The sequence below is a fragment of the Streptomyces sp. 8N706 genome, from assembly GCF_052245415.1.
Lineage (GTDB): Bacteria > Actinomycetota > Actinomycetes > Streptomycetales > Streptomycetaceae > Streptomyces.
Window position 1 is genome coordinate 55,565 of sequence record NZ_JBQQBW010000009.1, and the last position, 53,213, is coordinate 108,777.

Annotated in this window: 43 protein-coding genes and 1 pseudogene; 30 read left to right on the forward strand and 14 right to left on the reverse strand. The window is 70.3% G+C overall.

Going from position 1 to position 53,213, the window contains the following annotated elements:
• Positions 1-68: 68 nt before the first annotated feature.
• From ACTWQE_RS06090 to ACTWQE_RS06105, 4 genes are all read left to right on the forward strand, one after another.
• Positions 69-434, forward strand: a complete 366-nt coding sequence (locus ACTWQE_RS06090) for an SCO3933 family regulatory protein (RefSeq protein ID WP_443327763.1) — start codon at positions 69-71, stop codon at positions 432-434.
• On the forward strand, positions 434-1,738 hold the full coding sequence (locus ACTWQE_RS06095) for an FtsK/SpoIIIE domain-containing protein (protein WP_443327764.1): 1,305 nt from the start codon (positions 434-436) through the stop codon (positions 1,736-1,738). Before ACTWQE_RS06090 ends, ACTWQE_RS06095 begins: the two co-directional genes overlap by 1 nt.
• On the forward strand, positions 1,729-1,929 hold the full coding sequence (locus ACTWQE_RS06100; protein ID WP_443327765.1) for a hypothetical protein: 201 nt from the start codon (positions 1,729-1,731) through the stop codon (positions 1,927-1,929). Before ACTWQE_RS06095 ends, ACTWQE_RS06100 begins: the two co-directional genes overlap by 10 nt.
• Positions 1,930-2,209: 280 nt before the next feature.
• Complete coding sequence (locus ACTWQE_RS06105; protein ID WP_443327766.1) at positions 2,210-3,613, forward strand: replication initiator; 1,404 nt, start codon at positions 2,210-2,212, stop codon at positions 3,611-3,613.
• Positions 3,614-3,801: 188 nt separating this feature from the next.
• Here the strand turns inward: ACTWQE_RS06105 and ACTWQE_RS06110 are convergent, their stop codons facing one another.
• Positions 3,802-5,238: a recombinase family protein gene (locus ACTWQE_RS06110; protein ID WP_443327767.1), complete on the reverse strand. Its 1,437-nt coding sequence runs from the start codon at positions 5,236-5,238 to the stop codon at positions 3,802-3,804.
• A gap of 88 nt (positions 5,239-5,326) precedes the next feature.
• Here ACTWQE_RS06110 and ACTWQE_RS06115 point away from each other — a divergent pair, with 88 nt between their 5' ends.
• The gene (locus ACTWQE_RS06115) at positions 5,327-5,791 is read left to right on the forward strand and encodes a GatB/YqeY domain-containing protein (protein WP_443327768.1); all 465 of its coding nucleotides are present in this window, start codon (positions 5,327-5,329) and stop codon (positions 5,789-5,791) included.
• Between the two features lie 354 nt (positions 5,792-6,145).
• Here ACTWQE_RS06115 and ACTWQE_RS06120 read toward each other — a convergent pair whose 3' ends face one another.
• The gene (locus tag ACTWQE_RS06120) at positions 6,146-8,365 is read right to left on the reverse strand and encodes a transglycosylase domain-containing protein (protein ID WP_443327769.1); all 2,220 of its coding nucleotides are present in this window, start codon (positions 8,363-8,365) and stop codon (positions 6,146-6,148) included.
• Positions 8,366-8,696: 331 nt separating this feature from the next.
• Between ACTWQE_RS06120 and ACTWQE_RS06125 the strand changes: the two genes are divergently transcribed.
• Positions 8,697-9,083 (forward strand): WhiB family transcriptional regulator, encoded by a 387-nt coding sequence (locus ACTWQE_RS06125; RefSeq protein ID WP_443327806.1) that lies wholly within the window; start codon positions 8,697-8,699, stop codon positions 9,081-9,083.
• A gap of 351 nt (positions 9,084-9,434) precedes the next feature.
• Here the strand turns inward: ACTWQE_RS06125 and ACTWQE_RS06130 are convergent, their stop codons facing one another.
• Positions 9,435-10,682: an ArsA family ATPase gene (locus ACTWQE_RS06130; protein WP_443327770.1), complete on the reverse strand. Its 1,248-nt coding sequence runs from the start codon at positions 10,680-10,682 to the stop codon at positions 9,435-9,437.
• 187 nt (positions 10,683-10,869) lie between these two features.
• A complete protein-coding gene (locus tag ACTWQE_RS06135; RefSeq protein ID WP_443327771.1) occupies positions 10,870-11,859 on the reverse strand; it encodes an ArsA-related P-loop ATPase in 990 nt (329 codons plus the stop codon).
• 70 nt (positions 11,860-11,929) lie between these two features.
• On the opposite strand from ACTWQE_RS06135, the gene ACTWQE_RS06140 reads away from it, so the two are divergent.
• The 4 genes from ACTWQE_RS06140 to ACTWQE_RS06155 all read left to right on the forward strand — a co-directional run bounded on the left by ACTWQE_RS06140 (position 11,930) and on the right by ACTWQE_RS06155 (position 14,635).
• On the forward strand, positions 11,930-12,091 hold the full coding sequence (locus tag ACTWQE_RS06140) for a DUF4177 domain-containing protein (RefSeq protein WP_443327772.1): 162 nt from the start codon (positions 11,930-11,932) through the stop codon (positions 12,089-12,091).
• Positions 12,088-12,552, forward strand: coding sequence for a RidA family protein (locus ACTWQE_RS06145; RefSeq protein ID WP_443327773.1), 465 nt, complete (start codon positions 12,088-12,090; stop codon positions 12,550-12,552). The genes ACTWQE_RS06140 and ACTWQE_RS06145 overlap by 4 nt, the downstream gene beginning before the upstream one ends.
• 377 nt (positions 12,553-12,929) lie before the next feature.
• A complete protein-coding gene (locus ACTWQE_RS06150) occupies positions 12,930-13,808 on the forward strand; it encodes an NUDIX hydrolase (RefSeq protein ID WP_443327774.1) in 879 nt (292 codons plus the stop codon).
• Positions 13,805-14,635 (forward strand): MBL fold metallo-hydrolase, encoded by an 831-nt coding sequence (locus ACTWQE_RS06155; protein WP_443327775.1) that lies wholly within the window; start codon positions 13,805-13,807, stop codon positions 14,633-14,635. The genes ACTWQE_RS06150 and ACTWQE_RS06155 overlap by 4 nt, the downstream gene beginning before the upstream one ends.
• A gap of 250 nt (positions 14,636-14,885) precedes the next feature.
• Here the strand turns inward: ACTWQE_RS06155 and ACTWQE_RS06160 are convergent, their stop codons facing one another.
• Positions 14,886-15,560, reverse strand: a complete 675-nt coding sequence (locus tag ACTWQE_RS06160; protein ID WP_351508004.1) for a Crp/Fnr family transcriptional regulator — start codon at positions 15,558-15,560, stop codon at positions 14,886-14,888.
• Positions 15,561-15,810: 250 nt separating this feature from the next.
• Here ACTWQE_RS06160 and nth point away from each other — a divergent pair, with 250 nt between their 5' ends.
• From nth to ACTWQE_RS06175, 3 genes are all read left to right on the forward strand, one after another.
• The gene (gene nth, locus ACTWQE_RS06165) at positions 15,811-16,632 is read left to right on the forward strand and encodes an endonuclease III (RefSeq protein WP_443327776.1); all 822 of its coding nucleotides are present in this window, start codon (positions 15,811-15,813) and stop codon (positions 16,630-16,632) included.
• A gap of 85 nt (positions 16,633-16,717) precedes the next feature.
• Positions 16,718-17,416 carry an NUDIX hydrolase gene (locus ACTWQE_RS06170; protein WP_443327777.1) on the forward strand — a complete coding sequence of 233 codons (699 nt, stop codon included), beginning with the start codon at positions 16,718-16,720 and terminating at the stop codon, positions 17,414-17,416.
• A 12-nt stretch (positions 17,417-17,428) separates the two neighbouring features.
• The gene (locus tag ACTWQE_RS06175) at positions 17,429-18,628 is read left to right on the forward strand and encodes a MarP family serine protease (RefSeq protein WP_443327778.1); all 1,200 of its coding nucleotides are present in this window, start codon (positions 17,429-17,431) and stop codon (positions 18,626-18,628) included.
• A gap of 702 nt (positions 18,629-19,330) precedes the next feature.
• Here ACTWQE_RS06175 and ACTWQE_RS06180 read toward each other — a convergent pair.
• From ACTWQE_RS06180 to ACTWQE_RS06205, 6 genes are all read right to left on the reverse strand, one after another.
• Positions 19,331-19,552, reverse strand: a complete 222-nt coding sequence (locus ACTWQE_RS06180) for a hypothetical protein (protein ID WP_443327779.1) — start codon at positions 19,550-19,552, stop codon at positions 19,331-19,333.
• A 113-nt stretch (positions 19,553-19,665) separates the two neighbouring features.
• Positions 19,666-20,592: an alpha/beta fold hydrolase gene (locus ACTWQE_RS06185; protein WP_443327780.1), complete on the reverse strand. Its 927-nt coding sequence runs from the start codon at positions 20,590-20,592 to the stop codon at positions 19,666-19,668.
• Entirely contained in the window at positions 20,589-21,047 is a 459-nt protein-coding gene (locus ACTWQE_RS06190) for a phage holin family protein (protein WP_443327781.1), read from the reverse strand. Before ACTWQE_RS06190 ends, ACTWQE_RS06185 begins: the two co-directional genes overlap by 4 nt.
• A gap of 70 nt (positions 21,048-21,117) precedes the next feature.
• Positions 21,118-22,509, reverse strand: a complete 1,392-nt coding sequence (nhaA, locus tag ACTWQE_RS06195; RefSeq protein ID WP_443327782.1) for a Na+/H+ antiporter NhaA — start codon at positions 22,507-22,509, stop codon at positions 21,118-21,120.
• 288 nt (positions 22,510-22,797) lie between these two features.
• Complete coding sequence (gene acs / locus ACTWQE_RS06200; RefSeq protein WP_443327783.1) at positions 22,798-24,759, reverse strand: acetate--CoA ligase; 1,962 nt, start codon at positions 24,757-24,759, stop codon at positions 22,798-22,800.
• A gap of 199 nt (positions 24,760-24,958) precedes the next feature.
• Complete coding sequence (locus ACTWQE_RS06205) at positions 24,959-27,313, reverse strand: SulP family inorganic anion transporter (RefSeq protein WP_443327784.1); 2,355 nt, start codon at positions 27,311-27,313, stop codon at positions 24,959-24,961.
• Positions 27,314-27,622: 309 nt separating this feature from the next.
• Here ACTWQE_RS06205 and ACTWQE_RS06210 point away from each other — a divergent pair, with 309 nt between their 5' ends.
• Positions 27,623-28,963, forward strand: coding sequence for a hypothetical protein (locus ACTWQE_RS06210; RefSeq protein ID WP_443327785.1), 1,341 nt, complete (start codon positions 27,623-27,625; stop codon positions 28,961-28,963).
• Between the two features lie 14 nt (positions 28,964-28,977).
• Here ACTWQE_RS06210 and ACTWQE_RS06215 read toward each other — a convergent pair whose 3' ends face one another.
• On the reverse strand, positions 28,978-29,973 hold the full coding sequence (locus ACTWQE_RS06215; RefSeq protein WP_443327786.1) for a nucleotide-binding protein: 996 nt from the start codon (positions 29,971-29,973) through the stop codon (positions 28,978-28,980).
• Positions 29,974-30,073: 100 nt separating this feature from the next.
• Here ACTWQE_RS06215 and ACTWQE_RS06220 point away from each other — a divergent pair, with 100 nt between their 5' ends.
• A complete protein-coding gene (locus ACTWQE_RS06220) occupies positions 30,074-30,895 on the forward strand; it encodes an oxidoreductase (protein WP_443327787.1) in 822 nt (273 codons plus the stop codon).
• Between the two features lie 308 nt (positions 30,896-31,203).
• Here ACTWQE_RS06220 and ACTWQE_RS06225 read toward each other — a convergent pair whose 3' ends face one another.
• Complete coding sequence (locus ACTWQE_RS06225) at positions 31,204-32,040, reverse strand: HAD family hydrolase (RefSeq protein WP_443327788.1); 837 nt, start codon at positions 32,038-32,040, stop codon at positions 31,204-31,206.
• 441 nt (positions 32,041-32,481) lie between these two features.
• Between ACTWQE_RS06225 and ssd the strand changes: the two genes are divergently transcribed.
• The 7 genes and pseudogenes from ssd to ACTWQE_RS06260 all read left to right on the forward strand — a co-directional run.
• Complete coding sequence (gene ssd / locus ACTWQE_RS06230) at positions 32,482-33,618, forward strand: septum site-determining protein Ssd (protein WP_443327789.1); 1,137 nt, start codon at positions 32,482-32,484, stop codon at positions 33,616-33,618.
• A complete protein-coding gene (locus ACTWQE_RS06235; RefSeq protein WP_443327790.1) occupies positions 33,615-34,799 on the forward strand; it encodes a TadA family conjugal transfer-associated ATPase in 1,185 nt (394 codons plus the stop codon). Before ssd ends, ACTWQE_RS06235 begins: the two co-directional genes overlap by 4 nt.
• 11 nt (positions 34,800-34,810) lie before the next feature.
• Positions 34,811-35,728, forward strand: coding sequence for a type II secretion system F family protein (locus ACTWQE_RS06240; RefSeq protein ID WP_443327791.1), 918 nt, complete (start codon positions 34,811-34,813; stop codon positions 35,726-35,728).
• Between the two features lie 347 nt (positions 35,729-36,075).
• Positions 36,076-36,534 (forward strand): type II secretion system F family protein, encoded by a 459-nt coding sequence (locus ACTWQE_RS06245; protein ID WP_443327792.1) that lies wholly within the window; start codon positions 36,076-36,078, stop codon positions 36,532-36,534.
• 76 nt (positions 36,535-36,610) lie between these two features.
• Complete coding sequence (locus ACTWQE_RS06250; protein WP_443327793.1) at positions 36,611-36,802, forward strand: DUF4244 domain-containing protein; 192 nt, start codon at positions 36,611-36,613, stop codon at positions 36,800-36,802.
• The gene (locus ACTWQE_RS06255) at positions 36,789-37,142 is read left to right on the forward strand and encodes a TadE family type IV pilus minor pilin (protein ID WP_443327794.1); all 354 of its coding nucleotides are present in this window, start codon (positions 36,789-36,791) and stop codon (positions 37,140-37,142) included. The genes ACTWQE_RS06250 and ACTWQE_RS06255 overlap by 14 nt, the downstream gene beginning before the upstream one ends.
• Positions 37,143-37,147: 5 nt before the next feature.
• Positions 37,148-37,405: pseudogene (locus ACTWQE_RS06260) on the forward strand (Rv3654c family TadE-like protein); the annotation flags it as partial.
• Between the two features lie 92 nt (positions 37,406-37,497).
• Here the strand turns inward: ACTWQE_RS06260 and ACTWQE_RS06265 are convergent.
• Complete coding sequence (locus ACTWQE_RS06265; RefSeq protein WP_443327795.1) at positions 37,498-39,972, reverse strand: DEAD/DEAH box helicase; 2,475 nt, start codon at positions 39,970-39,972, stop codon at positions 37,498-37,500.
• Positions 39,973-40,026: 54 nt separating this feature from the next.
• Here ACTWQE_RS06265 and bldG point away from each other — a divergent pair, with 54 nt between their 5' ends.
• The 8 genes from bldG (at position 40,027) to tmk (ending at position 53,158) form a co-directional block, all read left to right on the forward strand.
• Positions 40,027-40,368 carry an anti-sigma factor antagonist BldG gene (gene bldG, locus ACTWQE_RS06270; protein WP_014178436.1) on the forward strand — a complete coding sequence of 114 codons (342 nt, stop codon included), beginning with the start codon at positions 40,027-40,029 and terminating at the stop codon, positions 40,366-40,368.
• Between the two features lie 92 nt (positions 40,369-40,460).
• Positions 40,461-40,907 (forward strand): ATP-binding protein, encoded by a 447-nt coding sequence (locus ACTWQE_RS06275; protein ID WP_443327796.1) that lies wholly within the window; start codon positions 40,461-40,463, stop codon positions 40,905-40,907.
• A 784-nt stretch (positions 40,908-41,691) separates the two neighbouring features.
• Positions 41,692-44,085: a sodium-translocating pyrophosphatase gene (locus ACTWQE_RS06280; protein WP_443327797.1), complete on the forward strand. Its 2,394-nt coding sequence runs from the start codon at positions 41,692-41,694 to the stop codon at positions 44,083-44,085.
• A gap of 218 nt (positions 44,086-44,303) precedes the next feature.
• On the forward strand, positions 44,304-44,861 hold the full coding sequence (locus tag ACTWQE_RS06285) for a small secreted protein (protein ID WP_443327798.1): 558 nt from the start codon (positions 44,304-44,306) through the stop codon (positions 44,859-44,861).
• A 48-nt stretch (positions 44,862-44,909) separates the two neighbouring features.
• Entirely contained in the window at positions 44,910-46,448 is a 1,539-nt protein-coding gene (locus tag ACTWQE_RS06290; RefSeq protein ID WP_443327799.1) for a DUF7059 domain-containing protein, read from the forward strand.
• Positions 46,449-46,538: 90 nt separating this feature from the next.
• Entirely contained in the window at positions 46,539-46,736 is a 198-nt protein-coding gene (locus tag ACTWQE_RS06295) for a hypothetical protein (RefSeq protein ID WP_443327800.1), read from the forward strand.
• Between the two features lie 228 nt (positions 46,737-46,964).
• Positions 46,965-49,805 carry a type I DNA topoisomerase gene (topA, locus tag ACTWQE_RS06300; protein WP_443327801.1) on the forward strand — a complete coding sequence of 947 codons (2,841 nt, stop codon included), beginning with the start codon at positions 46,965-46,967 and terminating at the stop codon, positions 49,803-49,805.
• A gap of 137 nt (positions 49,806-49,942) precedes the next feature.
• On the forward strand, positions 49,943-53,158 hold the full coding sequence (gene tmk / locus ACTWQE_RS06305) for a dTMP kinase (protein WP_443327802.1): 3,216 nt from the start codon (positions 49,943-49,945) through the stop codon (positions 53,156-53,158).
• Positions 53,159-53,213 lie beyond the last annotated feature (55 nt).

Below are 53,213 nucleotides of genomic sequence, written 5' to 3' on the forward strand. Positions count from 1 at the left end.
ACTCGTAAGGACGAGTGACGTCAGGTAGCAGCTCCAGGCGTCCGAGCGGTCAAGGAGGCCGACAACACATGCAGTCCATACCTGTGGACACATCCCGGCTGGGCGCGCTGATGTGCGTGGTCAAGCCGGAACCGAAGATCGCGGACTTTGAGAGCAAGGAGGTCAAGAAGGACCGGGACGGCAACACGATCTACACCGTGGCCGTGACCGTACGACAGGACGGGCGCCGGGTCTCCGTCATCGAGATATCGGTGACCGGCGAGCCGAAAGGCATCGAAGAGGGCATGCCCGTGAAGGTGACCGGCCTGGAAGCCTTCTCCTGGGCCATGGGCGACAGACACGGGATCAGCTTCCGCGCCGCTGCCGTCACCCCCGTTGCGGCGGCCCCGGCCAGCGCTCCGGCTACCGGCGGCGGCAAAGTGGGTGGTGCCTGATGGGACCGATCGTCCTCGCGTTCGTACTCGCCGGGCTGGCCTGGCTCCTGGTTGCCGGGTCTGCGCTGCGGGAGCGGTACCCGGCGTGGTTCTGGTACCTCACCGGCTACCCCAGCACTGCTCTGCGGGTTCTGGTCACCTGGCGGAAGATCGCGCGACTCAACGACCTTGCTGTCGCGCACCGGCCGAACCGGACTCTGATGGGCAACCTGGCCGTGAAGGGGGAACCGCTCCGACTCCTCGCGCCGCGCCTCTCCTTCCCGCGCGCAACTCCCAACGGCTTGTCAGTGGTGGCCAGGCTGTACCCGGGGCAGACTCCGGCGCCGTTCATCAAAGCAGCCGATGCCCTCGCGCATGCCTGGCGTGCGCATGCTGTGCGAGTGACCTCCCCGGAGCGGGGCACGGTGCTGCTGGTGGCTACCGCCGTGGACCCGTTGCAGCGCCCGGGCCGCACCTCGGCTCCTGCCGCGCTTCTCTCCGCCCTGGTAGGTGCGTTGGAATCGGGCGGGGCCTGGGTGATGGATCTGCGGCAGGTGCCGCACTGGCTGATCGTGGGCGCGACCCGTTCCGGCAAGTCCACCCTGCTGGCCCGTCTCGTGGCGCAGCTCGCTCCCCAGCCTGTGGCGCTGGTGGGGGTCGACTGCAAAGGCGGCATGGAGCTCGGGCTGTTCGAAGCACGCCTCTCGGCGCTGACCACGTGTCGTCGGGAAGCAGTGGCGGTGCTCGGTGCGTTGGTCGTCGAGACGCAGGAACGGATGCGCACCTGCCGACTGGCCGGTGCTCGCTCGATCTGGGAGCTGCCGGAGAACGACCGGCCGGTACCGGTCGTCGTCCTCGTCGACGAACTCGCGGAGCTGTACCTCACCGATGGGACGCGGGACGGCAAGGCGGAGGCAGAGCAGTGCTCTTCCTATCTGCTGCGTCTGGCGCAGCTCGGTGCCGCCCTCGGGGTGCACCTGGTGATCGCAGGTCAGCGCGTCGGCTCCGACCTCGGCCCCGGCGTCACCGCTCTGCGGGCCCAACTCGCCGGTCGGATCTGCCATCGCGTGAACGACCCGGGCACGGCGGAAATGGCCCTCGGCGACCTCAACAAGGACGCCGTAGCGGTGGCCCAGTCGATCACCCCGGCGGAGGCGGGTGTTGCGGTGTGCACCGGCTCCGTCGAGGGGTGGGACCGCGCCCGGTCTCATCTGACCACCACCGAAGAAGCCCAAGAGATCTCCGGCAAGCACCAGAAGCTCACGCCTCACCTGCCGGGCGTGACCAAGGCCCTGGAGGCCGCGGGAGGAGGTGAGTGGCCTTGAGCGCGTCGGCCGCCATGCCGCTGGTGTTCGTCTTCGGGGTCATCACCGTACTTCTGGTCCGATCGCGCGATGTGAAGTCGTGGGAAGCCGTACTGATCGGCTTGTTCGGCTTCTACACAGCGTTGACGCCGATCGGCTGGGCCGTCATGGGCGTCGTGAACTGGCTTCTGTCCGGCTTCACCCACACCTAGCCACGGAGGCCCAACGATGCCCATGCGCCGCGTGCGCTGCCCCGTCTGCAAGGGCGAACGCCACCGCATCACTCGAGCCGGACACAAGCGGCGCTGCCGCTGCTGCCGGGGGACCGGAACCGTCCGCTGAACGCCCGCAAGACCCGCAAGACCTGACCGAGAAGGAGCTCATCGACATGGACGCACCTCACCCAGCCTCATCCATCCTCGCCGCTGCGGCGGCCCACCCCGGGAGGTCGCCACCATCACCCCCGACTCCACGTCGGATGACAGGCGCGCCGTGCTGGACCGCGCGGCGCGCCTGCGCCGGCTCTCCGAAGTCGACCAAGACCTGATCCGCCTCGCTGGTGATCCCCGCTTCGGCCGCTGGCTGGAACAGGTCACCACGACCGGCGGCTGTGCCCACCCGATCCACCTCTCCGGATCCACCACCGTGCGGGACACGGTGACGGGCGAAGTGCTGCACCACTACGACACCGCGGCCGAACCGGGGGAGCGACTGATGGTCCGGTGCCGCAACCGCCGAGCCACCGTCTGCCCGCCCTGCTCACGCCTGCACGCGGGCGACACCTTCCACCTCGTGCGCGCCGGGCTCGTCGGCGGCAAGAACGTCCCCGACGCGGTGCGCGAGCGACCCAAGCTCTTCCTCACGCTCACCGCACCCTCCTTCGGTCCGGTTCACCGTGCGGACGGCATGGAGCGCTGTCGTCCTCGCTCTGTGGCGATCACATGCGAGCACGGGCGTTCGCTCCGCTGCCCGGCCGTCCACGCCCCCACTGATCCGCTCGTTGGTCAGCCCCTGTGCTCCGACTGCTACGACTACGTAGGACACGTGCTCTGGCACGCCCACGCGGGACGGCTGTGGAAAGCCTTCACGGACAACCTCTACAACCATCTGGCCGCGCGTACCGGACGTACCAGAACGGGCCTGCGCCGCATGGTGCGCCTCTCCTACGCAAAGGTCGCCGAGTACCAGCGACGGGCGGCCGTCCACGTTCATGCCGTAGTCCGTCTGGACGGTGCCCGCGGCGCCGATGATCCGCCCCCCGCCTGGGCCGGTACGGCCATGCTCGCCGGAGTGGTCCGCACCGCGGCGACAGCCGTGTGCCTGAACACGCCCTACAGCGCGGCCATCGGAGACCGCGCATTGAGCTGGGGTACGCAACTTGACGCCCGTCCGCTGCGCAGCTTCGGAGATCACGACGCCTTGGCCGACGAGGCCGTGGCCGCATACGTCGCCAAGTACGTCACCAAAGGAGCAGCCGACACCTTCGCCGGCTTGGACCACCCCGTCACCGCCTGGGAAGACATCGCTCGCGCACCGGTATCAGCGCACGTACGCACCCTGATGCGCACCTGTTGGCGGCTCGGTGGCCTGCCCGAACTGGAACCGCTCCGCCTGCGCGCCTGGGCTCACACCCTCGGTTACCGGGGCCACATCCTCACCAAATCCCGCGCCTACTCCACGACCTACACAGCTCTGCGGGCAGAGCGCTCCCAGCACGCAAAGGGCGATGACTCCGACGGTCCGGACACGACCACCGACGCGACCTGGCGCTACGTCGGCTCCGGCCACACCCCGGGCGCAGCCCTCATCGCTGCCGGAATCGCGGAAGACCAGGCGAGGAACCGCGAGATCGCCCGCCAGGAGCTGACCGGCGGTCGCGGGAAGGAGGAACCGTGACAGTGAAGCGCGACAGGGAGGCCGAGCGTGCACGGCACCTGGAGCGCGTCTGCTCCCGCTTTCCGACCAGGAGCAGCCCTCAGGGTGCCCGGCGGCTGGCTCACCTGCTCCGTCCGCCTTGTGAGCGATTCATCCAGTGAGCATTGAAGGGGCCCCACAGCTGTGGAGCCTCTTCTCCGGCGTTCCGCCTACAAGCGGTTGGGCTCGATGTCCACGCGCCCGAAGTCGAAGTGCTTGCTCCTCACCTTCGGCTTGTCGATGATCACGGCGGCGAACAGGAAGCGCAGCACAGCGTTCAGCCGCTCGTGCTCTTCGGCTTCCTCCAGCCTCGTCCAGTTCTTGCGCGCGTTCGGCCCGACCACTCCGCGGAGCACCTCGACGGCGGGGCGAACGACAAGCTTGAGCTCGACCTTCGCAATGCGATCCTCGACCGTCCTGCGCATGGCTCGGTACTCCTGCGTCTTGAGCTCACGCTTTTCCCACATGTCCCGGAGCTCCGCCAGTTCCTCGCGGTCGGCGTCGATCTCGGCCTGGTCCTCCTCGGACAGCGACGTCGCGGCTTCCTGACCCGTCACATCCAGCTTCTCCAGCAGCTTGATCGCCGCATCAGTGACGAACTTCTCCAAAGGTGCGGCGCTGGCTGTGCGGTAGCAGGTACGGGAGTCGCTGCGAGCCGCCCGGTTGCACATGTACTTGCCGCCGCTTCCCGCCATCCGGTTACCGCAGGCCTTGCAGACCACGACACCGCGCAACAGGTAGGGCTGCTTGGGGGCGTACCGTCCCTTCGACGCGGCGGCCCGGAAGGTGCGGCGCTCCCGGACCTCGTCCCACATGCCCCGGCTGATGATCGCGGGCCAGTCGCCCTGACCGATCTCCTCGCCCCGGAACCGGCGCACAGCCGCGACATGGTGGCTGTCCAGGACGGCCAGGACGTTGGAGCTGTTCCACTCCCTGCCGAGGGCGGTCGGCTCCTTACGGCGGTTGAGATCGCGGGCTATCGCCGTGCACGTCTCCCCTTCGAGGTAGCGCGTGAATATCTCGCGCACGATCTCGGCCTCCTCGGGGATGATGGCCGTTCCGCTCTTGTCGTACCCGTAGCGGCGCTTGCCGGTGTGGGGCTTGCCGTCCTGGGCGCGGTCGATCAGTGCATCCTTGAGGCGTCGGGAGGTGTCGTCACTGGACCTGCAAGCGTGGGCCACCTCGATGCGCAGGAAGAACCGGTCGTCGGGGTCCGCCAGGTTCCGGTGATTGGCCTCGCCGTGAAGGGTGATGTCGTGGTCGTCCGAGATCTGCAGGAGCTCTTCGAGGTCGCGCGGCTGCCTCATCAGGCGGTCCGGGTGGTAGGTGAGGATGTGCCGGACCCGGCCCTCACGGGCGGTTTCGAGGAGAGCGTCCCAACCCGGCCGCTTCCGGTTCCGCTGCCAGGCGGAGCGGTTGTTGTCGACGAAGACCATGGTCTGCGCGATCGAGAGACCGAGCCGTTCCGCCAGTTCCCGGCAGATCCGCTCCTGGCGGTCGACGCCGGTCTGGTCGTCGTCGTTGACGTGGGAGATGCGGCAGTAGATCGCTGCGGGCTGGCCGGACCAGTCGGCACCGGTCCGTCGTACACGCTTCGGCTCGGCCATGCGCGCGAGCTTTCGCGCGCGGGCCACATCCCCTCCGACCTGCGTAATCTCCTTGACGGAATCCATTTCAGAAGAATATGAAGAGGCTATGACAACGCTCAAGTCCAAACTGCAGGACGACCTCACCGCCGCGATCAAGGCGCGCAACGAGCTGCGTTCCTCCACGCTCCGGCTCACCCTCTCCGCGATCACCAACGAGGAGGTCGCCGGCAAGGCCGCGCGCGAGCTCTCCGACGACGAGGTGCAGAAGGTGATCGCCCGCGAGGCCAAGAAGCGCCGGGAGGCGGCGGAGGCGTTCGCACAGGGCGGCCGGGCGGACCAGGCTGAGCGGGAGCGGGCCGAGGGTGAGGTGCTCGCCGAGTATCTGCCGAAGCAGCTGTCGGACGAGGAGCTCGGCGCGATCGTGGCGCAGGCCGTGAAGGAGGCCGCGGCGGGTGGCGCCGAGGGGCCGCGGGCGATGGGCGCGGTCATGAAGATCGTGAATCCGAAGGTCGCCGGGCGGGCCGAGGGCGGCCGGGTCGCCGCCGAGGTCAAGCGCCTTCTGGCGGGTTAGACGCAGCTCACGCGGTGTGTATGAGCCCCGCTGATGAGAACGAGGCGGCTCGGACCTGCTGGTCCGGGCCGCCCCTTTCTGCCATACGCCGAGCCGTGGGCCCGGAGGCGCTCAGGCCGTACGCACGGCCTGTACCCCGGGCCGTACGCGCGGGGTGTACCCCGGGCCGTACGCGCGGGGTGTACCCCGGGCCGTACGCGCGGGGTGTACCCCGGGCCGTACGGTCCTGTAGCCAGGGCCGCACGCCGTGGCCGTTCGGGCGGGCCGTATGCGCTGGTCGTTCGCGGCTGTACCTGCCGACGGTGGGCGGTGGCTGAACGTGTCGGCCGTGGGCGCGGTGGCCGGACCCGCGGATCACTGCTTGCGGCCGCGGCCCTGTCCGCCGATGTCGAAGGGGCCTCCGTCGCCACCGCCGATGAGGTTCGGCGGGAAGGAGATGTCCGGCCACGGGTTCTCGTCGTCGTCGCCGTTGTCGTTGCCGCCCCCGTGGTCGCCCCTGTCGGGCTTGTCCTCGTGCGGATCCTCGATCGGCACCGTCGGCAGACCCGGCGCGGGCTTGCCCTGCAGCGCACCGCCCATCGCATCGCGCCAGATGGGCCCGGGTACCCCGCCACCGAAGACCTTCGGGTAGTACTGCCCGCCGATGCTGATGTTCTCCATCGGCACCTTGGTGGTGGGGCTGCCGACCCACACCGCGCCGGCCAAGTTCGGTGTGTAGCCGACGAACCAGGCGGCCACCCGGTTGTCGGTCGTACCGGTCTTGCCCGCGCTGTCCCGGCCCGAGAGGCCCGCCTGCTTTCCGGTACCGTCCTCGACCACACCGCGCAGCAGGGTGTTCATGGTGTCGGCGGTCTTCTCCGACATCACCTTCCGGCAGCTGGTTCTGGGGACCGAGAGCTTCTTGCCGTCGGCGTTCGTGGCGGAGTCGATGGCCACCGGGGTGCAGTGGGTACCGCGGTTGGCGAAGGTCGCGTACGCGTTCGCCATCGCCAGCGGGGAGATTGTGGCGCTGCCCAGGGTGACCGAGGGAACCTGGGGCAGCTTCTCGCCGTTGCCCATCCGGACCCCCAGGCTCGCCGCCATATCGGTCACCGGGCAGACCCCGATGTCGCTGATCATCTGCACGAAGTAGGTGTTGACCGACTTCGCGGTCGCCTCCTTCAGCGCGTACGGACCGACCTCGGAGCGCAGCTCGTTGCTGACCGTGGCGCCTTCGTTGTTGACCCAGGGGCCTTTGCAGGTCTGGACGGGGCTCGGGTACTTGATCTTGTACGGCGCCGGGTAGGTCTTGGACGTCGGTACACCCTGCTCCAGGGCCGCCGCGGCCGTGAACGGCTTGAAGGTCGAGCCCACCTGGAAGCCGTAGTTCGAGCCGCCCATCCTCTTGTCGACCGACAGGTTGATCTCTGTCTCGTGGTCACCGAAGCCGTACGGCCGGCTCTGGCCCATCCCCATGATCCGGCCGGTGCCCGGCTCGATGAGGGTTACGGCGGTGGCGACCTTGTCGGTCTGCCTGACGTGATTGTTGATCGATGTCCGCACCGCGTCCTGCGCCTGCGGGTCGAGCGTCGTACGGATCGTCATACCGCCCTGGTTCCAGCGCTTGGCCCGCTCCTTCCTCGTCTTGCCGAAGGCCCTGTCCTGGTGGAAGACCTCGCGGACGTAGTCGCAGAAGAAACCGGCGTCGCTGGTGGCGGTGATACAGCCGTTCCTGGGCTTGCTGACGTCCAGGCGGATCGGTTTCCGCTTCGCCGCGTCGGCGCGGGACTGCGGGATGTCGCCCAGGTCGGCCATCCGCTGCAGCACGGTGTTGCGGCGCTTGGTCGCCTCCTTCTCGTCGTTGACCGGGTCGTAGCGGCTCGGCGACTGGACGAGGCCGGCCAGCAGGGCGGCCTCCTCCAGCTTCAGGTCCTTGGCGGACGTGCTGAAGTAGCGCTGGGCCGCGGCCTCGACGCCGTAGGCCTGCTGTCCGAAGAAGGTGATGTTGAGGTAGTTCTCGAGGATCTTCCGCTTCCCGAGCTCCTCCTCCACCTGGATCGCGTACTTCAGCTCCTTGACCTTGCGGCCGATGGTCGGCTGTGTGGCCTCCGCGACCTTGTCCGCGTCGTCCCCGGCCTCCTCGACGAAGACGTTCTTCACATACTGCTGGGTGAGGGTGGACGCGCCCTGGGAGACGCCGCCGTTCTGGGCGTTCTTGTTGAGCGCGCGCAGGATGCCCTTGAGGTCGATCGCCCCGTGCTCGTAGAAGCGCTCGTCCTCGATGGCGACGATCGCCTTCCGCATGTACGGGGAGATGTCCTCGAGATCGACGACCGTGCGGTCACGGGAGTAGACGGAGGCGATCCGCCCGCCATCGGCGTCCAGGATGGTGGTCTTCTGGCTCAGGGGCGGCCGCTTGAGATTGGCCGGGATCTCGTCGAAGCCCTCGACGGAGCCCTTGGCCGCGAGGCCGAGCGCTCCGGCGGCGGGCAGCGCAATGCCCGCCAGCACAGCTCCCGCGAGCACGCTGACACCGAGGAACCTGGCGGCCTGCTGTGTTCTGCTCAGACCGCCGCCCGAGCGCTTCTTAGCCATGGGGCAGACCCTACGTTCTCATTCGCCGGACACGAGTACATCCGTTGGCCTAAGCTACTCCTGAGTGTCACGGCGTTGGGATCCGTATCACTCTTCTTCTCCACTTCCCGGACCGAGTAGTTGTGCCGGATGGACGTCTTGTGTCATCCGGCACCCTTTTGTGGCCCCCTCGCTGCCCCGATTTGTCGGAAATGTCACGTATGCCCTCACCTCACTCCGTTGGGTGATCTGCCGCGTACGCATAGTCCGTTCGGGCCATCCAAGATTGGGCCTGCAGGGGGTGTTGCGCCCTGCCTGCCTTCCGTAACGTCCTCAACTGGCAACGGTGAATATGCCGCTGCCGCCGTGGGGGAGCCTCGATTCGGGAGAGGACGGCACCAGCATGAGTGGCTGGGTTACCGACTGGAGCACGCTGGCGGCGTGCCGCACGACTGATCCGGACGAGCTATTCGTCCAGGGGGCAGCACAGAACAGGGCCAAGGCGGTCTGCACCGGTTGTCCGGTGCGCACCGAGTGCCTTGCGGACGCCCTCGACAACCGCGTCGAATTCGGCGTGTGGGGGGGTATGACGGAGCGGGAGCGGAGGGCGCTGCTGCGCCGCCGTCCAACGGTCACGTCATGGCGCAGGCTGCTGGAGACCGCACGCAGCGAGTACGAGCGGAGCACGGGCATCCTGCCGGTGGACCTCGACGACGAGGACTTCGCCGAGGCGGGATAGCCGACCGAGGCCGGCCGGCGCGCCCTGACCTGATCGACCCTCCCCCTCCTCGGCTGTCAACTGCCGTAGGTGTCATCGGGTCAGGCGGCCTCAGCCGTTTCTCTCCGGCAGCCCTGTTGTTGGCAGCTCGGAAGAGGCCGCACACAGAGCTGTCTTCGCAGGGGCTGTCGGCTCTTGTGAGCCGTGGGCTCTTTGCACTGTTGTTGGCTCGAGTCCACGGTTGTCTGGGGCGGCTCTTGTGCTGATCCGGTGCGTTTGTCCAGTGTTCTGGTCTGGTGTGCTGTCTCTGCTGTGGTCATGCCGGTTCGGGCCGTTCGGTGGGCTCTGCCTGCCCGCTCAGAGCCTGCCCGCTCAGACGCCTCCGGCGGGCTGACCGGTCGTGAGCCGGTTTCCGATGGCACGAAGCCCCGCGAGGTCGTGCACATCACCGGGCAGCGCGGCCACTTCGGCCACCGGCACCTCCGGGTGGAGCGCCGTGAAGCGGTCGCGCATGCGCTGCTCCCGGGCGATCACCTGCATGCGCTCCGCATGCAGCCGCAGCAGGCCGGCGGCGAGCACTTCGGCAGGGTCCGATTCGCTCTCGACCGCAGGGGAGCCACCATCGGAGCTTTCGGGCGTACGACTGCCAGCTTGCCCGCCATCGCGATCCACAATGCGGCCCTCATCAAGATTTTCTGCTGCCGCGAGCGCCCGCTCCGCGCTGAGCCGTGCCGCCCCGCTGCCGTGCACCCGGTTCAGCACGAGCCCCGCCAGCGGCATGTGTTCTGCGGCCAGCCGCTCCACGAAGTACGCGGCCTCGCGCAGGGCGTCCCGCTCCGGAGCCGCGACCACCAGAAACGCCGTGCCGGGAGCCTGCAACAGCCGGTACGTGGCGTCCGCGCGCGTTCGGAAACCGCCGAACGTCGTGTCCATCGCGGCCACGAACGTCTGCACGTCGCACAGCAGTTGCGTGCCCATCAGCTTGTTGAGCGTCCCCGTCATCATCGACATACCGACATTGAGAAACTTCATCCCCGCGCGGCCACCGATCTTCGCGGGAGCCATCAGTGTCCTGATGAACCTCCCGTCCAGGAAGGACCCGAGCCGCTTGGGGGCGTCCAGGAAGTCCAGCGCCGACCGGCTCGGTGGGGTGTCCACGATGATCAGGTCCCACTCGTCGCGCGCCCGCAGCTGACCCAGCTTCTCCATGGCCATGTACTCCTGGGTGCCCGCGAATCCGGCCGACAGGGACTGGTAGAAGGGGTTCTCCAGGATGGCGCGGGACCGTTCGGCGTCCGCGTGTGCCTCGACGATCTCGTCGAACGTCCGCTTCATGTCGAGCATCATGGCGTGGAGTTCGCCACCGGACGCCCCGTCGATGCCCTCGACGCGGCGCGGTACGTTGTCGAGCGAGGCGATGCCCATGGACTGGGCCAGCCGACGGGCCGGGTCGATGGTGAGGACGACGACCTTCCGGCCGCGCTCGGCTGCGCGTACGCCCAGCGCCGCGGCCGTCGTCGTCTTGCCCACGCCGCCTGAACCGCAGCACACGATGATGCGCGTCCGCGGGTCGTCCAGCAGCGGATCGGCCTCCAGGAGAGGAGCCGTGTCCAGGGTCATGCGATGTCCTCGCTTCGTCGACTGCGCTCCACCCGGGCCGTGCGGGTGTGACGTCCGGGCTCCACTCGGGTCGTACGGGAGGTGCGCCCGGGTCCCCCAGGGGCCGTCGGCGCGCCGCGTCCCGGCTCCTCTCGCGTCGTGCGGGTGAGACGTCGGCCCTTACGGGCGTGATGTCCGGTGTTGTCGCTCACGACGCCTCCTCCTCGACCCCCTGCTTCCGCAGGTCACCCGCGAGCCGGTAGAGCCCGGAGAGGTCCGCTCCGTCGCCCAGGAACGGCAACTCGTACGTCGGAAGGTCGAGATCGCCGATCGCGGACCGCTGCGCACGCTCCAGCCGGAGACGCTCGGCGTGTTCGCGTGCCTGCTCCAGCAGCGGCTCCACGAGCCGTTCGGCCAGGCCCCCGCGGCGGGCCCCGCCGAGCCCCGCCTGGGACAGCGCCTTGGCCACGGCGGTACGGCGGCTGGTCGAGGCGGCCTCCACGGCCTCCTCATCGAGGAGTTGCGGCCGCACCATGTTGATCAGGATCCCGCCCACCGGAAGGCCCGCGGCCCGTAGCTCCGCGACACCGTCCATCGTCTCCTGGACCGGCATCTCCTCCAGCAGCGTCACCAGATGGACCGCCGTCTCCGCGGACTTCAGCACGCGCATGACGGCTTGGGCCTGATTGTGTATCGGGCCTATCCGCGCCAGCCCGGCCACCTCGTCGTTGACGTTGAGGAAGCGGGTGATCCGGCCGGTCGGCGGGGCGTCCATGACGACGGAGTCGTAAACGGGGCGGCCGTCCTTGCCCTTCCGGCGCACCGCCTCGCACGCCTTTCCGGTCAGCAGGACGTCACGCAGACCCGGTGCGATGGTCGTCGCGAAGTCGATCGCGCCGAGCTTCTTCAGGGCCCGGCCCGCAGTGCCGAGCTTGTAGAACATCTGGAGGTAATCGAGAAGGGCACGTTCGGCGTCGATGGCGAGGGCGTACACCTCCCCGCCCCCTGGAGCGACGGCGATCTTCCGTTCCTCGTACGGCAACGCCTCGGTCTCGAAGAGCTGTGCGATGCCCTGTCGGCCTTCTACCTCGACCAGCAGGGTGCGCTTGCCCTCAGCGGCGAGGGCGAGCGCGAGAGTTGCGGCGACCGTGGTCTTGCCGGTGCCGCCCTTGCCGCTGACGACATGGAACCTGCTCATGCCTGGGAGCCTAACCAGTGGAGGCGCGGGCTACGCACGAGGCTTCAGCCACAGGCATTACAGTCGGCCCATGACGAAGTGGGAATACCAGACCGCACCGCTGCTCATTCACGCCACCAAGCAGATCCTCGACAACTTCGGCGAGGACGGCTGGGAGCTCGTCCAGGTCGTGCCGGGGCCGCAGGGCGGGGACACCGTTGTGGCGTACTTCAAGCGGGAGAAGCAGGGATGAGTGCGGTCGAGGAGAAGCTCGCCTCACTGAGGCTGACTCTGCCGGCCGTCGCGGCGCCGCTCGCGTCGTACGTCCCTGCCGTCCGCTCGGGTGCTTACGTGTACACCGCCGGTCAGCTGCCGCTGATCGAGGGCAAACTCGCGGTGACCGGCAAGGTCGGCGCCGAGGTGACGCCCGAGGAGGCCAAGGAGCTGGCGCGTACCTGCGCGCTGAACGCCCTCGCGGCGGTCAAGTCGGCGGTCGGCGACCTGGACAAGATCGCTCGGGTCGTGAAGGTCGTCGGTTTCGTGGCGTCGGCGTCGGACTTCACCGGGCAGCCGGCCGTCGTCAACGGGGCGAGCGAGCTGCTGGGCGAGGTGCTGGGCGAGAAGGGTGTGCACGCGCGGAGCGCCGTGGGCGTCGCGGTGCTGCCGCTGGACGCGCCGGTCGAGGTCGAGATCCAGGTCGAGATCGCGGACTGAGGCCGCTGCTGCAGGGAAGCCCGCCCGGCTCTTTCCGCGTGAGGAGCCCGGCTTCCGCGCGAGGGGCCGGGCGGGCATCTTCTGCGCGAGGCGTGAGGCGCGGGGCGTAAGGCGCGGGGCGTAAGGCGCGTGGCAGGCCCGGTGAGCCGTCCGCGCGCCGAGCCCCGGCGGGCACGTTCCGCACAGCGACCTGGCGGGCACCTTCCCGGCGAGGCGCGGCGTGCCCGGCGGGCACTTTCCGTATGGCGAGCCGGGCGGGGAACCGGATCACCGGGCCCACCATCCGGGCGCGGTCCCCGCCTTCCAGTGAGCCCCCTCGCCACCACCGGGCACAAGGGCCCCTCGAACATCCCCGCGAAAGCGCATAGCATCCGGCCATGTCCCCCAAGAATGGCCAGTGGTACCCGCCGGAGTGGCCGGACCGCATCCGGGCTTTCGCGAGCGGCGAGCTCACCGTGGTGCCCCCGCGCCGGGCCGCCACCGTGCTGCTCCTCCGCGACTCCGAGGCCGGGCCTTCCGTCCACATGCTCCGCCGACGCGCCTCCATGGCCTTCGCCGGCGGGGCGTACGCCTATCCGGGCGGCTCCGTGGACCCGCGTGACGAGCGGCCGGTCGGGTGGGCCGGTCCCTCGCCGGCGGAGTGGGCCGCCCGTCTCGGCACCGACGAGGCGTCGGCCCGGGCCGTGGTCTGTGCGGCGGTCCGCGAGACCTTCGAGGAGGCGGGTGTGCTGCTGGCCGGGCCGTCCGCGGAGACGATCGTCGCCGACACCACGGGCGAGGGGTGGGAGACGGACCGGGCCGCGCTGGTGGCCCGCGACCTCTCCTTCGGCGATTTCCTGGCGCTGCGGGGCCTCGTACTGCGCAGCGATCTGCTGGGCGGCTGGGCGCGTTGGATCACCCCGGAGTTCGAATCGCGCCGTTACGACACCTGGTTCTTCGTGGCCGTGCTGCCGAAGGGGCAGCGGACCCGGAACGCCTCCACGGAGGCCGACCGTGCGTTGTGGATCCGCCCCCAGGAGGCCGCGGCGGGTTACGACCGGGGCGAGCTGCTGATGATGCCCCCGACGATCGCCGCACTGCGGGAGCTGGAGCGGTACGGTTCGGCCGGCGAGGCCTTGGCCGCTTCGACGGAGCGCGATCTGACGCCCGTGCTGGCGAGAGCTGAGCTGCGGGAGGGTGAGATCGTGCTGAGCTGGCCGGGGCATGATGAATTCACCCGTCATATCTCCACGGTCACGGGTGGAGCGACCGCATGACCTACGCATCCTCCCTTCCCGGCCAGCCGCGAGGCGGGGCCATCCAGGGTCCGGCCACGGCGAGGGCCGTGTGCGTCCTGGCACCCAACCCCTCGCCCATGACCCTGGACGGCACGAACACCTGGATCGTCTCGGAGCCCGGCTCGGATCTCGCGGTCGTCATCGACCCGGGCCCGCTCGACGAGGCCCACCTGGCCGCCGTCGTCGCCACGGCCGAATCGGCGGGCAAGCGGATCGCTCTCACCCTCCTCACCCACGGCCACCCGGACCACGCGGACGGCGCGGGCCGCTTCGCGGAGCTGACGCGTACGCCGGTACGGGCCCTGGACCCGGCCATGCGGCTCGGCGACGAGGGGCTCGAGTCAGGCGATGTCGTGACCACCGGCGGCCTGGAGCTCCGCGTCGTCCCCACCCCTGGCCACACCGCCGACTCGCTCTCCTTCCATCTGCCTGCCGACGCGGCGGTGCTGACGGGCGACACGGTGCTCGGCCGGGGTACGACGGTGGTGGCTCATCCGGACGGGCGGCTCGGGGAGTACCTGGAGTCGTTGCGGCGGCTGCGCTCGATGACGGTGGACGAAGGTGTGAGCACGGTCCTGCCCGGCCACGGACCCGTACTGAACGACGCCCGCGGCGCCGTCGAGTACTACCTCGCCCATCGCGCGAACCGGCTGGCCCAGGTGGAGACGGCGGTGGAGAACGGCTACCGCACACCGCCGGAGGTCGTCGCACATGTGTACGCCGACGTGGACCGCTCCCTGTGGCCGGCTGCGGAGCTGTCGGTGCGGGCGCAGCTGGACTATCTGGCGGAGCACGGGCTGATCTGAGCCGTTCGCCAACCGTCAGGGCCGTCCGGGCCGTCACCCGGACCGTTCACGGGGGCTTGCGCTTGCGGTACGGCAGTAGGGGTCCGGCTGCCCGCGGCCTGGGGCGGCGAGCGTGTTCACCGTCGACGAGCGAGGGCCCCGCCATATCGGCGGGACCCTTCGCCCAAGTCCAGGACGTGCCCGGTGTTCGGGGCGTGTCCCACGCCCAGGGAGCCTGTCCCATGTCCGGGTCGGCCGAGACGGGAGTCCGTCAGCGCGAGCGCTTCGCCAGACGCTCGACGTCCAGCAGGATCACGGCCCGCGCCTCCAGACGCAGCCAGCCACGGCCGGCGAAGTCCGCGAGCGCCTTGTTGACCGTCTCGCGCGAGGCGCCGACGAGTTGGGCCAGCTCCTCCTGCGTCAGGTCGTGGACGACATGGATGCCCTCCTCGGACTGCACGCCGAAGCGGCGGGAGAGGTCCAGCAGGGCCTTCGCGACGCGACCGGGCACATCCGAGAAGACCAGGTCGGACATCGAGTCGTTGGTGCGGCGGAGCCGGCGGGCGACGGCACGCAGGAGCGCCGTGGCCACCTCGGGCCGGGCGTTGAGCCACGGCTGGAGGTCTCCGTGTCCCAGCCCCAGCAGCTTCACCTCCGTGAGCGCGCTGGCCGTGGCCGTGCGCGGGCCCGGGTCGAAGAGCGAGAGCTCTCCGATGAGCTCGCCGGGGCCGAGGACGGCGAGCATGTTCTCGCGCCCGTCGGGGGATGTGCGATGCAGCTTGACCTTGCCCTCGGTGACCACGTAGAGACGGTCACCAGGGTCCCCTTCGTGGAACAGGGCGTCGCCCCGTGCGAGGGTGGCCTCGCTCATCGAAGCGCGCAGCTCGGCGGCCTGCTCTTCATCAAGCGCCGCGAAGAGCGGGGCGCGCCGCAGAACGTCGTCCACGAGATCTCTCCTTGTCGACATGCTCAGAGGATCGTGGTCCCCATGATGCCCGACGGTAAAACTGTGTGATCAAACACAAGTGTGGCGCATCCCTGCCGGAACCCATACGGCAGGGGTCCGATCGAGGCGCCGTTACCGGCTGTCCGGGGCGGATGTCGGTGCCTGGCCTTAGTCTGGCCGGGTGTCCAATACGCCGGTGAGAGCACAGGGCAAGGGGGCCAGGCGGGTGACCTCGGGTCGAAATTCTGCCGTGGGCGAACAGCATCGCACGCAGAAGGAAAAAGCACCAAAAGGTACGCGGTCAAAGCCGGAGTCCCGGCTGGCGCTCGTCCGCCGGGCGCGCCGGATCAACCGCGAGCTGGCGGAGCTCTATCCGTACGCCCACCCCGAGCTGGACTTCGAGAACCCCTTCCAGCTCCTCGTCGCGACGGTGCTCTCCGCGCAGACGACCGATCTGCGGGTCAACCAGACCACCCCGGATCTCTTCGCCGTGTATCCGACGCCGGAGGACATGGCCGCGGCCAACCCGGAGGAGCTGGAGCAGATCATCCGGCCGACGGGCTTCTTCCGAGCCAAGGCGAAGTCGCTGATCGGTCTGTCCACCGCGCTGCGCGACCGCTTCGGGGGCGAGGTGCCGGGCCGCCTGGAGGACCTGGTCGGCCTCCCCGGCGTGGGCCGCAAGACGGCGAATGTGGTGCTGGGCAACGCCTTCGGGGTGCCGGGCATCACCGTGGACACCCATTTCGGCCGCTTGGTGCGGCGCTGGAAGTGGACCGAGCAGGAGGATCCGGACAAGGTCGAGGCAGAGGTCGCCGGGCTCTTCCCGAAGAGCGAGTGGACGATGCTCTCGCACCGCGTGGTCTTCCACGGCCGCCGGATCTGCCACTCCCGCAAGCCTGCCTGCGGAGCCTGTCCGATCGCGCCGCTCTGCCCCGCGTACGGGGAGGGCGAGACCGATCCGGAGAAGGCGAGGAAGCTGCTGAAGTACGAGATGGGCGGCGCCCCGGGGCAGCGTCTGAAACCTCCGCCGGACTATCCGGGCAAGCCCGCGCCCCCGCTGGGGGCGGAGTGAGGGACACCGGAAGCCGCGGCGCCGCCGCGGCCGTACGCGTCGAGGTGCACCACGGGCCGTGGCCCCGCCGTCGAAGGGGGCGCCGATGACGAGGGCGCGGGAGACTCACGACGAGGTCGACGGGGTCGTCGTGAGCGATCAGGGGCTGCCGGAGTGGCTGGCGCCAGTGGCCCGTGCGGCGCGGACCGTACAGCCGGAGCAGCTGAGCCGCTTCCTGCCGCCCGAGTCGGGCGGTCGCCAGTCCGCCGTGCTGATCCTCTTCGGGGAGGGAGCCGACGGGCCAGAGCTGCTGCTTATGGAGCGGGCGGGGACGCTGCGCTCGCACGCGGGACAGCCCTCCTTCCCCGGTGGCGCCCTCGACCCGGAGGACGGTGATCCGCTGACCGTGGGGCCCCTGCGGGCCGCGCTGCGTGAGGCCGAGGAGGAGACCGGCCTCGATCCGACCGGTGTGCAGATCTTCGGTGTACTGCCGCGGCTCTTCATCCCGGTGAGCGGTTTCGTCGTGACGCCCGTGCTCGGCTGGTGGCGTACTCCCAGCCCGGTCTCGCCGGTCGATCCCGCGGAGACCGCCCGGGTCTTCACGGTGCCGGTGGCTGATCTCACGGATCCCGCGAACCGTGCGACCACGGTGCATCCGAGCGGTCACCGCGGCCCTGGGTTCCTCGTCCAGGACGCCCTGGTCTGGGGGTTCACGGCCGGTGTGATCGACCGGATACTGCACTACGCGGAGTGGGAAAGACCATGGGACCGCACGAACCAAGTCCCGCTCGACTGGCGTGCATGAGACGGTGTCCCGGTGAATGTGCTGGACATCCTGTTGCTGCTCGCTGCCGTGTGGTTCGCGATCGTCGGTTACCGCCAAGGCTTCGTCGTCGGCATTCTGTCGGTGGTCGGGTTCCTCGGCGGCGGACTCGTCGCGGTCTATCTGCTGCCTGTGATCTGGGGTCAGGTCACCGAGGACCGTACGCCCGGGACGGGCGCCGCGGTCGCGGCGGTGATCATCGTGATCGTGTGCGCCTCGGTCGGGCAGGCGTTCACCACGCATCTGGGGAACAAGCTGCGTCGGCACATCACGTGGTCACCGGCGCGCGCGCTGGACGCCACGGGTGGTGCGCTGGTCAACGTCGTGGCGATGCTCCTGGTGGCATGGCTGATCGGCTCCGCCCTGGCCGGCACGTCGCTGCCGACGCTGGGCAAGGAAGTCCGTAGTTCCAAGGTGCTGCTCGGCGTCTCCCGGGTGGTCCCGGAGTCCGCGAACACCTGGTTCGCGGACTTCAGCACCGCCCTCGCGCAGAACGGCTTCCCACAGGTCTTCAGCCCGTTCTCCAACGAGCCGATCACCTCGGTTCCGCCCCCCGACCCCCGGCTCGCGACCAGCCCCGTCGCCACCCGCGCCCAGCGCAGCATCGTCAAGGTGGTCGGCACGGCACCGAGCTGCGGCAAGGTCCTGGAAGGCACGGGATTCGTGTTCTCCCGGAACCGCGTGATGACGAACGCGCATGTCGTCGGCGGCGTGGATGAGCCGACCGTACAGATCGGCGGCGAGGGCAAGCTCTACGACGCGACCGTCGTCCTCTACGACTGGGAGCGCGATATCGCGGTCCTGGACGTCCCCTCGCTCCGGGCGCCCGCGTTGGAGTTCACCGGGGGTGACGCCGGTACCGGCGACGGCGCGATCGTCGCGGGATTCCCGGAGAACGGCGCCTTCGACGTCCGCCCGGCGCGCGTCCGCGGCCGTATCGGGGCCAGCGGCCCGGACATCTATCACCGCAGCACCGTACGCCGCGACGTCTACTCGCTCTTCGCCACGGTCCGGCAGGGCAACTCCGGCGGCCCGCTGCTGAGTCCTGACGGCCGTGTGTACGGCGTGGTCTTCGCGAAGTCCCTCGACGACGCGAACACCGGGTACGCCCTGACGGGAGACGAGGTGCGCGAGGACGTCCTGAAGGGCCGCTCGGCCGACCGGCCGGTGGACAGTGAGGGTTGCGCACTCTAGTGCCGCGTCAGCCACGGTTCACCCGCTCGCTGCCCTGGCAGGACCTCCCCCAGCTACCTCCCCCGGCCGGAGGCTGGGGGAGGGCCCCCGGTTGCGTTGCCCGATCGACCGAGTAGGCCTTCCCCTGGCCTTCGGCCTGGGGAACCCCAGAGGCCGATCCGGCACCTTGCAGCTGACCGCACCAGGTCACCTCGCTACCGGGCAAACCTTGACTGACGCGGCACCAGCCAGGCCCTGTCCGGCGAGCCACGAGGGCCTGGGGTCCCGTGCCGAGGCGCCGAGGGGAGTCGGATGCGGGTGCATCGCAACGCGATGGGGCGCCCCGGTGATACCAGCCACAAGTGCTCGTACTGAGGCCAAGGACAGGGCAGCACTCGGGCGGCTCCGACAGCGCAGCCGACGGAAGCCCCCGCGCTCCGCGAGCTGGATGATTGCCGCAGGTCACCATCCTGGCGGCTGGTGGGAGGCAGCCCCCGGCATGCCGGCGCGGAAGATCGCCCGAACAGACGTTCGGTTCCGCTTCCGTACCCTCTGAGCTGCAGGCCCTCCGGGACGTACTCCGTACCGGTGGGACTCCCGGGCCGTAACTCCGGCTGTCCTCGGGACTCGTCCTGGGGACTCGCCGTTGTCCTCGGGCCTGCACGTCGCGGGCCTCAGCCCCAGCAGGCGTACCTCCGCCCGGGGACCCGGCCCGGGCAAGGGCTACGTGCGTGGATGGCGCAGACGCGCCGACATCCAGCGGGCACGGCGGCGGAGGATCCGTGGAATGCCCAGCTGGAGATCCCCGATTCTGCCGGGATGCCCCACGACGACCACCCCCTGCGGGGTGCTGCGCGCGGCGGTGGCGCGGCGCTTGCGAACTGCGTTGTCCCGGGGGTCCACCCCCGGACCCCCGGCGTCACGGGAGTCGTGCGTCCAACCCATACCGGGAAGCGTGCCCGGGGCCCAAGGTCGGTAACCGCCCCTGGGACGGCCAATTGGCCTATGCGGCGGGCAATTGGCCGTTCGTAGGAAGGGTGTACGAACAGACCCGGAGGTCAGCGGTCCGGTTCGGGGTCCCGGAGCCAGTTGATGAGTTCCGTGGTGAAGGCGACCGGGTCCTCCTCGTGAGGGAAGTGCCCGAGCCCGTCGAAGAGCCGCCAGCGGTAGGGCGCCTCCACGTACTCCCCGGACCCCGCCGCGCTCCGGGTTCGCATCACCGGGTCGAGTGATCCGTGCAGATGCAGCGTCGGCACCCGTACCGGCCGCTTCATCCGCCGGTTGAACTGGATGCCGTCCGGCCTGGCCATGGACCGCACCATCCAGCGGTACGGCTCGATGGCACAGTGCGCCGTGGAGGGGATGCTCATCGCCCGCTGGTAGACGTCCACGGCCTCGTCCTCCGGAAGCCGGGGCCCCGACCACTCCCGGATCAGCCGCCCCACCAGCGCCGCGTCGTCCGCCGTCAGCCGCCGCTCGGGCAGCCATGGCCGCTGGAAGCCCCAGATATGGCTGCCGGCGGCGCTCTGCCGGGCGTCCGTCAGCATGGCCGAGCGCCAGCGTCTGGGGTGCGGCATCGAGGCGACGGCGAGCCGGCGGACCAGCTTCGGGCGCATCACGGCCGCAGTCCAGGCCAGATATCCCCCCAGGTCATGGCCGACCAGCGCGGCGTCCGGCTCGCCGAGCGAGCGGATCACCCCGGTCACGTCCAGGGCGAGGTTGGCCGGGTCGTAGCCCCGGGGCGTACGGTCGCTGCCGCCCACGCCGCGCAGATCCAGGGCCACGGCCCGGAAACCCGCGTCGGCGAGGGCGGTGAGCTGGTGCCGCCAGGCCCACCAGAACTGCGGAAAGCCGTGCAGCAGCAGCACGAGCGGACCGTCACCGGCCTCGGCGATATGGAACCGCGCGCCGTTCGCGGCGACGTCGCGGTGGGTCCAGGGGCCGTCGAGCCGTACGACCGAGGCGCTGGTGTCAGGGACCGTCATACGGAGGAGCGTGTCACAGTCACGCCCGCGGGTCGTGCCTCCGCCACGGGGCGGGGGTGGGGTTTGACGCCCTGCAGTACGGCCGCCGTCTGCTTGGCCGAAGCCATGCTCCGCTTCGGCGGCTTCACCTTCTTGAACTTGGCCATGGCGAAGAGCCCGAGTACCGCGGCGATCAGCAGATGTGCGCCGCCCACGATCAGGAAGGACCAGGCCAGCCCGAGGCCGAGGTTGTGGATGCCGTACGCGGCGGCGAAGCTCAGCACCGGCAGTGCGAACAACGCCAGAACCCCGGCTGCCGTGATCGCGCCGCCGCCGATGCCCGCACGCTTGGCGTCCCGGCGCAGTTCGGCCTTGGCCAGGGCGATCTCGTCGTGCACCAGCGCGGCCATCTCGGCCGTCGCCGAGGCGACCAACTGGCCGAGGCTGCGCTCGCCATCCTGTTCGACTGCGCTCATCGCTTCATCCCTCTTCTCTTTTCCGCCGTACTACCCATCTGGACTACTTACCAGCCGATTGCCCTCCAGATCATGCCGGACTGTCGTCCTTTGTGCTTCCGGCGGCCGCCAGCTCGGCAAGCCGCCGGTGCTCGGCGGCCTTCGCCTCATGGATGGCGGCCATTCGAAGGTGGTACTCGGGGTCGTCCATCTCGTAGATGTCGGGGACGCCGTCCTCGTCCTCGTCGCGCTCCTCCTCCGCGGACAGCTTCCTGTACCTGGTGTCGCGCACCTTCAGCAGTACGCCCGCCACGACCGCCGCGATCAGCGACCCGACCAGCACGGCGGCCTTCACCTCGTCGACGAGCGCCGGATCGCCGGGGAAGGCCAGCTCCCCGATGAGCAGTGCGACCGTGAAGCCGATCCCGGCCAGCATGGCCACCGCGAGCACATCGGCCCAGGCGAGGTCCTCGTTCAGCTCGGCCTTGGTGAAGCGGGCGGCGAGCCAGGAGCCGCCGAAGACGCCGACGGCCTTGCCGAGGACCAGGCCGATGACGACACCGAGCGGCTCGGGTGTGGTGAAGACATCGCCGACGGCCTTCCCGGAGACCGAGACCCCAGCTGCGCAGAGGGCGAACAGCGGTACGGCGAGTCCGGCCGAAACGGGCCGTACGCGGTGCTCGATGCGCTCCCCGGGGGAGCGTTCCTCACCGTCCCGGACGGTGCAGCGCAGCATCAGGCCCATCGCGACGCCCGCGACGGTGGCGTGCACCCCGCTCGCGTGCATGAGGGCCCAGATGACCACAGCGAGCGGGACGTGTACGTACCAGCCCCGCACACCCCAGCGGAGCAGGAACCAGAAGAGGACGAGGGCGCCGACGGCGAGGCCCAGGGCCACGAAGTCGAGCTCGCTGGTGAAGAAGATCGCGATGATCAGAATGGCGAAGAGGTCGTCGACGACGGCCAGGGTCAGCAGAAAGGCACGCAGCGCCGAGGGCAGGGACGTACCGATGACCGCGAGGACGGCGAGTGCGAACGCGATGTCGGTGGCGGTGGGTACCGCCCAGCCGCTGAGGTCGCCGTCGCCGCCCAGGTTCACGAGGACGTAGAAGGCCGCCGGCATCACCATGCCGCAGAGGGCCGCGATGACCGGGAGGGCCGCAGCCCTGGGGTCGCGCAGTTCGCCCGCGACCAACTCGCGCTTGAGCTCGATACCGGCGACGAAGAAGAAGACCGTGAGCAGACCGTCCGTGGCCCAGGAGGCGACCGAGAGATGGAGATGCAGTGGCTCGGGGCCGAACGAGAAGTCCCTGACGTCCTGGTAGACATCGTTCAGCGGTGTGTTCGCCATGATGAGCGCGATGATCGCGGCCACCAGCAGCAGCACGCCTCCGACGGTCTCCGTCCGCAGCGCATCCGCCACGAACGTACGCTCCGGGAGCGAGAGGCGTCCGAGGAACTTGCGGCGGTGGGGCGCGGCCACGGGTACGACCTCCGTCGGTTCGGCGGAAAGGCCTCAGCTCGGGCATGGCTGAAGGACCTGCCGACCAGACTTCCCGGCGCACCCTGAACTTCATGTGCGATGTTGCATCGCAGTCCCACTTTACCCGGGCGGGCGCGGGCGGCCATCCGGCAGGGTTCGCCACATGTTCCAGCGCTTCGCATGCTGGATGAGCATGCACACGGTGTGCCCCGCGATCTGCCGGGCACACCGCGATGCCCGTTTCGGGCCGTTCCGCCGGTCAGCCCTCTCCGGCGGCCCGCCCCGTGCTCAGTCCTCGCTGGCCGCGCTCGGCAGCTTGCTCTGGATGAGCTCCATCACGGACGAGTCGGTGAGCGTGGTGACATCACCGAGGGCGCGGTTCTCGGCGACATCGCGCAGCAGCCGCCGCATGATCTTGCCGGAGCGGGTCTTGGGCAGCTCGGCGACCGGCAGGATCCGCTTGGGCTTGGCGATCGGACCGAGCGCCCTGGCGACGTGGTTCCGCAGCTCCTCGACCAGGTCACCGCCCTCGGACGCGCCGCCGCGCAGGATGACGAAGGCGCAGATGGCCTGGGTGGTCTGTGGATCGGTGGCCCCCACGACCGCGGCCTCGGCCACCTTGGGGTGCGAGACGAGCGCCGACTCGACCTCGGTGGTCGAGATGTTGTGGCCGGACACCAGCATCACGTCGTCGACGCGGCCGAGCAGCCAGATGTCGCCGTCGTCGTCCTTCTTGGCACCGTCACCGGCGAAGTAACGGCCCTCGAACCGCGACCAGTAGGTGTCGAGGTAGCGCTGGTCGTCGCCCCAGATGGTGCGGAGCATCGACGGCCACGGCTCGGTGAGGACCAGGTAGCCGCCGGAGCCGTTCGGCACCTCGTTGGCGTCGTCGTCCACGACCGTCGCGGCGATGCCGGGCAGCGGGACCTGCGCCGAACCCGGCTTGGCTTCGGTGACTCCCGGCAGCGGGCTGATCATGATGGCGCCGGTCTCGGTCTGCCACCACGTGTCGACGACCGGCGTCCGGTCACCACCGATGTTCTTCCGGTACCAGATCCACGCCTCGGGATTGATCGGCTCCCCCACCGAGCCCAGGATCCGCAGCGACGACAGATCGAACTTGGCCGGGATGTCGTCGCCCCACTTCATGCACGCGCGGATCGCGGTCGGGGCGGTGTAGAGGATCGTGACGCCGTACTTCTGCACGATCTCCCACCAGCGGCCCTGGTGGGGGGTGTCCGGGGTGCCCTCGTAGAGCACCTGGGTCGCGCCGTTGGAGAGCGGTCCGTAGACGATGTACGAATGCCCGGTCACCCAGCCGACGTCCGCAGTGCACCAGTAGACGTCCGACTCGGACTTGAGGTCGAAGACGGCATCGTGGGTGTACGAAACCTGGGTGAGGTAGCCCCCGGAGGTGTGCAGGATGCCCTTGGGCTTCCCGGTCGTGCCGGAGGTGTAGAGGATGAAGAGCGGGTGCTCGGCGTCGAAGGCCTCCGGGGTGTGCTGCTCCGGCTGACGGCCCACGATCTCGTGCCACCACACGTCGCGGCCCTCGGTCCAGGCTGTGTCCTGCCCGGTGCGGCGGACGACGAGCACGCTGCGCACGTTCTCCGTACCGGGACGGGTGAGCGCCTCGTCGACGGCCGGCTTGAGCGCGGAGGGCTTGCCGCGGCGGTGGCCCCCGTCGGCGGTGATGACGACCCGGGCGTCGGCGTCCTCGATACGGGTGGCCAGGGCGTCGGCGGAGAAGCCGCCGAAGACCACGGAGTGCGGGGCTCCGACGCGGGCGCAGGCGAGCATCGCGACCACGGCCTCGGGGATCATCGGCAGATAGATCGCGACCCGGTCGCCGGCCCGGACGCCGAGCTCGGTCAGGGCGTTGGCCGCCTGGGAGACCTCACGCTGCAGCTCGGCGTAGGTGAGCGAGCGGGTATCGCCCGGCTCGCCCTCGAAATGGAGCGCGACCCGGTCACCCAGGCCGTTCTCCACATGCCGGTCCACGCAGTTGTACGCGACGTTGAGCTTGCCGTCGGCGAACCACTTCGCGAAGGGCGGATTGCTCCAGTCGAGGGTCTCGGTCGGTTCGGTCGCCCATGTGAGCCGCCGGGCCTGCTCGGCCCAGTAACCCAACCGGTCAGCCTTGGCCCGTTCGTACGCTTCAGCGGTGACATTGGCGTCGGCGGCCAGCTCGGCCGGCGGTGCGAACCTCCGGTCCTCCTTCAAGAGGTTGGCCAGGCTTTCGTTGCTCACGACATCTCCCAATCCGAGGGCACTTCGTATCCCAGGTCATAGCTCATCAGTCAGTTGGCCCGTGTGACAAGCGTCTTCCCGCAATTGGTTTAGACCTGTTCTTCGCGTGATGCCTGGTGCGCCTGAAAGCCTGGGCAACGGAGAGAGGTACCCCGGTACGGGCGGATTCACCGGCCCGTACCGGAATCCTGTGAAGGCCCTACACAAGACTCTCCTCATGAGCGGTCGGACCGACCCGGGCAAACACTTGTGCATCCTCGTCCAGCAGATACGCCTGGGCCTCGCCCACATGAAAGTACATGCCGTGCAGCGCCAATGAGCCTTCGGCGACCCTGCGCGCCACGGACTCATGAGCTGCCAGATGCCTCAACTGCTGCACCACATTGGTGAGACAGAGCTGCTCCGCCCTGTCTGCCGGCGACCTGTCGGCGATCCTCGGCCCGGCGCCCGGATGCCGGGCCAGCTGCTCCAGGCTGGGGAGCGCATGCCGCAGCCAGCGTTTGAGGGGTGTCTGGGGGCCGCCCGGCACCGCGCTGAGGAGTGCCTGCATCGCACCACAGCCGGAGTGCCCGCACACCGTGATGCTGCTGACCTTCAGCACGTCCACCGCGTACTCGATGGCCGCGGCCACCGAGTCGTCGCCGGTCTCGTCGCCCGGCAGCGGCACCAGGTTGCCCACATTCCGTACGGTGAACAGATCGCCCGGACCGCTCGACGTGATCATGCTGGTGACGAGCCGGGAGTCGGCACAGGTCAGGAAGAGCTGAGACGGGCGCTGGCCGTCCCGGGCGAGGCGGGCCAACTCCTCTCGCACCATCGGTGCGGTGTTGCGCTGGAACGCGCTCAATCCGCTGGCCAGTTGGTCACTTCCGGCTCTTGGCTCCTCGCTCATGGCCGCCGGGCGCGTGCAGTGGTGATTCCGCCATGGCGTCCAGGGGCGGCAGCTGTGTGCCGACGCGGGCTCGGCGATGCGCTGGCCGGCGCGGCCGGTGATCGCCGCCGTGCCCCCCAGCGCGGTGTGCGCGTCCTGCCAGTGCTGCAACGTCTCGTACGCGGCGTGGTCCATGAAGAAGCCGTCCAGCTCGATCACTGCATGGGCCCAGTCCGGCACTTCCCCGAGGGCCCGGCTGAGCCGTGGCACGGCGAGAAACGTCAACTGGCCTCGCACCCGTACCCGGTGGGTCCCGTCCGGTTCCGCCTCGACGGTGATACGGGTGCGCGTCAGCCGGTGGAGCGCCAGCACCACCGCGACCGCGATTCCGATGACCACGCCTTCCAGCACCCCCAGCAGCACGACGGCCGACAACGTCACCGCGTACACCAGGACCTCACGGTGCCGCTGGATGTTGCGCATATGGGTCAGGCTGACCATCTGCACGCCCACGACCATCACCAGCGCCGCGAGGACGGCCAGGGGAATCAGCTCCAGCATCCCGACCAGCAGCCCGGCGGCCAGCAGCACCCATACGCCGTGCAGTACGGCCGAGCCACGGCTGACGGCACCGGCCGCGACATTGGCCGTGCTGCGCACGGCCACCCCGGTGACCGGCAGGCCGCCGAGCGCTCCCGACACCACATTGGCCGCACCCTGGCCGCGCAGCTCCCGGTCGAGGTCCGCACGTGGCACACGGTTCTCCGGCTCCCCGGCTCGGGCCGCGGCCAGCTTGTCGATGGCCACGGCTGAGAGCAGCGACTCCACACTCGCGACCAGGGTGATGGTGAGCGCGGCGGCGACCAGCCCCAGGGCCGGACCGTCGGGCATCTGGGGCAGTGCGTGGCTCCGCCAGGACGGCAAGTCCACCTGTGGCAGACGCAGGCCCGCGGTCGCCGTGGACGCCGTCGCGAGGGCGACCGCCACGAGGGCCGCCGGTGCGTTGCCGAGCAGCCTCCTCCATCGACGGGGCAACCGCGGCCACAGGAGGAGCGTCGCGACGGTGACGGCGCTGACCGACAGGGCTGCGGGGTGGGGGTGCATCAACTGCTCGGGAAGAGCGAGGGCGTTGGCGACCGCCGAACTCTGTGGCGTGCCGCCGAGGACGACATGGAGCTGGGCCAGGGCGATGGTGGCCCCGATGCCGGCCAGCATTCCATGCACGATCGCCGGGCTGACGGCCAGCGCGGAACGGGCCACCCGTGCGAACCCCAGGGCGAGCTGAGCGAGCCCGGCGATCACGGTGAGCGCGCAGGTGGTGCGCCAACCGTAGGTGTGGATGAGATCCGCGGTGATCACGGTGAGGCCGGCTGCGGGGCCGCTGATCTGGAGTGGCGCTCCGCCCAGCAGGCCCACGACGATGCCGCCCACGGCTGCGGCGACAAGGCCGGACTGGAGCGGCGCACCGGTGGCGAGGGCGATGCCGAGGGAGAGCGGCAGCGCGATGAGAAAGACGGTGACGGACGCGGACAGATCGGCGGGGTGGATCCGGAAACGACGGTCGGAGCCGGAGCTGCCGGGGGTCGGGCCCGGCTCTCCGGGGGGCGGTGCGGGGGGCTTCGCCTCCCGGGCGAAGCGGTGAGCGCGAAAGGGGCGGTCGTCCATGGGCATGCGAACAGTCATCGTCCCGTCTTCCTCCGGGGCTGCGCGGTCGCGGTCAAGCGCGGCCGTGGGTCACGGCGTACAGCGGCGGGATGGCGCATCGTCCTGGCGCCCGCTGGTGGCGGGCGCCCAACGACTCTCAACTCTCAGTAAACGAATCGTAATGCAGAGTAAAGAACTCTACAGAACTTTCTCCGTAAAACGGCATCGGCTTACATCTATCGAGTGAATCTGTATGAATGTCAGCTTGTCGTACAAATCCTCCGGCCCGGTCATGCGACGTTGTCGGCGCTGTGTCGCACTGGACAAACCTGAGGAAAGAGGTGGCTCATGGCAGCCGCATGGAGAGTGGTGCTCGGTGTCGTCACGCCGGCGATGGCGCTCGCGGTCACCGGCTGCTCGAGTGGAGTGGCGATGAAGCCGGGGGGCGGAGATCCGCAGGAGGGTTCCGTGGCGCCGCAGGGTGCGGCCGCCGACAAGATCCGGATGATCGGTGACGGCTCGACCGCCGACACCGGCCGCCAGCCGAATCAGCCCGCTGTGCAGCGGCTGCGACCGGGTGAGCGTCCTCCGCAATTCGTGGTCTTCTCCTGGGACGGTGCGGGAGAGGACAGCCAGAAGCTCTTTTCGCACTTCCGTGCCGTCGGTAAGAAGTACAACGCGAAGATGACGTACTTCCTCAGCGGTGTGTACATGCTGCCGGACGAGAAGAGGAAGATCTACGACCCGCCGCGCCACTCACGCGGCGCCTCGGCCATCGGCTTCAACGACACCGAGGGGATCAAGGCCACCCTGGCGCAGATGCGTGAGGCCTGGCAGGAGGGCAACGAGATCGGCACCCACTTCAACGGCCACTTCTGCGGCACGGACGGCGGAGTGGGCACCTGGTCCTCCGAGGAGTGGAAGAACGAGATCGAGCAGGCCGAGTCGTTCGTCAAGAAGTGGCGGACCAACACGGGGCTCAAGAACGAGAAGCCCCTGCCCTTCGACTACAGCAAGGAACTGGTGGGTGGCCGGGCGCCCTGCCTGGAGGGGCAGAAGAACCTGATCCCCGCGGCCAAGCGGATGGGTTTCCGTTACGACGCCAGCTCCTCCGGTGGCCGCCAGGTCTGGCCGAACAAGATCGACGGCATCTGGGACTTCCCGCTCCAGGAGGTCCCCATGCCCGGCCGCGCCTTCGAGACCCTGGCGATGGACTACAACTTCCTGGCGAACCAGTCCGGCACGGTGCAGGGCGACCCCTCGCGGCACGAGGCGTGGGGGAAGCAGATGCGTGACGGTCTGCTCGCGGCCTTCCAGAGGGCGTACAACGGCAACCGGGCCCCGCTGTTCATCGGGAACCACTTCGAGTCCTGGAACGGCGGCACCTATATGCGCGCCGTCGAGGACACCATCAAGACGGTCTGCCCGCAGGAGGGTGTGCGCTGTGTGACCTTCAAACAGCTCACGGACTGGCTGGACGCCCAGGACCCGCAGGTGCTCGACCGACTGCGCACGCTGGGGGTCGGCGAGAAGCCGAAGGGAGGCTGGCCGTCCTTCCTCTCGGCGCGGCCGTCCGCTCCTGCCGAGCCCAGGGGTCCGGGGCGCCCCTCCGGCCCCGGCGGGCCCCGGACTCATGGGAAGCCGGATGCTCCGGGGGGCGGCTCACCGGCGGGTGCAGCGGCCAGGTAGCGGCCCCTTCTTGGTCATACAGGCTGCGGCGTGATCTTCGCCAGACGCTCCTCGAGGGAGAAGGCGGGGTCGACCTGGGCTGCGAGGTCGGCGCCCGTCTTCGCGTTTCCCCAGCTCTCCGCGTTCTTCAGATGGAAGTGGACCATCTGCCGGGTGTAGCGGTGCCAGTCACGCCGCTCGTACGAGTCGTCGGCTGTCTCGTGCAGGGTCCGCAAAGCCTGGCGGTTGGCAGGTTCGAGCGCGTCGAAACGGTGCGGGCGGCCCTTCTCCATCGCCCGCACCCAGTCGGAGTGGCCGACCGTGACGAGAAGGTCGTCGCCGGCCTCGTCGCGGAGGAACGCCAGGTCGTCCGGTCCCTGCACCTTGTTGCCGACGACGCGCAGCGAGACGCCGAAGTCGCGGGCGTACTCCTTGTATTGGCGGTAGACCGCGATGCCCTTGCGGGTGGGCTCGGCCACCAGAAAGGTCATGTCGAAACGGGTGAACATCCCGGACGCGAAGGAGTCGGAGCCGGCCGTCATATCGACGACGACGTACTCGTCCCGGCCGTCGACGAGGTGGTTGAGGCAGAGCTCGACCGCCCCGACCTTGGAGTGGTAGCAGGCCACACCGAGATCCGACTCGGTGAAGGGGCCGGTCACCATGATCCGTACATCGGCGCCGTCCTCGAGCTTTACGGGGCGGGCGCAGGCCGCGTACACCGGGTTCTCCTCGCGGATTCGCAGAAGGCGCGAGCCCTCGCCCGGAGGAGTTGTCTTGATCATGGTCTCCGCGGAGGCGATCCGCGGATTCGACCCCCGCAGATAATCCTTGATCAGCGCCAGCTCGTGGCCCATGGCGGGGAGTGCCCCCGCTGCCTCTTCGTCGAGGCCGAGCGCGGAGGCCAGGTGCTGGTTGATATCGGCGTCCACAGCGATCACGGGGATGCGTGCGGCGGCGAGGTGGCGGATGAACAGTGAGGACAGCGTGGTCTTGCCGCTGCCGCCCTTCCCTACGAAAGCGATCTTCATGTTCACCAAGAGTATGCGAAGCAATGCTCAACGTGAGTGACCGGGGTGAGGAAGACCACTCCTTCGAGGGGTGGAAGAGGTGAGTGCGTAGGGTCGTCGCATGGGTACGAATGCCGATCCGCTGGCCGCTCTGGGTGCGCTCCCGAGCGTGGCCGACTCCGTGGACTCCGTGCGCAAAGCCGTGGACCGTGTATACGGCCACCGGGTGATGCGCCGCCGCAGCAACGAGATCACATCGGAGGCCGCGCTGCGCGGAGCGCGTGGCTCCGCGGCCTTGTCCGACGCCGACTGGGCCTTGGAGGAGGTGCGGCGGCGCAGCGACTTCGGGGGTGAGGGCGAACCGCGGACAGTCGGCGCGGCGCTGCGGCTGACCGCGGAGGCGGGGCAGTTGCTCAGCGTCTGGCGGCAGTCCCCGCTGCGGGCGCTGGCCCGGCTGCATCTGGTGGCGGCTGGCGGCTCGGCTCCGGAGGACACGGTGGGCCGGCCCCGGCTGGCGGGCGAGACGGTGTCCGAACCGCTGATCGAACTGCCGTTGCCGGACGCAGAAGAGGTGGCCGGGCGGTTGGAGGGCCTGGCCGAGTTGGTGCTCGCGGGGACCGAGGCCCCGGCGCTGGTGACGGCCGCGGTCGTGCATGGCGAGCTGCTGGCGCTGCGGCCCTTCGGCTCGTGCAACGGCCTGGTGGCGCGCACCGCGGAGCGGATCGTGCTGGTGGGCAGTGGGCTCGACCCGAAGTCCATCTGCCCGGCCGAGGTAGGCCATGCGGAGCTCGGACGAGCGGCCTACGCGGCGGCACTGGACGGCTATGTCTCAGGGGCCCCGGAGGGGATGGCGGCATGGATCACACACTGCGGTCGCGCGGTGGAGCTCGGGGTCCGCGAGAGTACGGCGGTGTGTGAGGCGCTGCAGCGCGGCGCCGCCTGAGGGCCTGCGGACAAAGGGTTGCGGCGGTACCGGGAGAGGTACCGCCGCTGGCATGTCCGTCGGGTTACCAGTGCGTGCTCGATATTCGCCCATCAGGTCGGGTACTTCGCCCGTCACCTGGTGCGGCTGGCCCGTAATCGACGGGTCGGCGTCGCGTGGGTGCCTGACATTCATGCATCGGTCCGTGGGGCCTTGGTGCGTTGAAGGGTGATCCTCCCGGATCTCCCTGGTCTCGCGGGCCGTTGACTCCTTTCTACTCCTGGGTGTGGAGAAGTGGAAGCCCTGGCTGCATATCTTTACCTTTACCTTCAAACCCGGGCATAAGCTGCGCGCCGTCGGGACGCGTACCAGACCAGGCCCGCGGTGGCGGCTGCCGCACCCACCGCCGCGACTGCGGCGAGTACGGGGCGAGGCGGCAGGGAGAGCGACGGAACGCGCTGTTTCAGCCGCACGGGACGGTTGAAGGAGAGCACCGGCCAGTCCCGGGCCACGGCCTCCCGGCGCAGTCCACGGTCCGGGTTGACGGCGCAGGGGTGGCCGACCGACTCGAGCATAGGAATGTCGGTCACCGAGTCGCTGTACGCGTAGCAGCGAGCGAGGTCGTAGCCCTCGCTCGCGGCCAGCTGGGCGATGGCCTCGGCCTTGGCCGGACCATAGGCGTAATACTCGATCTCGCCTGTGAAGCGGCCGTCCTCGACGACCATACGGGTGGCCACGACACGGTCGGCGCCGAGCAACTCGCCGATCGGCTCGACCACCTCGGCGCCCGAAGTGCTGACGATCACCACATCGCGGCCGGCGGAGTGGTGCTCCTCGATGAGCGAGGCCGCCTCGTCATAGATGATCGGGTCGATGAGATCGTGCAGGGTCTCCGCGACGATCTCGCGTACCTGCTGAACGTTCCAGCCGCGGCACAGGGCGGAGAGGTACTCGCGCATCCGCTCCGTCTGGCCGTGGTCGGCGCCGCCCACGAGGTAGACGAACTGGGAGTAGGCGGTGCGCAGTACCGCCCTCCGGTTGATCAGGCCACCTCGGTAGAAGGACTTGCTGAAGGTCAGCGTGCTCGACTTCGCAATCACCGTCTTGTCGAGATCGAAGAAGGCGGCAGTGCGCGGCAAGAGGCGGTTTTCCACGGAGCAGAGCATAGGGGCCCGCCATTCGGCGTAAGCTGGGGCGCGTGGGTTTGCCTGAGAAGGCTCTCGGGTACACCATGGAAGTCACGGATCGTTCGCGACCGTGCTAACCCGGTCCGACTCCTCCCCCCCCGAGTCGGCCGTGGGGACGACCCCCGCTCTCCCCCCCGGCGGGGGTCGTCGCATGTCCGGACGCATTTTCGCATTTCATTTGGGGTCTTTCCTTTCTTTCGCGCCATGGGCTGCCGCGGCAGTCGACAGCAGCGCCTCGTGACGGAGAGTAATCGATGAGCTGCGGAGTGGGAAGTCACTGGTATAGGTGAGCGGGATATTCACAACTCGCAAGTTGTCCACAGTTTCGGACCAAGATCCTCCCGATTTCCCGGATCGCTGCACGGTGATTACCCGCGAAGTCCGCGGACGTGAGAGTGCGAAGCGAGAGGGGGCGAGACCGTGGCCGGATCCATCACAACCGATCGGCTGCATACCGCCGATGGGGAACAGCGTCGACCGCTGATCGTCACCGAGGACGAGGGACTGCTCGACGATTTGCTGCGGCTGTGCGCCGCGGCGGGTGCCGAGCCGGAGGTATCCCATGGGATGCCGACGGGACGGGGCGGCTGGGAGGACGCTCCGCTGGTCCTGGTCGGGGACGACACCGCGCACCGGTTGCGGGGTGCGGTGCGCAGACCGGGGGTGCTGCTCGTCGGGCGCGATCTGGACAATCATGACGTCTGGCGGCAGGCGGTGGGCATCGGCGCGGACCATGTGCTGTTCCTGCCCGACGCCGAGCCCTGGTTGGTAGACCGGATCGCCGACGCTGCGGAGGGCGTCGGACGACAGGCCCTGACCGTGGGAGTGGTCGGCGGGCGGGGTGGGGCGGGTGCGAGCACCCTGGCTTGCGCGCTCGCCGTGACCGCGGCCCGTGCGGGCAGGCGGACGATGCTCATCGACGCGGATCCGCTGGGCGGTGGTCTCGATGTCCTGCTCGGCGGGGAGAGAGCGGACGGCCTGCGCTGGCCGGCGTTCGCTCAGTCGCGGGGCCGGGTCGCGGGCAGCGCGCTGGAGGCGTCCCTGCCAGAGCTGCACTCCCTGCGGGTGTTGAGCTGGGACCGTGGCGAGGCAGTCGCCATCGCCCCCGAGGCGATGCGCTCCGTGCTGGCCGCGACGCGCAGAGGCGGCGGGGTGGTCGTGGTCGATCTGCCCCGCCGCGTGGACGATGCGGTGGCGGAGGCTCTTGCGCAGTTGGACATCGCCCTGATGGTGGTGCCCGCCGAGCTGCGGGCCGTCGCCGCGGCGCATCGAGTGGCGGCGTCCGTGGGCATGGTGGTCCGGGACCTGCGGGCGGTCGTACGCGGGCCTCGTGGTGCAGGACTGGACGACGAGGAGATCGCCCGGCTGCTGGGACTGCCGCTGGCGGGTGGGCTCGCTCCGGAGCCCGGACTGCCCGGCTCGCTCGAGGGCGGCGCTCCGCCGGGGAGCAGTGTGCGCGGGCCGCTCGCCCGGTTCTGCTCGGGGTTCTGGGAACAGGTCCTGCCGGGCGGCGGCGGTGGGGCTCCCCCCGCAGGCCAGGGGAGCGTCGCCGTATGAGTGCGGTGAGCCTCGCGGGCGGCGAGCTGCCCGCCCCTCTGTTGGACGCCGTGCGGTTGCGGCTGGCGGAGACGGGGGCCGAGCCGACGCCCGCCCGGGTGGCGGCCGCACTGCGCGAGCAGGGGCGGCTGCTCGGCGACATGGAAGTGCTCGGCGTGGTGACGCGACTGAGGTCCGAGCTCGTCGGCAGCGGCCCCCTGGAGCCGCTGCTCGCCGAGCCCGATGTCACGGATGTGCTGGTCACCGCCCCGGATGAGGTGTGGGTCGACCGAGGGCTGGGCCTGGAGCGCACCGATGTGCGCTTTCCCGACGCGTCCGCCGTCCGGCGCCTCGCGCAGCGCCTCGCCGCGGTTGCCGGACGAAGGCTGGACGACGCGCGGCCGTGGGTCGACGCCCGGTTGCCGGACGGCACGCGACTGCATGCGGTGCTGCCACCGGTGGCCGTGGGCTCGACCTGCCTGTCGCTGCGGGTGGTGCGGCCGCGGGCGTTCGGCCTGGCCGAGCTCGTCGCGGCGGGGACGGTGCCACCTGGAGGGGAGCGGCTGCTCCGGGGGGTGCTGGAGGCCCGTTTGTCCTTCTTGATCAGTGGAGGAACCGGGTCGGGCAAGACGACTCTCCTCAGCACTCTGCTGGGACTGGTCGGGCCGGACGAGCGGATCGTACTGGCCGAGGACTCCGCGGAGTTGAGGCCGGAGCATCCCCATGTGGTGCGGCTTGAGGCACGGCCCGCCAACCAGGAGGGCTCGGGCCGGGTCACACTGCGCGACCTGGTACGGCAGGCGCTGCGGATGAGGCCCGACCGGTTGGTGGTGGGTGAGGTCCGAGGCCCGGAAGTCACCGATCTGCTCGCCGCTCTGAACACGGGGCATGAGGGCGGCTGCGGCACGGTGCACGCGAATGCGGCGGCGGATGTGCCCGCCCGGCTGGAGGCGCTCGGTTCGACAGCGGGGCTCGACCGGGCGGCGCTGCACAGTCAGTTGTCCGCGGCGCTCTCCGTGGTGGTGCATCTGGTTCGGGACCGGTCGGGTCAGCGACGCATCGCGGAGGTCCACGTGCTGGAACGCGACAGGGACGGGCTGGTGAGGACGGTGCCGGCCGCGGTGTGGGGCCCGCATGGTTTCCGCGGCGAACGGGGTTGGGAGCGACTCGACCGGCTGTGTGCTCGCGGGGGTGCGTTGTGACCGTTGCGGCGATGGCAGCGGAAGCCGCTCCGGCGTACACCGCGGTGCTGTGCGTGGGCCTGGCCGCTCTGCTTCTGCTGACCGGGAGGGACACGGCGCTGCGGAGGGCGCGTCTGCTGTTCACCGACGGATGCGGGGCAGCGCAGGACCGGTTCGGGTTCCGTCATTCTTCGCTTCCCTGGCGCAGGGCGGCCGCTGCGGCCCGGCGACGGTGGGAGGCCTGGCCCGGGGGACCGCCGGGCCGTGAGGTGTGGTGTCTTCCGACCGGGTGCGCGGTCGCCCTGCTCGGCGTATCCGTGCTGCCGTTGCTCGGGGCGCTGGTGGCCCTGCCCGTGATGCGCCGGTGGCTCCGGCGCCGGGAGCAGCGACGAGCCTGCGATCGCACCGCCGCGCAGGTGATCGAGGTGTGTGCCGCGGTGGCGGGCGAGTTGCGGGCAGGGGCACAGCCGAACGACGCGCTGCGGACGGCGGTCGCGGGAGCTTTCGGAGATGCGGAGGCTGCGGTGACGGCGGCGGCACGGTTCGGCGGGGATGTGCCGGAAGCACTGCGGCGGATGGCGCGGCGGCCGGGCGCGGAAGGACTGTTGGGGGCCGCGGCGTGCTGGCAGGTTGCCGCGGACAGAGGGGCGGGGCTGGCGCTGGGGCTGGAAAGGGTGGCCGATGCGCTGCGAGCCGAGCGGGCTCAGTGCGAGGAGCTCGACGCCCAGCTCGCCGGGACGAGATCCACCGCGGTGATGCTGGCCCTGCTTCCGGTCCTCGGGCTGCTGATGGGCAGTGCACTGGGTGCCGAGCCGCTGCGGGTGCTGTTGCACACCCCCGCGGGATGGGCCTGTCTCGTGGTCGGCGGTCTGCTCGAGTGCGCCGGGCTCGTCTGGACGGCGAGCGTCGTTCGGGCGGCCGCCGGCCGGCGGGGAGCGGGGACCGTATGAGCGGCGACGTTCTCCACAGGATGGGGGCCGTACTGGGGGCTGTCGCAGCGGTGGCTTGTGCGGCGGTTGTGGCATACGGCAGCCGGAGAGACCGTGCGGTGCGACGTCGCATGGTGCTGATGCTGGGCGCTGAGCACGCGAGGCAGCGTGCGCGGGCCGGGTTGCGCGGCAGGTTCGCAGGGTGGCGCCGGCAGTGCCGTGGCGCCCTGCGGGATCGTTGGCCTGCTCCGGCCGTGGGGCTGACCGCCTTCGTGCTGGTGGGTGGAGTGCCCGGAGGTGTTGTGGGACTCGCGGCGGCCTACGGGATACGGAGATGGTGGCGCAGCCGCCCGGCGAGGGACGGGGCGGTGGCCAGCGCGGACGCGGTTGCGCGGCAACTGCCGCTGGCCGGTGATCTGTTGGCGGCATGCCTCGCTGCCGGGGCGGGGCCGCGTGAAGCGGCGGAGGCGGTGGGGAGTTCGCTGGGCGGACCGGTCGGCAACCGGCTGGTACAGAGTGCCGCCGAGCTCAGGCTCGGAGGCGAACCGGCAACAGCCTGGGGCCGGTTGGGTGCCCTGCCCGGTGCCGACGGACTGGCCCGCTGCCTGGAGCGGGCCCAGGCGACCGGCGTTCCGGCGGTGGAGCCGGTGACCCGGCTGGCCGCGGAGTGCCGCGCCGAACAGGCCCGGGCGGCGACGGCAAGGGCCCGGCGGGCCGGTGTCCTCGCCACTGCCCCACTGGGGCTGTGCTTTCTCCCCGCCTTCCTGACGGTCGGCGTGGCACCCGTGCTGATCGGGCTGGCCGGCGGCCTGTTGAGCGGCGGCTGACGTAACACCGCGTGGACGGACCGGTCGTGGAGAGACCGGCGCGACGCAAACCATGAACAAGGGGGCTGAAATGGTGATGAAGGTATCTGGATGGTGGCAGACGCTGCGCGGGGCGCGGCGTGAGGCGGGAATGACCACGGCGGAGTACGCCGTGGGAACGGTCGCCGCCTGCGGCTTCGGTGCCGTCCTCTACAAGGTGGTGACCAGCGGGGCAGTCTCCGGGGCGTTGCAGTCGGTGATCGGACGGGCTCTCGATGCGCCGTTCTGACCGGGGGTATGTGACGGCGGAGGCCGCCGTGGTGCTGCCCGCGATGGTGTTGTTCGCGGTGGCACTGCTCTGGGGGCTGATGGCTGCGGCGGCCCAGATCCAGTGTGTGGATGCGGCGCGGGCCGGGGCCCGCGCCGCCGCACGGTCCGAGCCGCGGGCGGCCGCCCTGGCCGCCGCCCGCTCGGTAGCACCGCGAGGAGCCGAGATCGCGTTCGACCGCGAGGGGGACCAGGTACGGGTACGGGTCGAGGCCCCTGCGGCCGGACCTCGCTCCCTGTCCATCCGGCTGCGAGCCGAGGCCGTCGCGCTCTCCGAGGACAGAGCTGTGGAGGCCGGGTGAGCACCATGGCCGACCGGGGGTCGGCCACGGTGTGGACGGCGGTGCTGGCGGCCGCGCTCTGCGCGGTCTTTGCCGCGGTGCTCGGTATGGGGCAGGCGGTGGTCGTACGGCACCGGGCGGGCGGGGCGGCGGACCTGGCCGCGCTTGCCGCGGCGGACCATGCGCTGGACGGGCAGGGGCCGGCCTGTGCGATGGGGCGACGGGTGGCGGCCGCGCAGGGCGCCCGGCTGGTCCGCTGCGTGCTGACCGGGGAGGTCGCCGATGTGACGGCGGAGGCGCGGTCCGGGCCGTTCGCTTCCCGGATCCGGGCACGGGCCGGACCGGCGGGGGCCGCGGCGGGCCCGGGGGGCCGCGACTATGCGGGCTCCTCCGAGCCACCGGACGGCTCGGGCTCCGTCGGCGCGCCCGCGAGGAGCGTGGTGAGCAGCCGTACGGCGGCGCGCTTGTTCAGCGGATCGTTGCCGTTGCCGCACTTCGGCGACTGGATGCAGGACGGGCAACCGGAGTCGCACTCGCAGGAGGCGATCGCCTCACGCGTCGCCCGCAGCCAGCGGTGCGCGGTGTGGAAAGCGCGCTCCGCGAAGCCGGCCCCGCCGGGGTGGCCGTCGTACACGAACACCGTGGGCAGAAGGGTGTCCGGGTGCAGGGGCACCGAGACTCCGCCGATGTCCCAGCGGTCGCAGGTGGCGAACAGGGGCAGCATGCCGATGGACGCGTGCTCCGCGGCGTGGAGGGCGCCTGCGAGGTGCTCCGGGTTGATGCGGGCGCCGTCCAACTGGTCGTCGGTGACCGTCCACCACACCGCGCGGGTGCGCAACGTCCGGGGTGGAAGGTCGAGCTTGGACTCGCCGAGGACCTCACCCGTGATCAGTTTGCGGCGAAGGAAGGAGACGACTTGATTGGTGACCTCCACCGAGCCGAAGCACAGACGCGCATCCCCCCATGGAATCTCGGTGGTCGTCTCCAGGACGGAGATCGACGTGGTGTCGCGGGCGGTGGTGGAGTACGGCGGATTCGCCTCCTCGACAAGGGCCACCGAATCATGGAGATCGAGGTGTTCGACGACATAGGTGCGGCCCTGGTGGAGATGGACCGCTCCGTCGTGGACCGCGGTGTGGGCGGCCGAGGCATCCACGGTTCCCAGCAGGCGGCCGGTCCCGGCCTCGACGATCTGGACGGGTGGCCCGCCCTCTCCCCGGATGTCCGTGAGGTCTGCCGCCCGCTCGCGGCGTGGCCAGTGCCAGGCGGTGGCCCGGCGGCGCAGCAGCTTGCGCTGTTCGAGCTGCGGTATCAGCCCGGGGGCGGCCGGGCCGAAGAGTTCCAGGTCGGCCTCGGTGAGGGGCAGCTCGGCCGCCGCCGCGCACAGATGGGGGGCGAGGACGTACGGGTTGTCCGGATCGAGCACGGTGGACTCCACCGGTCGGCGGAACAGCGCCTCGGGGTGGTGCACGAGATAGGTGTCCAGCGGGTCGTCGCGGGCGACGAGAACGGCGAGTGCCCCTTGCCCCGCGCGCCCTGCCCGGCCCGCCTGCTGCCACAGTGAAGCCCGGGTGCCCGGATAGCCGGCGAGGACCACGGCGTCGAGCCCGGAGACGTCCACGCCGAGTTCCAGGGCCGTGGTGGCCGCCAGACCCAGCAGCTCGCCGGAGTGGAGGGCGCGCTCCAGCGCGCGGCGCTCGGCGGGGAGGTAGCCGCCGCGGTAGGCCGCGACCCGCCCGGGCAGCGACCGGTCGACAGCAGCCAGCCGCTCCTGGGCGATCAGTGAGATCAGCTCCGCGCCGCGCCGTGAGCGAACGAAGGCGACCGTACGGACGCCCTGGACAGTCAGGTCCGTGAGCAGATCCGCGGTCTCCGCGGTGGCGGTGCGCCGCACCGGGGCGCCCTGCTCCCCATGGAGCTCCGTCAGCGGCGGCTCCCACAGGGCGAACACCATCTCGCCGCGGGGTGACGCGTCGTCGGTGATCTCGGCCACCGGGAGGCCGGTGAGACGGGACGCGGCCCGGGCGGGGTCCGCGGATGTGGCGGAGGCGAGGAGAAAGACCGGCTCGGATCCGTAGCGGGCGCACACCCGCCGCAGCCGCCGTAGCACCTGCGCCACATGGGAGCCGAAGACACCGCGGTAGGTGTGGCACTCGTCGATCACGACATAGCGAAGGGAGCGCAGGAAGGAGGACCAGCGGGGGTGCGCGGGGAGGATGCCCCGGTGCAGCATGTCGGGGTTGGTGAGCACATAGTTCGCGTACTGGCGGACCCACTCGCGTTCCTCGACCGGCGTGTCGCCGTCGTACACCGCGGGCCGCACGGCGCTGCCCAGCGGGGCGGCCAGCTCGGCGACGGCGCGCCGCTGGTCGGCGGCGAGAGCCTTCGTGGGAGCCAGATAGAGGGCGGTGGCGCCCCGCCCGCTGGGGGCCTCCGAGCCGTCGAGAAGGGCGCTGAGGACAGGAGTCAGATAGGCCAGCGACTTGCCGGACGCGGTTCCGGTTGCGACCACCACGGACTCGCCGCGCAGAGCGTGCTCGACCGTACGCGCCTGGTGTTCCCACGGACGGCCGATTCCGGCCTGTCGGATGGCGTCGACGATCTCGTTCCGGATCTGCGGCGGCCAGTCCGCATGACGACCCGCACGTGGGGGCAAGTGCTCCGTATGAGTGATGCGCACAGCCCGGTCGGCCCCTGCCGCGAGACGGTCCAGGACCGAGCGTGGGGAGGTGCGTACGCCCGCGAAACGCGGGAGTTGATTGTTGGCCATCGGCACCGAGTGTGTCACTGGCGTGACGGACAATGGACGTAAGGCGTCGTGCGCGCCTGCTGGTAAGTGATTGAATGCCATCGCGGCTGCCGATCCATGGGGGGCGACCGCTCGATGCAAGGTGCTGGAGGATCCGTGGACCTGTCCCTGTCGACCCGGACCGTTGGCGACCGCACGGTCGTCGAGGTCGGTGGCGAGATTGATGTATACACCGCGCCCAAGCTGCGCGAGCAGCTGGTCGAGCTTGTCAACGACGGCAACTACCACCTCGTCGTCGACATGGAGGGCGTCGACTTCCTCGACTCCACCGGGCTCGGCGTGCTGGTCGGTGGCCTGAAGCGGGTGCGTGCCCATGAGGGCTCGCTGCGCCTGGTGTGCAACCAGGAGCGCATTCTCAAGATCTTCCGTATCACCGGTCTGACCAAGGTGTTTCCCATCCACACCTCGGTGGACGACGCCGTCGCGGCAACTGACTGACGGCTGCGTCATCGCGGAAGACACTGGGGGGTCCCGGGCTCTTTTCGGCCCGGCCCCCCTGAGATGTACGCCCGTACGACCGAGGGGATGGCATGGCCACTGTCGAACTGTTGTTCAGCGCCCTGCCCGAGCACGTCCGGACCGCACGTCTGGTGGCTGCCGCGGTCGCTCGGCGGGCCGGTGTCGACGAAGCCGTGCTGGACGAGGTGCGACTGGCCGTCGGCGAGGCCTGCACACGTGCCGTCAGTCTCCACCAGAGCAATGACGTCACCGCTCCCGTCAAAGTCGTGCTGATCGAGGACGAGAAGAAGTTCTCGATCGAGGTCGGCGACGAGGCGCCGCACGCCGTATCGGGTCCGGTGCCCGGTGCCCGCACGGGCGAGGAGGCCGGCTCCGAGGAGTCCGGGGCCGAGGAGGAGGACGAGATGGGTCTCGCGGTCATCAGCGGGCTCGTCGACGATGTCGAGGTGTCTGCGGGGGAGGTCGGTGGCCTCATCCGGATGAGCTGGCCGACGACCCCTGCCTCCGTTCTGCCCTAGCTCCATTCTGCCCTGAGTGGTCGGCCACCGCAGCGGCCTTCCACCGCAGCAGTCGGCGCGATTCCGCGACGCCGTCACCCTGTCACCCCCTCACTGACCACTCCTCACTGACGGACCGTCCGGGCACTCACCATCCGGGCACTCGGCCAGTCGCCGTGGGCATCCGCTACTTGGTCACGCGCCCGCCCGGCGATCTGGTCACCCTGGCGCCTCGCCCCCGGCAGCCCCGGCACTGGGGCGCCGGTCCGCCTTTGCTGTTGCGTGGCGCCTCCTCGCCACGCTGGACTGTCCTGGCCGGCCGGCCCTGAGGGCCTTGCCGATGTCGGCACCGCCGTCGGTCGCGCCAGCGGTGCATCGGTGCATCGCGATCTCCGCATCGGTCTCAGCGGACTCCGGTGCGGTGTCGTTGTCGTCGCCGCCCCGCCCACCGTCGTCGCCGCCCCCGCCACTCGCGCGCCACCGACCGCGGCCGTTACGTGTCCTGCCGACCCGCGCTGAACAGCTCATTCGTAGGGTCTGAGATCGTTTTGTAGATCGTTCTGTAGATCACTTATCGGGCGTCAGTGAATTACTCGCGTTCCCCCCTCCGGGCGAATTCCCGGAGGGATTCTTTTTTGATCTTCGCTGGTACAGGCGAATTCTGGCTCCGGCGCCCTGTTTCGATCCAGCTCAGCTCCCTACAATCCGTCCACATCTTGAGCTCAGGACGCCTGAGCGTGGCGGCTGTTCTTGTCGCAACCCGAGAACCGCTGCGCGCCCATGTGCCAAACGTCAAGGAGGACGAATGGCGGGGCCCTTTACCCCTCTACAGCAGGACCATTCCTCATCGCTCGCGGCCGCCGTACTGACCAGTGACAACCGTGTGCTCGTGGCGGCCATCGCGGCGGTGGCGGTCGCCGCGATCGCCGTCGCCGTGGTGCTGGTACGCCAGGTGCTCGCCGCGGGCGAGGGCACCGACAGCATGAAGAAGATCGCTGCCGCGGTGCAGGAAGGCGCCAATGCCTACCTCGCACGCCAGCTGCGCACTCTGGGCGTATTCGCCGTCGTGGTCTTCTTCCTGCTCATGCTGCTTCCGGCGGACGACTGGACGCAGCGCGCCGGCCGTTCCGCGTTCTTCCTGATCGGCGCTTTCTTCTCGGCGGCGACGGGGTATATCGGAATGTGGCTCGCGGTGCGCAGCAATGTGCGCGTCGCCGCCGCGGCCCGTGAGGCGACCCCGGCTGAGGGAGAGCCGGCCAAGGATCTCACCGAGGTCTCGCACAAGGCGATGAAGATCGCCTTCCGTACCGGCGGCGTCGTCGGCATGTTCACCGTGGGGCTGGGCCTGCTGGGCGCCTCCTGCGTCGTGCTGGTCTACGCGGCCGACGCGCCCAAGGTGCTCGAGGGATTCGGCCTCGGCGCGGCGCTGATCGCGATGTTCATGCGTGTGGGCGGCGGGATCTTCACCAAGGCCGCGGACGTCGGCGCTGACCTCGTCGGCAAGGTCGAGCAGGGGATTCCCGAGGACGACCCGCGCAACGCCGCGACGATCGCCGACAACGTGGGCGACAACGTCGGAGACTGCGCCGGAATGGCGGCCGACCTCTTCGAGTCGTACGCGGTGACCCTCGTCGCCGCGCTGATCCTCGGCAAGGTCGCCTTCGGCGACTCCGGCCTCGCCTTTCCGCTGTTGGTGCCCGCGATCGGTGTGATCACCGCGATGATCGGCATCTTCGCGGTGGCGCCCCGGCGCTCCGACCGCAGCGGTATGACCGCCATCAACCGCGGTTTCTTCATCTCCGCGGTGATCTCGCTGGTGCTGGTGGCGGTGGCCGTCTACACCTACCTCCCCTCCACGTACGCGGATCTGGACGGCGTCACCGACGCCGCCATCGCCGGGCACGAGGGCGACCCCCGGGTCCTCGCGCTCGTCGCCGTGGCCATCGGCATCGTGCTCGCCGCGCTGATCCAGCAGCTCACGGGCTACTTCACCGAGACGACCCGGCGCCCCGTGCGGGACATCGGCAAGACCTCGCTGACCGGGCCCGCGACCGTGGTGCTGGCCGGAATCTCGCTCGGTCTGGAGTCCGCCGTCTACTCGGCGGTGCTGATCGGGCTCAGTGTGTACGGCGCGTTCCTGCTCGGTGGCACCTCGATCATGCTGGCGCTGTTCGCGGTGGCCCTGGCCGGTACGGGCCTGCTCACCACCGTCGGCGTGATCGTCGCCATGGACACCTTCGGTCCGGTCTCCGACAACGCACAGGGCATTGCCGAGATGTCGGGCGATGTCACGGGCGCGGGCGCGCAGGTGCTCACCGATCTCGACGCCGTCGGCAACACCACCAAGGCGATCACCAAGGGCATCGCCATCGCGACGGCGGTGCTCGCCGCGGCCGCGCTGTTCGGCTCGTACCGCGATGCGATCGCCACGGCGGTCGCGGAGGTGAACGCCGAGGCCGGTGAGCTCGGTCTCAGCCTGGACATCTCGCAGCCCAACAATCTCGTCGGGCTGGTTCTGGGCGCCTCGGTCGTCTTCCTCTTCTCGGGGCTGGCGATCAACGCGGTGTCCCGGTCGGCCGGTTCGGTGGTCTACGAGGTGCGGCGGCAGTTCCGCGAGCATCCCGGGATCATGGACTACACCGAGAAGCCGGAGTACGGGCGCGTCGTCGACATCTGCACCAAGGACGCTCTGCGCGAGCTGGCCACTCCCGGCCTGCTCGCCGTGCTCGCCCCGATCGCGGTCGGTTTCACGCTCGGTGTCGGGGCCCTGGGCTCGTATCTCGCGGGTGCGATCGGCACCGGCACCCTGATGGCCGTCTTCCTCGCCAATTCGGGCGGCGCCTGGGACAACGCCAAGAAGCTGGTCGAGGACGGGCACCACGGAGGCAAGGGCAGCGAGGCGCATGCCGCCACCGTCATCGGCGACACGGTCGGCGACCCGTTCAAGGACACGGCCGGGCCCGCGATCAACCCCCTGCTGAAGGTGATGAACCTGGTGGCCCTTCTGATCGCTCCGGCGGTCGTGAAGTTCAGCTACGGGGACAACGCCAGCGTCGGTGTCCGCGTGATCGTGGCGCTGCTCGCGATCACGGTGATCGTGGGTGCGGTGTACGTCTCGAAGCGGCGCGGAATCGCCGTGGGTGACGAAGGCAACACGGAGCGGGTGGCGAAGACCAGCGATCCAGCGGTGGTGTCCTGATCCGAGGAGGACTCGGACCGGCCTTATGGCCGGTCATTCGGCGGGCGGGCGGTGCGCAGGGGACGCACCGCCCGCCCGTTTCCGTGCTCGCGGCGGCGGCGTCCACCGTAGGGTGCAAATGGTGACAATGCTGGTCCTCATGGATGCTTGGCTCGCGGCCCCCGGTCTGCGGCCGTGTATGTTCCGGGGCCGAGAGAGCCATGGAAGGGACCAATCCGGTGAACAAGAAGCTTGTGGCCGCACTGTCCGGCGGTGCGGCACTGGTACTGGCGCTGTCCGGCTGCAGTGACGACGACAAAAAGGTCGACGACTACGCCAAGAAGGTCTGCGATGACGTCCAGCCTCAGCTGAAGAAGATCACCGAGGCCAATCAGTCGATCACGTCCACCGCGGCGGACGGTGATCCGCAGGACATCAAGAAGGCCGACTCGGCCGCCTTCCAGCAGATCTCCGACGCCTACGCCGCGATGTCCGACTCCGTGGAGAAGGCGGGTACCCCGCCGGTCGACAACGGCGAGCAGATCCAGAAGGACGCGGTCAAGGAGCTGGACGCGACATCGAAGGCGTACGCGGACCTGAAGAAGTCCGTCGACAAGCTGAACACCAAGGACCGCGGGAAGTTCGCCGACGGTCTGAAGGGTGTCGCCGAGGACCTCGACGCGGTCAACAAGGTCGGTGACGATGCCATCAAGAAGCTCCAGTCCGGCGAGATCGGCACGGCGATGGGCAAGCAGTCCGGCTGCCAGCGGCCCACGTCGTCTCCCTCCGCGACCTGACCGCCCCGCCCGGCGCCCACAGTCCCCACCGCCCCTGACAATGGTCCGGTGAGTACGCACAGCCTCCCCACGCCCGACGCCGACCGCACCTCGCGGATGCGCGGCGCGCTGCAGTCCGCCGTCTTCACCGCCGACGGGCTGCTCGATCTGCTCGGTGCCCCCGCGTATGCCGCCCTGGCCCGCAGCGAGACCGTGCCCGCGCTGCGGGCCACCCGGGGCGGCTCGCCGCTCGAGACCCTGGTCCGGCTCTTCCTGCTGCAGCGACCGGTGCCCTACGACCGGGCGCGGACGGCCCTGCCGGTCGAGGACTGCCTGGCCGACGGCTGGCTGGTCCAGCACGGCGAGGACGTCCGGGCCACGGTGGACGTACGTCCGTACGGCGGGCCCGAGGGCCAGGACTGGTGGATCGTCTCCGACCTGGGCTGCGCGGTGGGCGGCGCGGGCGGTATCGCCGCGAGCGTGACCGGCGTCGACCGTTCGCAGCTCGTCCTGGGCGTCGGCGGCGCCTCCACCACCCTGGCCGGGATCACGATCCGTACCCCGGCTGCCCGCGCCCTGGACCTGGGCACGGGCTCGGGCATCCAGGCGCTGCACGCCGCCCAGCACGCAACCCGGGTCACCGCCACCGACCTCAATCCCCGGGCTCTGGGCTTCACGCGGCTCACGCTCGCCCTCTCCGGAGCGCCCGAGGCGGATCTCCGTCAGGGCTCGCTCTACGAGCCGGTCGCCGACGACGAACGGTACGACCTGATCGTCTCGAACCCGCCGTTCGTGATCTCGCCCGTCCCTGCCGAGGGGCCCCGGCTCACGTACCGCGACGGCGGGATGAGCGGCGACGACCTGTGCCGTGCGCTCGTCCAGCAGTCCGCGGACCACCTCAGCGACGGCGGCCACCTCCAACTGCTCGCCAACTGGCAGCACACCGAGGGCGAGGACTGGCGGGAGCGCGTGTCCTCCTGGATCCCCGGCGGCTGCGACGCCTGGATCGTGCAGCGTGAGGTCCAGGATGTGCCGCAGTACGCGGAGCTGTGGCTGCGCGACGCCGGTGACCACCGCACCGATCCGGCCGAGTACGCCGCCCGGTACGACGCCTGGCTGGAGGAGTTCGAGGCCCGCAGGACCAAGGCCGTCGGCTTTGGCTGGATCACGCTGCGCAAGTCGGGGTCCGACCGGCCGTCCGTGGTGGCCGAGGAGTGGCCGCACCCCGTCGAGCAGCCGCTCGGCGCGTCCGTACGGGCCCACTTCGACCGGCAGGACTTCCTGCGGGAGACCGACGACGCGGCGCTGCTCGCGGCCCGGTTCCGGCTGGCCGACGAGGTGCTTCAGGAACAGGTCGGGCTGCCCGGAGCCGAGGACCCCGAACATGTGGTGCTCCGTCAGAACCGGGGTATGCGCCGGGCGACGAAGGTGGACACCGTGGGAGCCGGCTTCGCGGGGGTGTGCGACGGGACGCTGAGCGCGGGACGCATTCTCGACGCGATCGCCCAGCTCGTCGGCGAGGACCCGGTGCTGTTGCGCGACCGTACGCCCGAGTCGATCCGGCTCCTCGTGGAGCAGGGCTTTCTGGAGCCGGTGCGCGAGCATTAGCGCGACAGCCCCCGTTCACCTGGGGTTCGTGTGGGTGCCGCCCGCGCGTGCCACCCTCCAGCGGTCACGCGGCAGAAGGGGTGCACGGCCATGGAGAGCGGACCTGCGATCTTCGCCGGGACGGTGTTCGCGCTGTTCGGCGCCGCGCTGCTGCTGTGGACTGGGGCGCGCATCCGGTTGCGTGCGCCGGTGGCATTCGGAGTGAGCCCCGTCGCATCCGCGGTCTTGGCGACGATCTTCGGAATCGGGTCGCTGGGCATGGGCGTCTGGTGTCTCGGCCTGGCCTGATCCCACGTTTTCAGGCCATCGCGTCGGGCGTCTGTTCGTGCACCGCGCATACGGTGCTCCAGGAGCCGCGTACGGGTCCGGGCGGCAGACAGGCCGCTTGTCGGGTTACCGTTCGAGTGGCGTTGCGGGCTTTTCCCGTTTGACACGGGACCGGGAGGTACCGTCACACTCCGCAGCGTCACCGCACTGCCGACTACATCCTGGCGTCGACCGGAGAGAAGAGCGAAGTTGTCCCCGACCAGCGAGACCGCACAAGGCGGCCGCCGACTCGTCATCGTCGAGTCGCCTGCCAAGGCGAAGACGATCAAGGGCTATCTCGGCCCGGGCTATGTGGTCGAGGCCAGCGTCGGACACATCCGCGACCTGCCCAATGGCGCTGCCGAGGTCCCCGCGAAGTACAAGGGCGAGTCGTGGGCGCGTCTCGGTGTCAACGTCAGCGAGGACTTCCAGCCGATCTACGTCGTCAACACCGACAAGAAGAGCCAGGTCAGCAAGTTGAAGGAGCTGCTGGCGGAGTCCGACGAGCTCTTCCTCGCCACCGATGAGGACCGCGAGGGCGAGGCCATCGCCTGGCATCTCCAGGAAGTCCTCAAGCCCAAGGTCCCGGTGCGCCGTATGGTCTTCCACGAGATCACCAAGGACGCGATCCGGGAGGCCGTGGAGAACCCCCGCGAGCTGAACAAGCGCCTGGTCGACGCGCAGGAGACCCGCCGTATCCTCGACCGCCTCTACGGCTACGAGGTCTCGCCGGTCCTGTGGAAGAAGGTCATGCCGCGGCTGTCCGCCGGGCGTGTGCAGTCCGTGGCGACCCGGCTCGTCGTCGAACGGGAGCGCGAGCGCATCGCCTTCCGCTCCGCCGAGTACTGGGACCTGACCGGCACCTTCGCCACCGGCCGTACCGGTGACGCCTCGGACCCCGGCACCTTCGGCGCGCGACTGACCGGCGTCGACGGCCGTCGTATCGCCCAGGGCCGCGACTTCGGCTCGACCGGGCGGCTCAAGGACGGCTCCCAGGTCCTGCACCTGGACGAGGCCGCCGCCCGGGCGCTGGCCGCCGCGCTGGAGGACACCGCCTTCTCGGTGCGCTCCGTCGAGTCCAAGCCGTACCGCCGCTCGCCGTACGCCCCGTTCCGTACGACCACCCTCCAGCAGGAGGCGTCGCGCAAGCTCGGTTTCGGCGCCAAGTCGACGATGCAGGTCGCGCAGAAGCTGTACGAGAACGGCTTCATCACCTATATGCGTACGGACTCCACCACCCTGTCGGACACGGCGGTGGCGGCAGCCCGGGCGCAGGTCACGCAGCTGTACGGCGCGGACTACCTGCCTGACAAGCCCCGGCTGTACGCGGGCAAGGTCAAGAACGCGCAGGAGGCGCACGAGGCGATCCGCCCGTCGGGCGATCGTTTCCGCACCCCTGCCGAGACCGGACTGACCGGCGACCAGTTCCGGCTCTACGAGCTGATCTGGAAGCGGACCGTCGCTTCCCAGATGAAGGACGCGGTCGGCAACTCCGTGACCGTCAAGGTCGGCGGACGGGCCGACGACGGACGGGACGTCGAGTTCTCGGCCTCCGGCAAGATCATCACTTTCCACGGCTTCCTGAAGGCCTACGTCGAGGGCGCCGACGACCCGAACGCCGAGCTCGACGACCGCGAGCGCCGCCTCCCGCAGGTCGGCGAGGGCGACCCGCTCACGGCCCAGGACATCCAGGCCGACGGCCACGCCACCAAGCCCCCGGCCCGCTACACCGAGGCCTCGCTGGTCAAGGAGCTGGAGGAGCGCGAGATCGGCCGCCCGTCGACGTACGCGTCGATCATCGGCACCATCCTCGACCGCGGCTATGTGTTCAAGAAGGGCACGGCTCTCGTGCCGTCCTTCCTCTCCTTCGCCGTGGTCAACCTGCTGGAGAAGCACTTCGGCTATCTCGTCGACTACGACTTCACCGCGAAGATGGAGGACGACCTCGACCGCATCGCGCGGGGCGAGGCCCAGGCCGTGCCGTGGCTCCGCCGCTTCTACTTCGGCTCCGAGGACGCCGAGGGACGCAACGGCGAGGTCGACCACCTCGGCGGGCTGAAGGCGCTGGTCACCGACCTGGGCGCGATCGACGCCCGTGAGGTGTCGTCCTTCCCCGTCGGTGAGGGCCTCGTGCTGCGCGTGGGCCGTTACGGTCCGTACGTCGAGAAGCCGTCCGACGTGGAGGGTGAGCCGGGGCAGCGCGCCGACGTGCCGGACGACCTGCCGCCGGACGAGCTGACCGTCGACCTGGCCAAGGAGCTGCTCGCCAAGCCCAGCGGCGAACGCGTCCTCGGAGAGGACCCCGACACCGGCCGGCCCCTGGTCGCCAAGGACGGGCGCTACGGCCCCTACGTCACCGAGGTCCTGCCCGAGGGCACCCCGAAGACCGGCAAGAACGCCGTCAAGCCGCGGACGGCATCGTTGCTCAAGTCGATGTCGCTCGACACGGTGACGCTCGAGGAGGCGCTCAAGCTGCTGTCGCTGCCCCGCGTCGTGGGCGTCGACTCCGAGTCCGGGGCGGAGATCACCGCGCAGAACGGCCGCTACGGCCCGTATCTGAAGAAGGGCACGGACTCGCGCTCCCTGGAGAGCGAGGACCAGATCTTCACGATCACGCTCGAAGAGGCTCTCGCGATCTACGCGCAGCCGAAGCAGCGCGGGCGGGCGGCGGCCAAGCCGCCGTTGAAGGAGCTGGGCACCGACCCGGCCAGCGAGCGCCCGGTGGTCGTCAAGGACGGCCGCTTCGGCCCGTATGTCACGGACGGCGAGACCAACGCGACGCTGCGCCGGGACGACGACGTCGAGACGATCACACCGGAGCGGGGCTTCGAACTGCTGGCCGAGAAGCGCGCCAAGGGCCCGGCCAAGAAGACCGCGAAGAAGGCCGCCAAGAAGGCACCGGCGAAGAAGGCCACGGCCAAGAAGACCGCCGCGAAAAAGACCACCACGGCCAAGAAGTCCGCTGCCAAGAAGACGACCACCGCCAAGAAGGCAACCGTCGCCACGAAGACCGCGGCGAAGAAGACCGCGACCGCGGATCAGGCCGAGTAGCCAGGCGCCGGCCGGGGGAGCGCGCTCCGGCCACCCTGTCCCGGCTGACCAGGTCATTCCGGGGCGGGGCGGCCGCCTTACGGGCACTTGTTCGGACAGGGCGTCAGTGATTCCGCCACTCCGGATAGGCTGGCCGGATGACGCGAGCGGAGCAGCCAACGGTCGTGAACCCCACATCCGACGCCCTTGCCGCAGATTCACGCGAGCGCGCCGTGCGGGCCCTTCTGCGCTTCCCGCCCCTGAGGCGGTTGTGGAGCGCGCAGCTCGTCGGCGGTATCGGAGACGCACTCGCCCTGCTGGTGCTCGTCCTGCTGTCGCTCCAGGCGGCGGTGGCCGAGAGCGCCTTCGGCGGTGGCTATCGCGGTGCGGCTTTCGCGGTGGCCGCGGTGTTCGGCACCCGCCTCCTGGCGACCGTGCTGTTCGGCGCGGTCCTCCTCGGCCCGCTGACCTCACTCACCGCCCCGAAGGGACCGCTGGACCGCCGCTGGACCATGATCGGTGCGGACGGAGTACGCCTGGCGCTGCTGATCGTCGCCCCGCTCTGGATCGACTGGATGCCCGGCAACGCCCTCGCACCACTCCTCGCCACCGTCTTCGTCGCCGGTGCCGCCGAACGCTTCTGGACCGTCGCCAAGGACAGCGCGGCCCCCGCCCTCCTCCCGGCCCCGCCCACCGAGGGCGCCGCCGTACGGCCGCTGCCGGATCACCTCGACGCCCTGCGCCGCCTCTCGCAGCGCACCGGCTTCGTGACGCTGCCGCTGGCGGCCGCCGCGCTCCTGGTCATCGGGCTGATCGGGAATCTCCTCGGGGCCGGCATCGAGTGGTTCCATCTGCACCAGGCGGCCCTGGGCTCGTACGTCGCGTCCGGGCTCTTCGCCGCGTCCGTGTCGGTCCTCTACTTCCTCGAACTGCCCGGCGGACAGACTCCCCGCGCGCGCTCCCCGCTGGAAGGACTGCGCAGCCCCAGGAGCGGCAGCGGCGCCGACAAGGGGCGTACGGGAGCCATGCCGCTGCTCGTCCTCGCCTGCGGCGCCGTCGCCGGGGCGATCGCGGCGGCGGTCGCCGTCGCCGCACTGCACGCCGGTGATCTGGGCGGCGGCCCGGTCGGCTTCTCTCTGTTCGTGCTGGCACTGAGCGGCGGTACGGTCGCCGGCATCCGCCTGGCGCCCCGGGTGCTGCCCGCGCTCTCCCGGCGGCGGCTGCTCGCGCTGGCGGTCGCCGTCACCGGTCTGGCCCTGCTCGCCGCGGGTCTCACCCCCGACCCGACGACCGTGCTGCTGCTGGCGCTGCTCGCGGGCGCATCGGCCGGTGTCGCCGCCAACACCGGCCACACGCTCGTCGACCAGGAGGCAGAGGAGGGCCGGCGGGCGCGGACGACCGAGCATCTGCACGCCGTCGTCCGGGTCTTCGCGGCTCTCGGCGCGGTCGGAGCTCCGCTGCTCGCCGCGGCGATCGGCCCGCACCGGCTTGCGAACGGCTCCTTCGTCTTCGCACACGGCGGTGCCGCCTTCACGCTGATGCTCGTCGGTGCGCTGCTGCTGCCCGTCGCGGCGCTCGTCCTCGGCAAGACCGACGACCGTTCGGGCGTACCGCTGCGCCGCGATCTGCGCGACGCTCTGCGCGGCGGGGAGCCCACGCAGGCACCCGCCGCCACCGGCTTCTTCCTCGTTCTGGAGGGCGGTGACGGGGCCGGGAAGTCGACCCAGGTCGAGGCGCTCGCCCAGTGGATCCGCGCCAAGGGCCACGAGGTGGTCGTGACGCGTGAACCGGGCGCGACCGCGATCGGCAAGCGGCTGCGCTCGATCCTGCTGGATGTGTCCAGCGGCGGGATCTCGCACCGTGCGGAGGCCCTGCTGTACGCGGCCGACCGCGCCGAGCACGTCGACTCCGTGGTCCGTCCCGCCCTGGCGCGCGGTGCCGTGGTGATCTCCGACCGCTACATCGACTCCTCCGTGGCCTACCAGGGAGCGGGCCGCGATCTGTCGCCGACCGAGGTCGCCCGCATCTCCCGCTGGGCGACGGACGGTCTCGTACCGCATCTGACCGTGCTGCTGGACGTCTCCCCGGAGACCGCGCGGGAGCGGTTCACCGAGGCCCCGGACCGGCTGGAGTCCGAGCCGCCCGAGTTCCACGCGCGCGTGCGTGCCGGATTCCTCACCCTCGCAGCCGCGGACCCCGCGCGCTACCTGGTGGTCGACGCGGGGCAGGAGCCGGAGGCGGTCACCACCGTCGTACGGCACCGGCTCGACCAGGTCCTGCCGCTGTCGGAGGCGGAGATCCTGGCACAGGAGGAGGCCCGTAAGGCGGCCGAGGAGGAGCGTCGGCGCAAAGAGGCGGAAGAGGCCGCACGGAAGGCCGAGGAGGAGCGGCGGGAGCGCGAGCGGCAGGAGCAGCTGGCGAAGCTGCGCGCCGAGGAGGAGGAGCGCAGGCGCCGCGAGGCCGAGGAGGCCCGTCGGCTGGCGGAGGAGCGCCAGGTGGAGGAGGCCCGTCGCCGGGCGGAGGAGGCCCGCCGCCTCGCCGAGGAGGAGCGTCTGCGTCGCGAGGCCGAGGAACGGGCCCGCGCCGCCGAGCAGGAGCGGCTGCGTCGCCGGGCCGAGGAGGAGGCACGCCTGCGCGCGGAGGCCGAGGAGCGGCGCCGGGAGAAGCAGCGCAAGGCGGAGGAGGCGCTGCAACGGGCGGAGCGGGCGAGGCTGGCCGCGGAGGCCGAGGCGCAGGCCGCCGCGGACAGCGAGGAGACGGTGGAGACACCGATCGCCGGTACGGGCCTCCCGGACACCGGGCCGGGGCCGGACGCGGCCCAGACGGTCCCGACGCCGCGCGTGGACCCGCAGGAGCCGCAGGGAAGCACCCCACGGGAGGCGGACGAGACGGCGGTGCTGCCGCCGGTCCGGCCGGAGGGCGGCGCTGCGGGAGCCGATGAGACGGCGGTGCTGCCGCCGGTCCGGCCCGAAGGTGCCGCTCCGGCTGCCGATGAGACAGCCGTGCTCCCGAAGCCCCCGGTGTCCGGCCCCGCGGACGAGACAGCGGTCCTTCCGCCGGTGCCCCCCCGGGAGGAGGCCGAGCCGCCGCGCACCGACCGGCCGGCGGACCCGGCGGACCGGGTGCCGCCGTGGCTGTTCCGGCCCGAGGGCGAGGGGACGGCGTCCGCGCCGGAACCGGGGAGCGAGCGTACGCGCGAGATGCCGCAGGTCGGCCCGGCGGCCGGGACCGGGCCCTCCCAGCGCGGCCGCCGCCGCTCGGACTGGGCCGAGGAGACACCGCTGGACGACCTCCCCACGCTCGCCGACGAACTCCTCGGCCCGCGCGACGACGAGGACGAGGGCCGGCGCGGCCCGGGCCACGGCCGCGGGTAGGCCACCACTGACGGCGTTCCATAACGGCGTTCAGTGACGGCGTTCCGTGACGGCG

What these genes read in the sequence shown, in the direction of transcription:
- ACTWQE_RS06090 (WP_443327763.1), top strand. Translation starts at nt 69, where the DNA reads ATGCAGTCCATACCTGTGGACACATCCCGGCTGGGCGCGCTGATGTGC.
- ACTWQE_RS06095 (WP_443327764.1), top strand. Translation starts at nt 434, where the DNA reads ATGGGACCGATCGTCCTCGCGTTCGTACTCGCCGGGCTGGCCTGGCTC.
- ACTWQE_RS06110 (WP_443327767.1), bottom strand. Translation starts at nt 5,238, where the DNA reads ATGGCCGAGCCGAAGCGTGTACGACGGACCGGTGCCGACTGGTCCGGC.
- ACTWQE_RS06115 (WP_443327768.1), top strand. Translation starts at nt 5,327, where the DNA reads ATGACAACGCTCAAGTCCAAACTGCAGGACGACCTCACCGCCGCGATC.
- ACTWQE_RS06120 (WP_443327769.1), bottom strand. Translation starts at nt 8,365, where the DNA reads ATGGCTAAGAAGCGCTCGGGCGGCGGTCTGAGCAGAACACAGCAGGCC.
- ACTWQE_RS06125 (WP_443327806.1), top strand. Translation starts at nt 8,697, where the DNA reads ATGCCGCTGCCGCCGTGGGGGAGCCTCGATTCGGGAGAGGACGGCACC.
- ACTWQE_RS06130 (WP_443327770.1), bottom strand. Translation starts at nt 10,682, where the DNA reads ATGACCCTGGACACGGCTCCTCTCCTGGAGGCCGATCCGCTGCTGGAC.
- ACTWQE_RS06135 (WP_443327771.1), bottom strand. Translation starts at nt 11,859, where the DNA reads ATGAGCAGGTTCCATGTCGTCAGCGGCAAGGGCGGCACCGGCAAGACC.
- ACTWQE_RS06140 (WP_443327772.1), top strand. Translation starts at nt 11,930, where the DNA reads ATGACGAAGTGGGAATACCAGACCGCACCGCTGCTCATTCACGCCACC.
- ACTWQE_RS06145 (WP_443327773.1), top strand. Translation starts at nt 12,088, where the DNA reads ATGAGTGCGGTCGAGGAGAAGCTCGCCTCACTGAGGCTGACTCTGCCG.
- ACTWQE_RS06150 (WP_443327774.1), top strand. Translation starts at nt 12,930, where the DNA reads ATGTCCCCCAAGAATGGCCAGTGGTACCCGCCGGAGTGGCCGGACCGC.
- ACTWQE_RS06155 (WP_443327775.1), top strand. Translation starts at nt 13,805, where the DNA reads ATGACCTACGCATCCTCCCTTCCCGGCCAGCCGCGAGGCGGGGCCATC.
- ACTWQE_RS06170 (WP_443327777.1), top strand. Translation starts at nt 16,718, where the DNA reads ATGACGAGGGCGCGGGAGACTCACGACGAGGTCGACGGGGTCGTCGTG.
- ACTWQE_RS06180 (WP_443327779.1), bottom strand. Translation starts at nt 19,552, where the DNA reads ATGGGTTGGACGCACGACTCCCGTGACGCCGGGGGTCCGGGGGTGGAC.
- ACTWQE_RS06185 (WP_443327780.1), bottom strand. Translation starts at nt 20,592, where the DNA reads ATGACGGTCCCTGACACCAGCGCCTCGGTCGTACGGCTCGACGGCCCC.
- ACTWQE_RS06190 (WP_443327781.1), bottom strand. Translation starts at nt 21,047, where the DNA reads ATGAGCGCAGTCGAACAGGATGGCGAGCGCAGCCTCGGCCAGTTGGTC.
- ACTWQE_RS06205 (WP_443327784.1), bottom strand. Translation starts at nt 27,313, where the DNA reads ATGACTGTTCGCATGCCCATGGACGACCGCCCCTTTCGCGCTCACCGC.
- ACTWQE_RS06210 (WP_443327785.1), top strand. Translation starts at nt 27,623, where the DNA reads ATGGCAGCCGCATGGAGAGTGGTGCTCGGTGTCGTCACGCCGGCGATG.
- ACTWQE_RS06215 (WP_443327786.1), bottom strand. Translation starts at nt 29,973, where the DNA reads ATGAAGATCGCTTTCGTAGGGAAGGGCGGCAGCGGCAAGACCACGCTG.
- ACTWQE_RS06220 (WP_443327787.1), top strand. Translation starts at nt 30,074, where the DNA reads ATGGGTACGAATGCCGATCCGCTGGCCGCTCTGGGTGCGCTCCCGAGC.
- ACTWQE_RS06225 (WP_443327788.1), bottom strand. Translation starts at nt 32,040, where the DNA reads ATGCTCTGCTCCGTGGAAAACCGCCTCTTGCCGCGCACTGCCGCCTTC.
- ACTWQE_RS06235 (WP_443327790.1), top strand. Translation starts at nt 33,615, where the DNA reads ATGAGTGCGGTGAGCCTCGCGGGCGGCGAGCTGCCCGCCCCTCTGTTG.
- ACTWQE_RS06240 (WP_443327791.1), top strand. Translation starts at nt 34,811, where the DNA reads ATGGCAGCGGAAGCCGCTCCGGCGTACACCGCGGTGCTGTGCGTGGGC.
- ACTWQE_RS06250 (WP_443327793.1), top strand. Translation starts at nt 36,611, where the DNA reads ATGAAGGTATCTGGATGGTGGCAGACGCTGCGCGGGGCGCGGCGTGAG.
- ACTWQE_RS06255 (WP_443327794.1), top strand. Translation starts at nt 36,789, where the DNA reads ATGCGCCGTTCTGACCGGGGGTATGTGACGGCGGAGGCCGCCGTGGTG.
- ACTWQE_RS06265 (WP_443327795.1), bottom strand. Translation starts at nt 39,972, where the DNA reads ATGGCATTCAATCACTTACCAGCAGGCGCGCACGACGCCTTACGTCCA.
- ACTWQE_RS06275 (WP_443327796.1), top strand. Translation starts at nt 40,461, where the DNA reads ATGGCCACTGTCGAACTGTTGTTCAGCGCCCTGCCCGAGCACGTCCGG.
- ACTWQE_RS06280 (WP_443327797.1), top strand. Translation starts at nt 41,692, where the DNA reads ATGGCGGGGCCCTTTACCCCTCTACAGCAGGACCATTCCTCATCGCTC.
- ACTWQE_RS06295 (WP_443327800.1), top strand. Translation starts at nt 46,539, where the DNA reads ATGGAGAGCGGACCTGCGATCTTCGCCGGGACGGTGTTCGCGCTGTTC.
- tmk (WP_443327802.1), top strand. Translation starts at nt 49,943, where the DNA reads ATGACGCGAGCGGAGCAGCCAACGGTCGTGAACCCCACATCCGACGCC.